10 protein-coding genes and 2 pseudogenes (1 of these 12 running past the window's edge) are annotated in these 57,671 nt (G+C 42.6%); 1 reads left to right on the top strand and 11 read right to left on the bottom strand.

Features of this window, described 5'->3' with window-relative positions; all coding sequences use genetic code 11:
* From QUA13_RS14800 to QUA13_RS14750, 11 genes and pseudogenes are all read right to left on the bottom strand, one after another.
* Window positions 1-3,402, bottom strand: partial view of an AAA family ATPase gene (locus QUA13_RS14800; RefSeq protein WP_333199611.1) — the 5' portion only. 2,049 nt of this gene lie to the left of the window's left edge; only the first 3,402 of its 5,451 coding nucleotides appear in the window; it begins with the start codon at window positions 3,400-3,402; its stop codon lies beyond the left edge, outside the window.
* Between the two features lie 90 nt (window positions 3,403-3,492).
* Complete coding sequence (locus tag QUA13_RS14795) at window positions 3,493-8,874, bottom strand: AAA family ATPase (RefSeq protein ID WP_333199609.1); 5,382 nt, start codon at window positions 8,872-8,874, stop codon at window positions 3,493-3,495.
* A 149-nt stretch (window positions 8,875-9,023) separates the two neighbouring features.
* The gene (locus QUA13_RS14790) at window positions 9,024-14,888 is read right to left on the bottom strand and encodes an AAA family ATPase (RefSeq protein ID WP_333199607.1); all 5,865 of its coding nucleotides are present in this window, start codon (window positions 14,886-14,888) and stop codon (window positions 9,024-9,026) included.
* Between the two features lie 75 nt (window positions 14,889-14,963).
* Entirely contained in the window at window positions 14,964-20,483 is a 5,520-nt protein-coding gene (locus QUA13_RS14785) for a protein kinase domain-containing protein (RefSeq protein ID WP_333199605.1), read from the bottom strand.
* Between the two features lie 77 nt (window positions 20,484-20,560).
* A complete protein-coding gene (locus tag QUA13_RS14780) occupies window positions 20,561-26,416 on the bottom strand; it encodes an AAA family ATPase (RefSeq protein WP_333199603.1) in 5,856 nt (1,951 codons plus the stop codon).
* Window positions 26,417-26,481: 65 nt separating this feature from the next.
* A complete protein-coding gene (locus QUA13_RS14775) occupies window positions 26,482-32,355 on the bottom strand; it encodes an AAA family ATPase (RefSeq protein WP_333199601.1) in 5,874 nt (1,957 codons plus the stop codon).
* A gap of 77 nt (window positions 32,356-32,432) precedes the next feature.
* Window positions 32,433-38,660 carry an AAA family ATPase gene (locus tag QUA13_RS14770; RefSeq protein WP_333199600.1) on the bottom strand — a complete coding sequence of 2,076 codons (6,228 nt, stop codon included), beginning with the start codon at window positions 38,658-38,660 and terminating at the stop codon, window positions 32,433-32,435.
* A 65-nt stretch (window positions 38,661-38,725) separates the two neighbouring features.
* Complete coding sequence (locus tag QUA13_RS14765; RefSeq protein ID WP_333199598.1) at window positions 38,726-44,641, bottom strand: AAA family ATPase; 5,916 nt, start codon at window positions 44,639-44,641, stop codon at window positions 38,726-38,728.
* Between the two features lie 65 nt (window positions 44,642-44,706).
* Window positions 44,707-44,895, bottom strand: a pseudogene (locus tag QUA13_RS14760) (ATP-binding protein); the annotation flags it as partial.
* 31 nt (window positions 44,896-44,926) lie between these two features.
* Window positions 44,927-50,380 (bottom strand): AAA family ATPase, encoded by a 5,454-nt coding sequence (locus QUA13_RS14755; protein ID WP_333199596.1) that lies wholly within the window; start codon window positions 50,378-50,380, stop codon window positions 44,927-44,929.
* Between the two features lie 65 nt (window positions 50,381-50,445).
* Window positions 50,446-57,078 carry a PAS domain S-box protein gene (locus QUA13_RS14750; protein ID WP_333199594.1) on the bottom strand — a complete coding sequence of 2,211 codons (6,633 nt, stop codon included), beginning with the start codon at window positions 57,076-57,078 and terminating at the stop codon, window positions 50,446-50,448.
* A gap of 205 nt (window positions 57,079-57,283) precedes the next feature.
* On the opposite strand from QUA13_RS14750, the pseudogene QUA13_RS14745 reads away from it, so the two are divergent.
* Window positions 57,284-57,671 (top strand): annotated as a pseudogene (locus QUA13_RS14745) (transposase); the annotation flags it as partial.

Raw genomic sequence — 57,671 nt, 5'->3', positions numbered from 1 at the left:
TTTGTAGTTATAGGCAATAGCGAGTGCAGTAAGCTCACTATTCTGATTGTGCTGAGGAAACATCACGGTTTCATCATAAGCCTGACCGATTAACAAATCCGGTTGATTGACAATTTCCCTCAAGTTCCGCACCGTCTGTTGTGTCATTTTCACGTAAAACAGAGGAGAATATTGCTTCACAGTCGTTAAGACAACACAGTAATTTTCTATTTCTGCGTGCCAATCATCAAGCTCGACTCCAGAACAAAAATTATTATATGAATAACTACTGACGCAGTAGCCAGCATTGAGAAAATCACCTGTTTCCATTCCGACTAAATAGCCTTGTTTCGCCGTTGGGATTGCTGCCCTCAGTGGTTCTTGACGATGCTGAATAAAACAGCCAAACCAAAGTAAAGTGATACATTTAAATTCTGGCCAATTCAACTGATTGAGTAAGCTCAGTGCTACTCGCCCAAAGCGATAACCTTTTTCTACTTCTCCGAAAAAACCAGACAGCACAATGCCATAGCCCACATACCCGATTGTTGATGCTGGTGCATTGCCAAATTGAAGTGATAGACTGACCATTGTGGCACAAAGCAGAGGCTGCAAAGCAGGATTTGCCATAAAAATAGCCGGAAACAAGATGCCTAACAATTGCATCGCCGCGATTGTCCGAGGATCGCTCATCACAGGAAGGTTAACCAGTTCCTCAATCTGTTTGCCCTCCAGTTGGTTGGCAAGGTTTTGTAATGCAATGCGTGTCAATGCTTCGTCAGTTTCATAGGGGAGTTCAATCCCCAATTGTGCTAGGGCATTGGTGCCGATCGCGATCGCTTCTAACATCTGACTTTGAGTTGTCAGTGCGTTGATTTGAATCTCAAATATTTTGACTTTATCTAGTATTGTTTTGGCCGATCGCAAAACCTGCGCTGCCATTTCTTCCATGCCATTAAAATCGGCATTTAAGTAAGCCGTTTCAGCCGCAGCCACATAAAGATTCAGGGTTAATTCATACTGAGTTTGCCAACAGTTTTCTGTGAGTAACTCCAGCCCTGTTTTCACAAAATTTCTGGCGCCTGCATAAGCTGTTGAATTTCGGGCTTTATGTCCGGCTGCTAAGTTCAATCTGGCTAACGCTTCCCGTTCCTCTGCTTGAGCCATGAACTCAATTCCTAAATTCAAATGCCCGACAATATCAAACAGCTTTTCCTCTTTTTCTATTTCTGATAAGTTTTGTTGGAGTAGTTGCCCAATATGGTAATGAGTCTGCTGTTTTTCCTCGTCAGGAATCAATGAATAAGCCGCTTGTTGGACGCGATCGTGTAAAAATCGATAAGTCGGATTAGCGGAATCATTGAAAACTTCCTCGCTATCAGATTGGGTATAGAACTTATAGATTTTGGTAGTAGGAATTACCAAACCTTCCTGCAAGGCTTTCCATAAAGCTGTTGCGCTACTTTCTGGTGATTTCTCACTGACAATTGCTAAGGTATTCAAATCAAACTGCGCCCCAATACAAGCCGCTAGTGTGAGACTCTCCTGAGTTTCTCTGGGCAATTTCTGTAATTGCAATGCCATGAATTCAACGACATCATCAGTAATTGCTAAGGCCTTCACTTGGGCAAGATCGCATTGCCAATATTGAATCTCGCAATCAAAGCTAATTAACTTGTCATCATGTAATGCTTTGAGAAACTGGGTCGCAAAAAAAGGATTACCTTGAGTTTTTTGATAGACCAATCTTGTTAAAGGCTGGGCTAGAGATGATTCACAATTCAGTGTATCTGCCACTAACTGATTCATATCCGGTTCCCTTAACGGTGGTAAAGTAATTGTATTCACCGTTGCCCCTGTTTTGACAATTTCATCCACTGTTAAAATGAATGGATGTACGGGGGAGACTTCACGATCTCGATACGCACCTAATATTAATAGATACCCCACATCTTGCATCAATAAGTTAAGCAAGTTCAGTGATGCCGAGTCGGCCCATTGCAAGTCATCTAAAAACATGACTAACGGATGTTCTTTACTGGTAAAGACTTGCACAAATTTTTGAAACAGGAGATTAAAGCGATTTTGGGCGGCTGTTCCTGATAATTCAAGGGTGGGTGGCTGTTTACCGATAATATTTTCTAACTCAGGAATTACGTCTATTAAGACTTGTCCGTTGTCTGCTACTGCGGTTAATATCTGGCTTTTCCATGTTTCTAATTGCCCATCTGATTCTGCTAGCAATTGCCCCATTAAATCGCGGAATGCTTGCACAAATGCCGAAAAGGGAATGTTGCGCTGAAATTGGTCATATTTCCCTTTAAGAAAATAACCCCGTTGCCGCACAATTGGTTTATGAACTTCGTTGACCACTGCGGTTTTTCCAATCCCTGAAGAACCCGCAACGAGCATCATTTCTGCTGCACCTTCGCTGACTCTTTCAAAGGCTTGTATGAGCGTTTGTACTTCGGTTTCTCGTCCGTAGAGTTTGTCGGGGATGATGAAGCGATCGCATACATCCCGCGTTCCTAACTCAAAACTTTCAATGTTTCCAGTTTCTTGGCACTGCTGCAAACACCTTTCTAAGTCATGTTTCAATCCCAAGGCACTTTGATAGCGCTTTTCGGCATTTTTTGCCATCAGCTTCATCACCATATCCGAAACCACCTGCGGAATTTCTTCGCTATTTATTGAAGGAGGTTGTTTGGCAAGATGGCAGTGAATCAACTCCATCGGGTCGTCACATTCAAATGGCAGTTTTCCTGTCAGCAGTTCGTAAAAGGTGGCCCCCAGAGAATAAAAGTCTGTGCGGTAGTCTATGCCTCGGTTCATTCGTCCAGTTTGTTCGGGAGAAATATAGGCGAGGGTTCCTTCTAAAACGTTGGGATTGTGAATTTCTTGAGTTTCTCTCGGCAGTAGGGAGGCGATGCTAAAGTCAATCAGTTTGACTTGTTTAGTTTCCGGATGTATTAGCACGTTCGCTGGCTTAATATCTTTGTGGATGACTCGATGCCTATACAGTCCGTCAAGGATTTCAGTTATTTGAATGGCGATCGCCAATATTTCTGCTAAAGCCCGCGTAGGTGCTTCACCGAGCCGTCTTCGGCATCGATCTTGGGCGTATTGCCGTAGAGAAATGCCACCAAAATCCTCCATCACTAGGGTATAGCTGTTGCGGTAGGATTCCAGACTGTAAGGTTCAACGACTCCCGGCAGACGTAGATTTTTGGCGATGGTATACTGGTTGCGGAATTGCAGCAGTTCGCTGAAACTGGGATAGTCTCGATTTAATAGTTTAATGACAACTGGAAGCCGATCGATTTCTCGAATGGCTCGATAAACCACGGTTTTAGAACCACTGTACAGTTGCTCGATTAGACGGTATCCGGCAATTGATCTGGTCAAATCTATACTTGCATTCATTTTGGCTCTCCTAATCTCAAATATTGACTGCTAACAATTAATGTGCGCCTCTATTTGTAAGGGTTAAAGGCGGCGAACGCATAATTAACTTCATCCGTTTGTAGGCAATGAGATCGTAAACTCCGTCCCTTCTCCTAATACAGAATTTACCTCAATTGTACCGCCGTGTTTCTCAACTACAATCTGCCGCGCGATCGCCAAACCCAATCCCGTGCCTTTACCCACACCTTTAGTTGTAAATAAGTGGTCAAAAATATGACCTTGTATCTCATCTGATATCCCTGGCCCGTTGTCAGAAATGCGAATCGTCACCCACTCAGAAGACTGTGTTTCTGTGCGAATCGTAATGCAATGGGCTGGGGCTTTAATCTTCTCTAAACTCCGTTCTCGATTTGATTCTTCCAGTGCATCAATGGCATTGGCTAATATATTCATAAACACCTGATTTAATTGTCCGGGGAAGCAATCAACTGATGGCAAGTTCCCGTACTCTTTCACAACTTCAATAGCGGGACGCTGTTCGTTGGATTTCAATCTGTGTTTGAGAATCAAAATCGTACTGTTAATTCCGTCATGAATATTGAAAGGAACTTTGTAATCTTTGTCGGCTCGGGAAAAGGTACGAAGACTGGTGCTGATACCTTGGATGCGATCGCACCCGATTTGCATCGAATTCAACATTTTGGGTAAATCTTCTAAGAGATATTCGATATCGATATCTTCAGCTTTTTCTTCAATCTCCTCGCCCGGACTGGGAAATTTTTCTTGATAGAGCTGCAAGTATTCTGTAAGATCTTTGACGGCAGCGATCGCTTCATGGATATTCCCAGAAATAAAACCGACTGGATTATTAATTTCATGGGCTACCCCGGCTACTAAATTACCCAAAGCCGACATTTTTTCGCTCTGTACTAATTGCAGTTGAGATTGTTCAACCTGGTAGGCATAATCCTGCGCTTGCTGATACAGTCGCGCATTTTCTAGGGAAATGGCAGCCTGGGTGCAGAGGAAGTTGAGAACGAGGAGGCGATCGCTCGTAAACACTCCTTTGGTCGAGCGATGTTCCAGATAAAGTATCGCAACTAAGTTCCCCCGATCGAGTATCGGAGTACACAGCATACTCTGAGACTGATACTGGAGCGTACAGTCATTCATTAAACCCGGAATATCGGTTTTTCCGCCTTCAATAACGACTGTGTGCAGGGTATTTTTGACATAATAAATCAGCTTAAGCGGAATCCCCACAGAGTTATCCAGAGGTTGGGTTTGGAGTATGGTTGTGGGTAACTCGTTATCTGGATTGATGTGAGTTATTGCCCGGATTTGCCATTCATCCCGATCGGGGAGTAGCAAAGCACAAGTTTCTGCCCCTGAAGTTTTTAAAATAATTTGGTTGAGGCTACCGAACAATTCATCAAGCTGAATTTTACTGGATAAAGCTTGAGCAGCTTGCACAATAGAGGCGAAATCAAGGGCCTCAGAAATACTCGTGCTGCTGGTGCTGGAAGTCTGCGAAGAGTGGCTAATCGTTGCTAGCGTCTCTAGAGGATTAAAGCGAAGTTTGGGCTGATTCAGGATGGGATGAAGTAATTGGGGATAGCGTTGTTCTAAGTCTTCAACCTTGGCTTTAGCTCCCCAACGGGCATAACAGTAATACGCCTCCTGCATATAGCTGGCGGCGACTTTTTCTTTGCCCCATTCCCAGTAGAATTTTGCTGCGAGTTCGTTGGCTAATCCTTCCTCTTGGATATAACCGTTTTCCTTGGCTCCTTGAATTGCTAAATCGTAAAATTCTAGAGCTTCTTTTTTGCAATTGAGGAGTTGATGCTTTTGGGCTTCAACTAAATGATATTTGTGCAAGTAATTCATGGGCCCATAATCTGCCCAATCTTTGAGCTTGGCTTGATTTTCTTCGATTCGCTGCCATCGCGGCTCTGACTCCGACATCGATTCAGGCGGAGTGGCCAGCACGTTCAGAGAATCATAGAAGTAGAAGATCGGTTCAACGATACTTCCCATCCCTCCCGCCAAATAATGTCGCGTTTGAGCGGCATCGTGTTCTGCTTTAGCAAAGTCTTCCAACCAGTAATTCAATGTGAATCGATACAAGTAGAAGAAGGATAGTCGGTAAAAATCGACTTTGGCTTCAGCCAGGACTTTTTCTTCATAGGCATCCTGGCGTAAGGGAATTTCGTCCTCTGACTGACCCAAGAGAATTTGAGCCGCCTGCCAGTACGCCAACACACAGTTTGCTGCTGTGACTTGGTGGAGGTCGCACAACTGTTGGTAATAGGCGCGAATTTGCGGTTCGAGTTCAGCGAGCGGTTGACCGTACCAATAAGCATTGAAACAGTACAACTGGGCGTCGTAGCCCATAAATTCTAGATTTCCTGTTTCTAATCCAGCTTGATAGCCATCGAGAAGAATGGGCAGCGTTTCTTGCAGATGGATCGTCCAAGAACCCACATATGCCCCCATTAACATGGCGGTTGCGGCTCGAATGTTTTTGGCATCGGGTTCTAAGGCGAGTTGGTATCCTAATTGCCCAAACTGAGGCACCATTGTCATGTCGCCCCACAGCATCCTCAGTTGGAAGGCGTAACCCACGTAGCAAAAAGCTGAAACCGGACTATTGCCGAATTGGATCGACAACTTAACCTGGAGTGCCACGACCAGGAAATAAAGCTTGGTGCCGGACATATAACAGACGGGTGTTAGGCGAGCCGCATTTTGCATAATGGCGAGTTGCTGAGGATCGCTCATTTTCGGCAGATGAAAGAATGATTCAATAGAGCGACCTTCAATTAAGGCATCAATTTCTTGCTTCAACTGCCGAATATCGTCTAAGGTTGGTTCATTCGGTAGGTTTACGCCTAACATTTGGAAGACTGATTGACCGATCGCGATCGCCTCGACAAATTTATTGCGGGCTACTAATGCCTGGATTTTGACTTGATAAACTTGGACCTGTTCTAAAGGTGTTTTCGCATGATGAATCACCGCTTCAATCCACTGGTGCATCTGCTCAAAATCGCCGGCCAAAAAAGCCACCTCAGCAGCCAAGTCGTACAGAGATAGGGTCGTTTCATACTGTTCTTGCCAAGCGTCTGTTCCTAGCAGTTTCAGGCCCACTGTGGCATATTCGCGGGCCGCTTGATAGGCAGTTGCCAATCTCGCTTTGCGGCAAGCAGTTAGGTTGAGTTGAGCGAGTTCCTCCCTTTCCTGCCGATCCGCAACCAGTGTGGTTCCATAGTTCAACTGATTGACTAATTCAAAAATGCGTTCTTCTCTGGCTTCTGCTGAAATTTGTTGCAGGAGTAATTGCCCGATGTGATAATGGGCGATCGCGCGATCTTCTTCCGGAATCAAAGAATAAGCTGCTTGCTGCACGCGATCGTGCAAGAATCTATAAGAAACTGTTTGAGAAGTAGCGCGATCGATATTTTCTTCTTCCCCTACATAAAATTTATAAACCTCACTCTGAGGTAAAACCAAACCTTCCTGTAAAGTTTTCCACAATGCCGTTGCCGTTTCCGTCTCCGAAATTTGCGAAACAATTGCTAATGTTGTCAGATCGAACTGATTGCCAATGCAAGCGGCTAATTTTAAAACAGACTGAGTTTCAACAGGCAATTTCTGTAACTGCTGCGCCATGAATTCAACTACATCATCCGTCAGTGCTGCTTCTGTAATTTTGCTAATATCGCACTGCCAATATCCTTCTTTAATATCAAAATTAATCAATTCATCTTGATGCAATGCCTTGAGAAACTGCGTCGCAAAAAATGGATTTCCTTTTGTCTTCTGATACACTAATTCCGTCAGCGGTTCTGCTAACTTAGGATCACAATTCAGCGTATCTGCTACTAATTGATTCAAACTGGTTCGAGCCAGAGGTGCAAGTGTGATGGTATTGACAGTTGCCCCTGTTTTAGTGACTTCATCTAAAGTCAACATCAAGGGATGGGCAGCCGAAACTTCATTGTCTCGATAGGCTCCAATTAGTAGCAGGTGACTGGATTGGGATTCACCTACGAGCAACTGCATCAACTTTAAAGATGCCGAATCCGCCCATTGTAAGTCATCCAAAAACATCACTAAGGGATGCTCTTTTGTGGTAAAGACAGAGATAAATTTTTGGAACAGCAAATTGAACAGATTTTGAGCAGCTATCCCTGATAATTCTGGGGCTGGGGGTTGTTGTCCGATAATCCGTTCTAGTTCGGGAATGACTTCAATAATGACTTGTCCGCTGTCACCAATGGCTGCTAAAATTTTGGTTTTCCATGCTTGGAGTTGCAGATCGCTTTCACTGAGCAATTGTGTCATTAAATCGCGGAATGCTTGCACAAATGCCGAAAAGGGAATATTGCGATTGAACTGGTCAAATTTACCTTTACTGAAATAGCCATGCTTTCGGACAATGGGTTTGTGAACTTCATTGACTACAACGGTTTTTCCGATGCCGGAAAAGCCTGCAACGAGCATCATTTCGCTGTTCCCTTGTGCTACTCGTTCAAAGGCTTCTAAAAGTTGCTGTATTTCTCGTTCTCGACCGTAAAGTTTTTCGGGAATCAGGAAGCGATCGCTGATGTCGTGCTGTCCTAACTCAAAAGTTTCAATGTTTCCAGTTTCTTGGCACTGCTGCAAACATTTTTCTAAGTCATGCTTCAATCCCAAGGCACTTTGATAGCGCTTTTCAGCATTCTTTGCCATCAGCTTCATCACCATATCTGAAAGCACCTGCGGAATTTCTTTGCTGTTTATTGAAGGAGGTTGTTTGGCAATATGGCAGTGAATCAACTCCATCGGGTCGTCACATTCAAATGGCAGTTTTCCTGTCAGCAGTTCGTAAAAGGTGGCCCCCAGAGAATAAAAGTCGGTGCGGTAGTCGATGCCTCGGTTCATTCTTCCGGTTTGTTCGGGAGAAATATAGGCTAGGGTTCCTTCTAAAACGTTGGGATTGTGAATTTCTTGAGTTTCTCTCGGAAGTAGGGAGGCGATGCTAAAGTCAATCAGTTTGACTTGTTTAGTTTCCGGATGTATTAGCACGTTCGCTGGCTTAATATCTTTGTGGATGACTCGATGCCTATACAGTTCATTGAGAATGTCAGTTATTTGAATGGCAATTTCTAAGATTTCTGCCAGAGTCAGCGAGCGCTCTTGGGCGTAGTCGCGCAGAGAAATGCCGCCAAAATCCTCCATTACTATAGCATAGCTGTGGCGATAGGACTCCAAATTGTAGGGTTCAACGACTCCAGGCAGACGTAGGTTTTTGGCGATCGTATATTGGTTGCGGAATTGCAGCAGTTCGCTGAAGCTGGGATAGTCTCGATTTAATAGTTTAATCACAACCGGAAGCTCGTCTGTTTCTCGGATGGCTCGATAAACTAGGGTTCTCGAACCGCAGTATAATTGCTCAACCAGATGATATCCGGAAACTCGGTTTGTCAAATCCACTGCTGCACTCATCTGGATTACTCCTTCTCAGACATTGACTATTGTAGCTAATTATACATTTTATTTGTTTGGTCTGAGGAAAATAGAACTACGAGATCCCCAAGAGACAGACTCTACCGCTCTTATTTTTTATTTTAAAAAATTTATCTATCAAGATAGTCTTATCCTTTCACTGGCAACAAAATTGTAAACTCCGTTCCTTCTCCCAATACAGAATTTACCTCGATTGTACCGCCGTGTTTCTCAACCACAATTTGACGAGCGATCGCCAATCCCAAACCAGTGCCTTTCCCCACTGCTTTCGTAGTAAATAAGTGATCGAATATTTTTTGTTTGACTGATTCATTCATCCCCCAACCATTATCAGCAATAATAATTTTCACGCGGTTATCAACTAAGGAGGTTTGAATGGTAATGCGGTTGGGATTAGCCTTGATTTGGGCAAAACTTCGACCAGTATTTGATTCATCCAACGCATCGATCGCATTGGCGAGAATGTTAATAAATACCTGGTTAAGCTGTCCGGGGAAACATTCAATCGCCGGAATATTGCCGTAGTCTGTCACTACTTCAATGGCAGGCCGCTCATCCGAAGCTTTCAATCGATATTTAAGAATTAAAATCGTGCTATCGATGCCCTCGTGGATGTTAAAAGCAACTTTGTAGTCTTTGTCAGCTCTAGAAAACGTGCGCAGTGAAGTGCTGATACCTTTGATGCGATCGCAGCCCAATTGCATGGAATCCATCATTTTGGGCAAGTCTTCGATGATATAGTCTAAATCAATCTCGACCGCATGATCGCCAATGTTGGCAGCAGATGCTTGGCTGCGATACAAATCTAGATGTTCAGTTAAGTCTTGAACGGTGGATTTGGCTTCATATAAATTGCCGGAAATAAAGCCTATGGGGTTATTAATTTCATGGGCAACGCCAGCAACTAAGTTTCCCAATGCTGACATCTTTTCGCTTTGAATCATTTGCAATTGGGTTTGCTGCAAGTCATGTAGGGCTTGTTCTAATTCTTGAGATTTTTGGATAATGCCGGCTTCGGCACGTTTGCGATCGCTAATATCCAACAATAATCCATCCCAAACCACACTTCCATCCGCGTGTTGTTCAACTCGAGCTTCAGCGTGAATCCACTTGACAATCCCTGATGGTGTAATAATTCGTCCTGACCACTCCAAAGGAGTCAATGTTTGTATTGAGTCCAGAAGCGACTGCTCGTAACTGGCAGCATCATTTGGATGTACCATCTCCGTGAAAAAGAGCACATTGGCGATCGCCTGTTCTGGCGTGGTTTCCAACAAGTCGTAACACTCAGCACTGATGTAGGTCAGATATCTGCTTCGATAGGGAGTCCAGCAGGCTTGATAAACAACACCAGGAACATTATCTACAAGTTTCTCAAAGCGAGAGTTACTCTCACTCAATTTAGCGAATGACTGCTCTAGCTGTTGGGCATAGGTTTGTGACTGCTCGTAAAGTCGGGCATTTTCCAGGGAAATTGCCGCTTGAGCGCATAACAGATTGAGCAGTTCGACGCGATCGCTAGTAAAAGCTCCAGTGACTAAGTTATTTTCTAGATATAAAATGCCGATTAACTTGCCTTGATGCAAAATCGGGCTGCACAAGATACTCTTAGGTTTGTGTTGCTGAATGTAAGAGTCATTAATTAATTGCGGATACACGGTGGCATTAAAAATCACCGCAGGTTTTAAGCTGCGTTTGACAGTATTAATTAAGCCAATTGGTACATTCTGTGACTCTTCAACCGGCTGTGGATTAGTCAGCATTGAAGAAAAATCAACTTTAGCATTCTGATTGTTATCTAAGCTTAGCCTTGCTAATGCTCGAATCAGTAAATTATTTGACTCCTTCAGCATTAATACACACTTATCGGCTCCCGCATTTTCAATAACGATATGCAGCAACGATGAAAGCAGTTTTTCCAATTCGATTTCGCCAGAAAGAGTTTGAGAAGCTTTCATAATGGCAGCTAAATCTAAAGCCACAGAGATATTGCTACTGCTGGAAGTAGCGGAACTGGTGGATGAGACACTCCATAATCTAAAAATAGTTTCATTCGTGGAGAAGGTAGAACGGGTTTGCTGTAATATGGGAGCGAGCAGTTGGGGATAGCGTTTTTCTAAGTCAACAATTTTGGCGGTCGCTCCCCAACGAGCGTAGCAATAGTAGGCTTCCTGCATATAAGCTGCGGCAACTTTTTCTTTGTTCCAGTCGAGGTAGAATTTTGCTGCTAGCTCATTGCCGAGTGCTTCTACTTGGATATAGCCGTTGGTTTTGGCTCCAGCAATAGCGCGATCGTAAGACTCAGCCACTTGCCAAGTTTGACTGAACTTGCTGGCTTTTTTTGCTTCTACTAGCTCATATTTATGTAGAAAATTTTCAGGGGCATGATTAACCCAAATCTTCATTTTTTGCTGGTTAGCATCCACTATTTTCAAGCATTCAATCTGTTGATTTTCCTCCAATTCCCGATATTGAGCTAGCAAAGAAAGTGAATAGTAGAAGTTATGTTCGCTGACAGCAAGTAATCCCGGTGCATTGCCAAGATAAGATCCTGCTAGTTTCAGGTAATTAATTGCTGCTTGATATTTACCGATCGAGTACGAAAACAAACCTCTAAGGACATACAAAATAAAAAGAGGAGTAAAACTTTTATTGCCAATCAGGTCAGACTCTAATTGTTCAGACTCTTGAAAATATTCAGGCAATTCAAACTTACTAAAGTCATTTTCCTGCAAGTTCAAAATAGTCAGGCGACCGATCTGAAGAATCGTTGTCGCATATTGATGCTTGAGTTGGGTGAGGATTTGTAAATAATCGTCAACTTTCTTCTCTAGTTCTGGCAAATGCACGCCCAGAAACAACAGACTCACGCAATGATGAATAATTGAATATCCCCCATTCTCTATATCTCCAGTTTCTAAGCCACTAGAAAATCCCTGCACGCCAATTGCTAAATCTATATTTTCTCGCGCAGGTTTTTTCCAGTGTCGGATGCAGTTTCCAAAGATGTTGCAAACCTTAGCAGTGTATGCTTTAGCACCCAGTTTTTCTAATATATCTAACGACATTTGACCCAATTGATAGCCCCGATCGATATCCTCCATGCTCGCACAAAGGATCATCCCATAAAGACAATAACCATAGGGTGAATACTTTGAATTACCATATTGAATGGAGAGATAAACCAAGGTGTTAATAATTTCCATCAGTAATTCAGGTCGTTGCGCGTAAGCTGGAGCAGTTAAGGCAATTAAGACCTCCATTGCTGCTTCCTTCTGTGGATCGGCCATCAGAGGAAGATTGCTTAGTTTTTCAACTTCAAGTTGCTGCTTTTGAGGTGGATTTACTTCTAAACTTACGTTAAGTTCTTGCAGACAAGACAGCCCAACTTCGATCGCTTGATTAAACTGAGATTGCACGTTATACAACTGTAATTGAACGCGATACACGGGTACGCGGTCTAAGATTGAAGCTGATTTTTTGAGGGTAATATCAATCAATTCTTCAGCTTGCTTGTAGTTGCAATTGAGATATTCAGCTTCCGAAATACTTGTATAGAGATGATGTGTCAGTGCGTAGTTAGTCTCCCAACTCTCACTCGATAACAGCGTCTTACCTGTATTTAAATACTTGAGTGCTGCTTCGTAAGCAGTAGCAGCCTTGGCTTTTTCACCTGCCTTTAAGTTGAGTCGGGCAATCAATTCCCGTTCTGATTCTTCTTGGAGTAAATTCACCCCATAATTAATCTGATTGAGGATGGTAAAAATCTTCTCTTCGAGATTTTCAGAGGCGGTATTTTCTAATAAGAGACGACCAACTTTTAAGTGAGTCATCTGCTTTTGCTGTTCGGGAATCAAACAGTATGCTGCTTGCTGAATCCGATCGTGTAAAAACTTATAGAAACATTGTTGGGTGTTGGGGGTTGAATGTTGAGTGTCGAGTTCCAAGTTTTGATAAAACTTGTAGATTTCGCTCTGGGGTAAAATTAGTCCTTCTTGCAAGGCTTTCCACAACACTGTCGCGGTTTCTATTTCCGATTGTTCGGAAACAATTGCTAGTGTTGCTAAATCAAACTGGTTGCCAATGCAAGCGGCTAGCTTTAAAATGTTTTGCGTTGCGGTCGGTAACTTTTGTAGCTGTACTGCCATGAATTCCACTACATCATCGGTGAGTGCAAGCGATCGCACTTGCGCTACATCACACTGCCAGGAACTTATCTCCCAGTCAAATGTAATCAGCCCATCCTCATATAACGCCTTCAAAAATTGCGTCGTAAAAAACGGATTGCCCTTGGCTTTTTGATAGACTAGCTCTGTTAAAGGCAGTGCCAGTTCGATCGCACAACTAAAAGTGTCTGCAATCATAAGATTCACGTCAGATTGACTTAACGGAGTCAGCGCGAGCGTGTTGACAATTGCCTTTGTTTTTTCGATTTCCTCCAACGCCAGCATCAGCGGATGGGCTGGAAAAACTTCGTTATCGCGGTAAGCACCAATAATGAATAGATAGCCCCCCTCTGCTTGACTCATCAACAACTTCATCAAACTGAGGGATGCTGAATCTGCCCACTGTAAATCGTCCAAAAACATCACCAGTGGATGCTCTGGCGTGGCAAACACTTCAATGAATTTCACAAACAGTAGATTGAAGCGATTCTGTGCCGCACTAGCAGCAAGTTCGATCGCCGCTGGTTGTTGACCAATAATTTCTTCTAGTTCGGGAATTACATCGATCAAAACTTGCCCGTTTTCCCCCAAAGCAGACAGAATTTTGGCTTTCCACTGTTCTAACTCAGCATCGCTTTCACTCAGCAGTTGCCCCATCAGATCGCGGAATGCTTGTACTAATCCCGAAAACGGGATATTGCGTTGAAACTGATCGTATTTGCCTTTGATGAAGTAGCCTTTCGATCGCACGATGGGCTTATACACTTCATTGACAATTGCTGTTTTGCCAATCCCCGAAAAGCCAGTTACTAGCATTAGCTCAGATGAGCCATTGGCGACTCGTCCAAATGCTTGGAGTAGGGTTTCTATTTCCGCTTCTCGTCCATAAAGTTTGTCGGGGATAAGAAAGCGATCGCACAGATCCCGTCGCCCAATTTCAAAGTATTTAATCTGACCACTTTCTTGAAGTTGAGTTAAACAATTTTCTAAATCAAATTTTATTCCTAACGCACTTTGATATCTATTTTCAGCATTTTTGGCAATCAATTTATTAACAATTTCTGAGAGGACAGGAGGAATTTTTGAATTAATTTCATGAACTAATGGCGATGCTTTGGCAATATGACAATGGACGATTTCCATTGGGTCATTGGAGTCAAAAGGTAATTCTCCGGTGAGTAATTCGTAGAAAGTGATTCCTAAAGAATAAAAGTCAGTCCGATAGTCAATTCCCCGATTCATTCGACCTGTTTGTTCTGGAGAAATATAAGCCAGTGTCCCTTCTAACCCATTGGGATTGAGTAGTGTTTGTGTTTCTCTAGGTAGCAATGATGAGATACTAAAGTCAATTAATTTGATTTCTTTCGTTTCCGGATTGATGAGAATATTACTGGGTTTGATGTCTTTATGAATGATGCGTTCGCGATACAGTATATCTAAGGTATTGCAGAGGGCGATCGCGATCTGTAAAAACTCCCTCAAAGAGAGTCGTTTTTTTGCTTTCAATGCCCATTCTTGAAGAGAAATCCCACCAAAATCTTCCATGACTAACACATAGCCCTTTTGGTATACTTCTAGGCTATAAGTTTGAATAATCAGAGGTGAATTAAGATTTTTAGCAATCGTGTATTGATTGCGAAACTGTACCAGTTCGCTAAAGGTGGGATAGTTGTTTTTTAGGAGTTTAACGATCGCAGGTAATTGGTCTGATGTACGGATAGCTCGATATACTAAAGTCCGACTTCCTGAATAAACGGTTTCAAGAATTTGATAGTTAGGAATTTGAACGGTTGTGGGATAGTTGGTGTTTTGGTTACAGTTATTCATGACCGTTTTTATTTAATAATTGATGTGAGTCATGGGTTAAATGAGTCTGGATGCTAGGGAAAATTAACGAATTTATTATGCCTTGAGAGGTAAAGTGATGATAAATTCAGTTTCTTCTTCTAGTATCGAGTTAACGTGGATGGAACCGCCATGTTTTTCTGTAACGATTTGTTGAGCGATCGCCAATCCTAACCCCGTGCCTTTCCCTACAGCTTTCGTTGTAAATAAATGGTCAAAAATCTTTTGTTTGACTGATTCACTCATCCCTTGACCATTATCAGCAATGGTGATTTTTACCTCTTGATTGTCCGCGGAGGTTATAATTTTAATCCGATTAGGGTTAGTCTTGATTTGGGCAAAAGTCCGCCCAATATTTGATTCTTCCAGTGCATCGATCGCATTGGCCATAATGTTCATAAACACCTGGTTAAGCTGTCCGGGAAAGCATTCGATCTCGGGAATATTGCCGTAGTCTTTCACTACTTCAATGGCGGGTCGCCGATCGTTGGCTTTCAATCGATATTTGAGAATTAAGATCGTGCTGTCGAGGCCAGAGTGGATATTAAAAGGAACTTTGTAGTCTTTGTCAGCGCGAGAAAAGGTGCGGAGTGAAGTGCTGATATCTTTGATGCGATCGCATCCCAATTGCATCGAGTCAATGATGTTCGGTAAATCTTCGATGATATAGTCTAAATCGATATCTTCGGCATGGTCGGCAATCTCTGTTTCTAGGGCGCGAGATCGATAGAGATTGAGATGCTCCACTAAGTCTTTAACTGTGGATTTAGCTTCATTCAAATTGCCAGTTAGGAAGCCGACAGGGTTATTAATTTCATGAGCAACGCCAGCAACTAAGTTACCCAAAGCCGACATTTTTTCGCTTTGAACCATTTGCAATTGAGTTTGCTGCAAATCATGCAAGGCTTGCTCTAGCTGTTGAGCAGAGGTTTGTGACTGCTGATAAAGTCGGGCATTTTCTAGGGAGATAGCAGCTTGAGCGCAAAGTAGGTTCAGGAGTTCGACGCGATCGCTTGTAAATGCCCCCGGCGCTAAATTATTTTCTAGATATAAAATGCCCAGCAATTTCCCTTGATGCAAAATCGGGCTGCACAAGATACTCTGAGGCTGCTGACGAATAATATAAGGGTCATGGGCCAAAGTCGGATCGATCGTGGCATCAAACAGCACAACAGTCTGCTTGTTGTGCTTGACTTTGTAAATCAGCCTCAGAGGAATGTCGTGGCTATCATCAACCAGAAGGTGCTGGAATACGACTGGCTTTGACCCCTCAGTAATTGACCCTTCGATTAGTAGACGATCGTCTTGCAAGAGCATGAACCAACATTTATCAGCCCCCGCATTTTCGATGACAATAGAAAGCAACGATGAAAGCAGTTTTTCAAATTCAATTTCGCCGGAGATAGTTTGAGAAGCTTTAAGAATGGCAGCTAAATCTAGAGTTTCAGAGGCACTGCTACTGTGGGAAGTCGGGTAATTGGTAGAAGTAACACTCCCCAATGTGAAGATAGTTTCGTTCGCTGACAGGGGAGAACGGGTTTGCTGGAGGATGGGAGCAAGCAGTTGGGGATAGCGTTTTTCAAGGTCAGCAACTTTGGCTTTCGCACCCCAACGCGCGTAGCAGTAATATGCTTCTTGCATATATGCTTGGGCGAGTTTTTCTTTCCCCCCATTGAGGTAAAATTTGGCGGCAAGTTCATTCGCTAGTGCTTCTTCTTGGATAAATGCGTTTTCTTTTGCAGAGGCTATAGCGCGATCGTAGTAATCCATTGCTTCATACATCTGCCCCAACACCCGATACTGTTCTGCTTCCACCAAATAAAATTTGTGTAAATGGTTTGTGGGTGCATGGTGTGCCCATTTTTTGAGTTTTTTCTGGTTGCTAATAACTTCCTGGGGAAGGGATTGGCGAAAGCCGCCGAAGGCATCGTATTGTCTACTTTGAGCGTTGGGTAATATAGCAAGATGGGTCAATGAATCGTAAAAGTGAAACACCGGAACCTTAAAACAGCCGGATATTCCGCTCAAATATTGTTTGGCATCAACTGCCACTTTAATTGCTTGCTCCCACTCATTAAACAAGTAACAAAGAATTAATTTATTGATATATAGTGTTCCCATTGCGTAAAGATCGTTAGCCTTCTGATGCAAGGGCAACATGATGTGTTCGTCATAGATTACACCTTGAATTTCCCAAGGACACTTGCTCTGACCGAGCAAATTTAAGACGGATTGATAAAAGACTCTAAGATAGTTATGAGCGACTTCCTGTTTGAGTTGAGCTAATGCCTGATTGTAAACCTTCATCTCTGGTTCTAGGATTGACAAATTTTTTCCTAGAAAAAAGGACAGCGAGCAGTAATTGTAGGCACAGTAAGCAGCATATTCTAAAGTACCCATCTCCAGACCGCTGTGGTATCCGTCCAGTAAAGGAGCAAGTGAATCTTGAATATGATATTTCCAAGGCTTTACAAACGGATAAACCATGTTAATAGTGCTGGCTTTAAATTCTCTACTCTCAAAGCGTGATAGTAGTTCCATTGCCAGTTGACCAACGCGATTACCTAAATCTATTTCCCCAAGATCGCACAAAATTACTCCATACCAAGCATAAGCCTGCGCTGATACAGCAGCATTACCATATTCAACTGATAAGCTAACTTGCTTGCAGACGATTAACGGCAGTAGTTTTGGAATCGCTTGATAGACTGCTGCTGTCACGGTTCCTAAAATTCGCATCACTGCCAGAGATTGAAGGTCAATCATCTCAGGTAGTGCCAACAAATCTTGTAAATCTTTTCCTTTTAATACATCTTGAGCCTGTTGCAAACTTTGATTGATCTCTGCGTCAGTGGGCTGCTCTGGAAACGATATTCCAAATAATTTTAAAGCAGAAAGAGCGGTTTTAATAGCTTTGGGCTGTTGGCTCTGGGCTACCTCAGCTAAAATTGTCACTTCATAGACCTTAACTTTGTCTAGTAATTGACGAGCATTTTGTACTACCCGCTCGACTATCTGTTCCATTTGTCTAAACTCACCGCTTAGACAAGCTACTTCTGCGGCTAAATCATGTAGAGCCAAGGTTATATCATAGTATTGTTGCCAACAACTTCCTGTGAGAAGTTGTATGCCTTTAGTGGTGTATTCAATTGCTGCGATGTAAGCGGTTGCAGATTTCGCTTTTTGTGCAGCAGCTAAATTTAGCTTTGCTAATTCCTCGCGTTCTGTTTCTGAGACAATTAAATCTGCTCCTTTGTTTAATTGATTGACAATCTCAAAGATTTTTTCCTCTTTTTCTGTCTTGCTCATTACACTTAAAAGCAATTGCCCAATTTTTAAGTGCGTCAGTTGTTTTTGCTCGTCGGGAATCAGCGAATAAGCAGCTTGCTGTACTCGGTCATGTAAAAAATTGTATATAACTTTCTGAGAATTTTGTTGAGGAACTGCTTGATTTTCTGGCCCTACATAAAACTTATAAACATCACCAACTGGTAAAATCAACCCTTCTTGTAATGCTTTCCACAAAGCAGCAGCCGTCTCAATTTGGGATTGTTGCGAAACAATTGCCAATGTTGCTAAATCAAATTGATTGCCAATACAAGCAGCTAACTGCAACATCTGTTGAGTTGAAGGCGGTAGCTTTCCTAATTGCAATGCCATAAAGACAACAACATCATCTGTAACCGCAAGCTGATTTACTTGTACAATGTCACATTCCCAGCCCCCTTGTACCCCCCTCTGTTCTCCCTTGGTAAGGGAGGTGGGGGATAGAGAGGGATAGTTAAATTGAATTAGTCGCTCTTGATGTAAGGCTTTGAGAAATTGCGTAGCAAAAAATGGATTTCCTTTGGTTTTCTGAAATATCAGTTGAGAAAGAGGCCATGTCAAACTTTCGGTCGATTTCAGGGTATCAGCTACTAACTGATTTACTTTTCTTGGGCTTAGTGGTGCTAAATTAATCGTATTAATCGTTGCTTGGCTTTTTTGAATCTCACTCAATGTCAACATTAATGGATGTGCTGGATTGACTTCGTTATCGCGGTATGCACCTATTAATAAAAGATGACCTGTATCAGCCATTAAAAGCTGCATTAATTTCAGCGATGCCGAATCTGCCCACTGTAAATCATCTAAAAATATCACTAATGGATGTTCTAAGGTGGTAAAAATTTGGGTGAATTTTTGAAACAATAAATTAAATCTATTTTGTGCTGCAGTTCCTGATAATTCTATCACAGGTAGTTGTTGACCTATAATTATTTCTAGTTCGGGGATGACTTCAATAAATATCTGCCCATTTTCTCCAACTGCTGATAATATTTGGTTTTTCCAGTGCAGAATCTGTGCATCACTTTCGGTTAACAATTGCCCAATTAAATCTCGGAAGGCTTGCACAAATGCACTCAAGGGAATTTTGCGTTGAAATTGATCGAATTTACCTTTAATAAAATAACCGCGTTGCCGCACAATCGGTTTATGAACTTCCTTGATGACTGCGGTTTTTCCAATTCCAGAAAACCCAGCTACTAGCATCATTTCTACCCCTCTATTTCCCCCCTTAGCAAGGGGGGATTCAGAGGGGTTAGCGATTCGCTCGAATGCTTGTAGTAGAGTTGATACCTCGGTTTCTCTTCCATAAAGTTTATCGGGGATGATGAAGCGATCGCTTACATCTTTTTGAGCAATTTCCAAGGATTCAATTTGACCAATTTCTTGAATTTCAGTAAAACATTTCTCTAAATCAAACTTCACTCCTAATGCACTCTGATAGCGGTCTTCGAGATCTTTTGCCATCAATTTACTAACTATTTTTGATAGTAGAGGCGGGATTTGTGGGTTAATTTCATGTACTAAGGGCGCTGCTTTGGCAATATGACAATGCACCAACTCCATCGGATCGTTTGATTGAAAAGGTAACTCTCCTGTCAGTAATTCGTAGAAGGTAACACCTAGAGAATAAAAATCAGTCCGATAGTCAATCCCCCGATTCATTCGGCCAGTTTGTTCTGGGGAAATGTAAGCTAGTGTTCCTTCTAACACCTTGGGATTGATTAGTGTTTGCGTTTCTCGCGGTAGTAAAGAGGCAATACTAAAGTCGATTAATTTGACTTGTTTGGTGGCGGGATTAATTAAGATATTGCTGGGTTTAATGTCTTTGTGAATGATGCGATGCCGATACAATATATCTAAGGTATTGCAGAGGGATCTCGCGACTTCTAAAAATTCTCTCAAAGATAGTGCGTTTTTCCTTTTGACTGCCCATTCCTGAAGAGAAATTCCCCCAAAGTCTTCCATCACTAACGCACAGCCATTTTCATAGGGTTCCAGGCTATAGGTTTGGACTATCGAAGGTGAATTAAGGTTTTTGGCAATGGTGTATTGATTGCGAAACTGCACGAGTTCGCTAAAGGTGGGATAGTCGTTTTTCAGCAGTTTGATGACCACAGGTAATTGGTCTGATGTACGGACGGCACGATAAACTAAGGTGCGACTTCCTGAATAAACTGTAGAGATAATTTGATAGTTGGGAATTTTAACATTTGTATGAGTGTCGCTATTTTTGTCAAAGTTATTCATGGCTGTTGCTGTTTGATAATTGATGAGCTAGTGGTTGCTTAAATAAGTCTGAAGAAGAGAAAGTCTTAACTTTTTTGTTAGGTGTGAGTGGGTAAGGTGACGATCAATTCAGTTTCTGTTCCCATTATAGATTTAACCTGAAGGGAACCGCTATGTTTTTCGACGACGATTTGACGAGCGATCGCCAATCCCAAACCCGTCCCTTTCCCGACTGCTTTTGTCGTAAATAAATGATCAAATATTTTTTGTTTGACAGATTCTGTCATCCCCCGACCATTATCAGTAATACTAATTTCCACGCCGTTATCTACTAAGGAGGTTTGAATGGTAATGCGGTTGGGATTAGCCTTGATTTCTGCAAAGCTGCGATTTGTATTTGATTCTTCCAGTGCATCGATCGCATTGGCGAGAATGTTCATAAACACCTGGTTAAGCTGTCCGGGGAAGCATTCGATATCGGGAATATTGCCGTAGTCTTTCACTACTTCAATGGCGGGTCGCCGCTCGTTGGCTTTCAATCGATATTTGAGAATTAAGATCGTGCTGTCGAGTCCAGAGTGGATATTAAAAGGAACTTTGTAGTCTTTGTCAGCGCGAGAAAAGGTGCGGAGTGAAGTGCTGATATCTTTGATGCGATCGCAGCCCAATTGCATCGAGTCAATGATGTTGGGTAAATCTTCGATGATATAGTCTAAATCGATATCTTCGGCATGGTCGGCAATCTCTGTTTCTAGGGCGCGAGATCGATAGAGATTGAGATGCTCCACTAAGTCTTTAACTGTAGATTTAGCTTCATTCAAATTGCCGTAAATAAAGCCGACAGGGTTATTAATTTCATGGGCAACGCCTGCTACTAAATTACCCAATGCCGACATCTTTTCGCTTTGAATCATTTGCAATTGGGTTTGTTGCAAGTTTTGTAAAGCTTGTTCTAATTCCTGAGATTTTTGGACGATGGCGGCTTCTGCACGTTTGCGCTCGCTAATATCCAAAAATAATCCATCCCAAACCATAGACCCATCGGCAAGTCTTTGGATTCGATATTCCCCATGAATCCACTTGATAATTCCAGAGGGTGTAATAATTCGTCCTGACCATTGCCATGGAGATATGGCTTGAAAGGCTTGAGTTTGAGACTGTTGATAACTCACGGCATCATCTGGATGCACCATATTGTCGAAAAACTGCCAATTGGACATGGCTTGCTCTGGGGTAATTTCTAGTAAGCTGTAACAGTCGGCACTAATGTAGCTCAACGATATAAACCCATCGGCACTCATGCGATATTGATAAACTACCCCAGGCACATTGTCTACCAGGTTATGGAAGCGAGAGTTACTAACACTCAAGTTTTCGAGCGAGTGCTCTAGCTGTTGGGAATAGGTTTGTGACTGCTGATAAAGTCGGGCATTTTCGATAGAAATTGCTGCTTGAGCGCATAGTAAATTCAGGAGTTCGACGCGATCGCTTGTAAATGCCCCCCTCGCTAAATTATTCTCCAGATATAAAATGCCCAGCAAATTACCTTGATGCAAAATCGGGCTACACAAGATACTATGAGGCTGCTGACGCATGATATACGGGTCATTAGCTAAAGTAGGATCTGCCGTCGCATCAAGCAGCACAACAGTCTGCCTGTTATGCTTGACTTTGTAAATTAGCTTTAAGGGAATATCCTGACTGTCCTCAATGGGAAGGCGTTGCAATACGACTGGCTCCGTTCCCACAGTAATTGACCCTTTAATCAGCAGGCGATCGTCTCGCAAGAGCATTAACACACATTTATCGGCTCCAGCATTTTCGATAACGATAGAAAGCAACGATGAAAGCAGTTTTTCGAGTTCGATTTCGCCTGAGATAGTTTGAGAAGCTTTGAGAATTGCAGCTAAATCTAGGGTATCTGAGACACTACTGCTAGAAGTGGCAGAACTGTTGGATGTGACGGTTCCTACAGCAAAGACAGTTTCGTTGACCGAGAAGGCAGAGCGAGTTTGTTGTAATATGGCAGCCAGCAGTTGGGGATAGCGTTTTTCTAAGTCAGCAACTTTGGCCTTTGCTCCCCAGCGAGCATAGCCGTAATAGGCGTTTGTCATGTATTCCTGGGCAATGCGTTCTTTGCCCCAATCGAGGTAGAACTTGGCAGCCAGTTCATTGGCTAAAGCTGCTTCGTGGATGAACTGGTGTTCAATAGCCAGGGCGATCGCCCGATCGTAATGCTCGGTAGCAGCAACTTTTTCACCCAACACTCGACATCTCTCTGCTTCTACCAGATACCATTTGTGCAAGTAGTTCATTGGGGCATTGTGCGCCCATTGATGCAGAGCCGTTTGATGGCTGGCAACCACAGCAAGCAGCTCGGCTTGCTCAACTTCTGGCTGGGTGGGGAAGACTGCCAGGTGTGTTAGCGCGGCATAAAAATGGAAATTGGGAATAAAAACCATTCCCGATACTCCCATCAAATGGGACTTGACTGGGGTGATGTAGTCCAGGGCAGCCTGATAATTGCCAAAGTAGTAGGCAAGCAGCAGTTTGTAGATGTAGACAATGGCGATCGAGGTAAGATCGTTATCTTGCTGGTGCTTCGGCAGCATCAGCGTCTCATCATAGATAGTGCCAGTTAAGCAATCTGGTTGGCTCACAGTTTCTCTCAAATGCTCCACCGTTTGTCGCACCATGTCCGAATAAATATGCGCCGAATCTTGTTTGATCTGAGCTAGGACAGCATTGTAAGCAGCCAATTCGGATGACAATGCGTCCACCTCTACACCTGCAAACAGCGCATTATAGGCGTAACCTGTTACGTTGTAGCCAGCGTAGAGAAAATCGCCTGTTTCTATGCCAGTGGTGTAGCCATCTTTCAGCGTCGGTAGCGTTGCCAATACCGCTTGCTGGTGATGTTGGATAAAAGCCCCAAATAAGTTGAGAGTGAGGGACTTCATGGACTGAGCATTCAACCTCTCCACCAACGAGAGTGCTAATCTACCAAACTCGTAGCCTGTTTCGACTTCGCCCAAAAAGGCACACAGCACCATGCCATGAAGCCCATATCCTGCCGTCGAGGCGGGGGCATTGCCAAACTGGAGCGACAACTTCACCATCATCGCGCCCAAGAGAGGCAGTAAACCTGGCATTCCCACCAATACGGGTGCAAACAATGCTCCTAATAGTTGCATGGCGGCGATCGCACTGCGATCGCTCATCAGTGGTAAATCAAGCAGTTCTTCAATCCGTCTGCCCTGAAGCTGGCTGGCAACGGCTTGTATAGCTGAGCCAATCAGGGCTTCATCAGGTTCGGTGGGGAGTTCAACTCCCAATTGTCCCAGCACGTCTCTAGCGATAGCGATCGCAGCTAACGCCTGACTCTGAGCCATTTGTGCCGCAATTTGGATTTCGTAAATTTTAACTTTGTCGAAAATGCTCTGTGCTTGCTGCAATACCACTGCGGCTTGCTGTTCCATGCCATCAAAGTCACCATTCAAATAGGCAACTTCCGCAGCCGTAACATACAGATTCAGAGTCAATTCATACTGATGTTGCCAGCAGTTTGCCAGCAGTAACTTAATCCCCGTTTGTAAATAAACCCTTGCTGCGGCGTAAGCTGTAGAATTTCTCGCCTTCACTCCAGCTTGCAAATTCAGTTGTGCTAGCGCTTCTTGCTCGCTCGGTTGTGTGAGTAATGCCCGTCCCCGGTTCAGGTGTCCGACAATATCAAACAGCTTTTCTGCTTGCTCTGAAACCGAGAGCTTTTGCTGAAGTAGCTGTCCAATTTGCAGGTGGGTTGCTTGTTTGTTGTCGTCAGGAATCAGAGAATAGGCGGCTTGTTGGACGCGATCGTGCAGGAAACGGTAGGCTGGATTAACGGTATCCTCTGAGTCAAACTGTTGTGTACCCTGAAAAAACTTGTAAATCTGACTCGTGGGCAAAATCAAGCCTTCCTGCAAGGCTCTCCACAATGCTGTTGCTGCATCAATTGAAGAAAATTCTGAAACTATAGCCAATGTCTCTAAATCAAATTGAGCGCCAATACAGGCAGCAAGTTTGAGGACATTTTGGGTGGCATCGGGCAACTTTTGCAATTGCATTGCCATGAACTCGACTACATCATCAGTAAGCGAGAGCAATTTCACTGCTGCAATATCGCACTGCCAGTGTCCTACAGTGAAGTTATATGCAATGTAGCCATCCTGATGCAAAGCTTTGAGAAATTGAGTAGCAAAGAACGGGTTGCCTTGGGTTTTTTGATACACTAACTCACTCAAAGGTTGTGCTGTGATTGTGGAACAACTGAGGGTGTCGGCAACCAAATGATTGACGTGAGATTGACTTAAAGGAGCCAGGGTTAGAGTGCTGACGGTTGCTGAGTCTTTCTTCATCTCCTCTAATGTCAGCATCAGCGAATGTGCCGGAAAGACTTCGTTATCTCGGTATGCCCCAATCGTTAGCAGATAGCCCATCTCGCTTTGACTCATCAACACCTGCATCAAGCTCAGTGAAGCTGAATCTGCCCACTGCAAGTCATCGAGGAACATTACCAAAGGATGCTCGGCTGTAGCGAACAGGGCTATGAACTTGCCAAATAACAAGTTGAAGCGGTTTAAAGCTGCACTACCAGAGAGTTCTGGGGCTGCTGGCTGTTTGCCGAGAATCTGTTCGAGTTCGGGAATGACATCTATTAAAACTTGCCCATTTTCACCTAAAGCAGATAAGATTTTCTCTTTCCATTGTGCTAGCTGAGTATCGCTTTCACTCAATAGTTGTGACATCAAGTCGCGAAAAGCCTGGACAAAGGCACTGAAGGGGATGTTGCGGTTGAACTGGTCGTATTTACCTTTGATGAAGTAGCCGCGTTGCCGCACAATGGGTTTATGAACTTCGTTGACGACGGCGGTTTTTCCAATCCCTGAAAAGCCTGCAACGAGCATCTGTTCTGTTGCGCCACTACTGACTCTTTCAAAGGCTTGCAGTAAAGTGGCTGCTTCGGTTTCTCGTCCGTAGAGTTTATCGGGGATGATGAAGCGATCGCACAGATCCCTCTGTGCAATTTCAAAGTTTTCAATGTTACCAGTTTCTTGGAGTTGAGTTAAACATTTTTCTAAATCAAACTTCAGTCCTAATGCACTTTGATAGCGAATTTCGGCATTTTTTGCCATCAATTTTGTGACAAATTCTGATAGTAAAGAGGGAATTTCTGAATTAATTTCATGCACTAAGGGCGAGGCTTTGGCAATATGACAATGTACTAATTCCATTGGATCGTTGGATTCAAAAGGTAATTTTCCGGTGAGTAATTCGTAGAAAGTCACACCTAAAGAATAAAAATCAGTTCTGTAGTCAATTCCCCGATTCATTCGGCCTGTTTGTTCTGGGGAAATATAAGCGAGTGTCCCTTCTAAGATATTGGGATTTATCAAAGTTTGCGTTTCTCGCGGTAGCAAGGAGGCGATACTAAAGTCAATTAATTTGACTTGTTTAGTTTCGGGATTAATTAAGATATTACTGGGTTTGATGTCTTTGTGAATGATGCGCTCGCGATACAGTATATCTAAGATATTGCACAGTGCGATCGCCATTTCTAAAAACTCTCTCAAAGAGGGTAGATTTTTCCTTTTCACTCCCCATTCCTGAAGAGAAATTCCCCCAAAGTCTTCCATTACTAACGCATAACCATTGTGATAGGGTGACAGGCTATAAGTTTGGATAATTAAGGGTGAGTTAAGATTTTTAGCAATGGTGTACTGATTGCGAAACTGCACCAGTTCGCTGAAGGTGGGATAGTCATTTTTCAGCAGTTTGATGACGACAGGTAATTGGTCTGATGTACGGACTGCCCGATAAACTAAGGTGCGACTTCCTGAATAAACTCTTTCGATAATTTGATAGTCGAGAATTTGAACTGTTGTCTGAATGTCGCTATTTTTCTCGGAGTTATTCATGGTGATTGTTATTTGATGATTGATGAGTGAGTGGTTGCTTAAATGAGCCTGACTCCTAGGTTGAATTAACTTTTTTGTTCGGCTTTAGTTGGTAAGGTAATGATAAACTCTGCTCCTTTTCCCAGTAGAGAAGCACAGTTCAATTTTCCACCGTGAGTTTCTTCCACAATTTGACGCGCGATCGCTAATCCCAAACCCGTTCCTTGACCCACACTCTTAGTCGTAAATAAATTATCAAAAACTTGCTCCCGCACCGCTTCACTCATGCCAATACCATTGTCTTTAATCCGAATTACCACCTGTTTTCTATCGCCAGATAATTCTATTTTGACGATAATTTGATTGGGATTGGCTTTAATCTCTGCATAACTCCGTCCAATATTGAAGTCATCCAAAGCATCGATCGCATTCCCCAAAATATTCATAAATACCTGATTTAATTGTCCGGCATAGCATTCGATTTTGGGTAGCTCGCCATAGTCCTTAATAACTTTGATTTCGGGGCGAGTGTCCGAAGCTTTGAGGCGATGTTTGAGGATCATAATCGTGCTATCAATGCCCTCGTGGATATTGCAGGCAACAGGGCGATCGCTATCCGCACGCGAGAAGGTCCGCAGACTAACGCTAATGTCTTGAATCCGCTTCACACCTTCTCGCATCGATTCAACTAACCGAGGTAAGTCTTCCCGGATGTAGTCCAGCTCAATGGTTTCGATTTCCTCTTGAATCTCTGGCTCTAGTTGAGGATATTTTTGTTGCACTAGATCGAGCAATCCAAACAAATCCTTAATGTAATCTAAGGCAGGGGTAATATTGCCAGTTAGGAAGCCAACAGGGTTGTTGATTTCATGAGCAACCCCTGCAACTAAGTTTCCCAATGCCGACATTTTCTCGCTTTGAATCATTTGTAGTTGATTATTTTGTAGCGCAAGTTCTGCACGTTTGCGATCGCTAATATCCAAAAATAATCCATCCCAAACCATAGACCCATCGGCAAGTCTTTGGATTCGAGATTCCCCATGAATCCACTTGATAATTCCAGAGGGTGTAATAATTCGTCCTGACCATTGCCACGAAGACATGGTTTGAATGGCTTGAGTTTGGGACTGTTGATAACTCACGGCATCATCTGGATGCACCATATTGTCGAAAAATTGCCAATTGGACATGGCTTGCTCTGGGGTAATTTCGAGCAAGCTATAACAATCGGCACTGATGTAGCTCAACGATATAAACCCATCGGCACTCATGCGATATTGATAAACTACCCCAGGCACATTGTCTACCAGGTTATGGAAGCGAGAGTTACTAGCACTCAAGTTTTCAAGCGAGTGCTCTAGCTGTTGGGAATAGGTTTGTGACTGCTCATAAAGTCGGGCATTTTCCAGAGAAATAGCCGCTTGAGCGCAGAGTAAATTGAGCAGTTCGATGCGATCGCTCGTGAAAGCGCCTTTTGCTAAAGTATTTTCTAGATATAAAATGCCCAGTAATTTACCTTGATGCAAAATGGGACTGCACAAGATACTCTGAGGCTGCTGACGAATAATATACGGATCGTTGGCTAAGGTCGGATCGGCGATCGCATCAAGTAGCACAACAGTCTGCTGGTTATGCTTGACTTTGTAAATTAGCTTTAAGGGAATATCCTGACTCTCTTCAACCGGAATCTGCTGCAACACAACTGGCTCTGTATTTTCAGTTATTGACCCCTTAACCAGCAAGCGCTCGTCTCGCAAGAGCATTAACACACACTTATCTGCTCCCGCATTTTCAACAACAATCGAAAGCAACGATGAAAGCAGTTTGGACAGTTCGATTTCACTGGAGAGAGTTTGGGAAGCTTTGAGAATTGCAGCTAAATCTAAAGCTACAGAGACACTACTACTACTGGAAGTGGCGGAACTGGTGGATGTAACAGTTCCCAAGGTGAAGATAGTTTCGCTAGTAGAGAGGGGAGAACGAGTTTGTTGGAGGATGGGAGCAAGCAGTTGGGGATAGCGTGTTTCCAAGTCGGCGACTTTGGCTTTAGCGCCCCAACGAGCATAGCCATAGTAGGCGTTCGTTATGTATTCCTGGGCAATGCGTACTTTACCCCAGTCGAGGTAAAATTTGGCGGCGAGTTCATTGGCCAGTGCTTCTTCTTGGATGTATTCGTTGGCTTTGGCTCCTGAAATGGTGCGATCGTAATGTTCAATTGCTTCGGCTTTATTGCCTAAAACTCGATGACGTTCAGCCTCAACTAAATACCATTTATGCTGATGATTCATGGGAGCATTCTGCGCCCACTGTTGCAAAGTGGTTTGATGGGTTTGGGCCAAAGACAAAAATTCGCCTTGCTCTGACTCTGGCTGTGTGGGTAAGAGTGCCAAATGCGTCAGGGCTGTATAGAAATGGAAAATGGGAATAGAAATCATCCCTGATAGTGCCATTAAATACGGTTTCGCTTGGGTACTATATTCTAGGGCAGAGGTGTAGTTACCAGAAAAGTATGCCAGCATCAGTTTGTAAGTGTAAGCAAGAGCGATCGCACTAAGATCCTTCTCCTGATGGTGCTTAGGAATCATCACCGTTTCATCATAGGCACTGCCCACTAAGCAATCTGACAGAATCCGGGCTTCCTTCAAGTTATGTACAGTTTGCTGCGTCATATCCCAATAAGTCAGGGCAGAATGTTGTTTTATCTGCACTAAGACAGCCCTGTAATCTGCTATTTCCTGTTCCCAAATATCCAGTTCTAACCCCGCAAAAAATTTGGCAATAAAGTAATTAAGCGAGTTATAGCCAGCGTTGAGAAAATCACCAGTTTCTATACCAGTTGCATAGCCATCTTTCATCGTCAGTGTTGTTACCATGAGCGATTCTTGATGATGTTGAACCCAGACAGAAAACAGCAGTAGAACTTTAGACTTGAATTCCCCGACATTAAATTGATCCAGCAAGTTCATTGCTAATCGCCCAAAGCTATAGCCTGTTTTCACTTCTCCCACAAAAGCACACAACACCATACTGTGAATCGCATACCCTACAGTCGAGCCTGGTGCATTTCCAAACTGGAGAGATAAACTCACCATCGTCGCGCTCAGTATGGGCAGTAATCCCGGCATTGCCGGTAGAATCGATGAAAATAATAATCCTAAGAGTTGCATAGCTGCCTGAGTGTGGCGATCGCTCATTACAGGTAGATCGACTAATTCCTCAATTCCTCTATCACCTTGAAGACTAGCTACGGTTTGTAGGGCTTTAGCAATTTTGGCTTCGTCAGGTGCAATGGGGAGTTCAACCCCCAATTGCAAGAGTGCATCTCTTCCGACTGAAATTGCTTCTAACATCTTGCCCTGGGCTGTCTGGGCGACGATTTGAATTTGGTAAATTTTGATTTTGTCTAAAATCGTCTCCGCTTTTTGTAACACCAATGCTGCTATTTTTTCCATGCCATCAAAATCAGCATTCAAATAAGCAGCTTCGGTAGCAGCAACATGGAGATTCAGAGTCAATTCATATCGATCTTGCCAGCAGTTGGCTGTCAGTATTTCAATCCCTGTTTGCAAATAAACTCTTGCCGCACTATATGCTGTAGAATTTCTGGCTTTCTGTCCCGCTTTTAAGTTAAGTTGAGCTAAGGCTTCTCGTTGTTGCGGTTGGGTTATTAGCTCAATTCCTTGGTTTAAATGCCCAACAATATCAAACAGTTTTTCCTCAAGCTCTAGCTCGGAGAAATTTTGTTCAAGTAATTGTCCGATTTTCAGATGAGTTGCTGTTTTTTGATGACTGGGAATCAATGAGTAAGCAGCTTGCTGTACTCGGTCATGTAAAAATCTATATTTGGCTATTTGTTGACTGGTATTTTGATTTGACACTACCAATCTCTCATTTTCTTCTCTCTGATAAAACTTATAAACATCGCTCAGCGGTAAAATTAGCCCTTCTTGTAACGCTTTCCATAAATCCGCAGCCGTTTCGATTTCCGATTGTTCTGAAACAATTGCCAAAGTTGCTAAATCAAACTGATTACCAATACAAGCCGCTAACTGCAATACATTTTGAGTTAATTGTGGCAGTTTTCGTAATTGAACTGCCATAAAAGCAACCACGTCATCTGTAACTGCTTGAGTCGTCACTTGTGCAATGTCACATTGCCACCCCCCCGTAGCCCCCCCTTGGTAAGGGGGGGTTGGGGGGGTAAATTGAATGAGATTTTCTTGATGCAATGCTTTGAGAAACTGGGTAGCGAAAAACGGATTTCCTTGAGTTTTTTGAGAGATTAATTGAGAAAGAGGTAATGCCAAACTTTCTGGACATTTCAGTGTGTCAGCCACTAATTGATTGACTTTGACTTGACTCAATGGCGCTAAAGTAATCGTATTAATCGTTGCTTGGTTTTTTTGAATCTCACTCAAGGTCAAGATTAATGGATGTGCTGGATTAACTTCGTTATCGCGGTACGCACCAATTAATAAAAGATGACCTGTTTCAGCTATTAATAGCTCCATTAACTTCAGCGATGCTGAATCTGCCCATTGCAAATCATCTAAAAACATCACCAATGGATGTTCAGCACTGGTAAAGACTTGGGTGAATTTTTGAAACAATAAATTAAACCGATTTTGTGCCGCACTTCCTGATAATTCTGTAGCCGGTGGTTGTTGACCAATAATTATTTCTAATTCCGGGATGACTTCAATAATTACCTGTCCATTTTCTCCCACCGCTTCTAATATTTGGCTTTTCCATTGCTCTAGTTGGAGATCGCTTTCGGTTAACAATTGTCCGATCAAATCTCGAAATGCTTGCACAAAAGCAGAGAAGGGAATATTTCGTTGAAATTGGTCGTATTTGCCTTTAATGAAATAACCGCGTTGTCGCACAATCGGTTTATGAACTTCATTGACAACGGCTGTTTTTCCAATCCCCGAAAAACCAGCGACTAGCATCATTTCTGTGGCTACAAGAGTGACTCGCTCAAAGGCTTGGAGTAGCGTTTTTACTTCGGTTTCTCGTCCATAGAGTCGATCGGGGATGAGGAAGCGATCGCATACATCCCTCTGTGCAATCTCAAAGCTCTCAATCGAACCCGTAACTTGTAACTGAGTTAAACAATTTTCTAAATCATATTTCAGTCCCAAAGCACTTTGATATCTGGATTCGGCATTCTTTGCCATCAATTTGTTGACAATATCTGAGAGTACATCCGGAATTTGTGGGTTAATTTCCTGTACTAAGGGTGCTGCTTTGGCAATATGACCATGTACTAACTCCATCAGGTCATTTGATTGAAATGGTAATTTCCCTGTCAGTAATTCGTAGAAGGTGACACCTAAAGAATAAAAGTCAGTCCGATAGTCAATCCCCCGATTCATCCGTCCAGTTTGTTCAGGAGAAATATAACTTAATGTCCCTTCCAGCCCATTGGGATTGATGAGGGTTTGGGTTTCTCGCGGTAGCAAAGAGGCAATACTGAAGTCAATTAATTTGACTTGTTTCGTTTCAGGATTAATTAAAATATTGGCGGGTTTGATGTCTTTATGAATAATTCGCTCGTGATAGAGTAGATATAAGGTGTTGCACAGTGCGATCGCGATTGTTAAAAACTCCTGTACTGATTGTAGATTTCCCTTCATTGCCCATTCTTTCAGAGAAATCCCCCCAAAGTCTTCCATGACTAAGGCATAGCCATTGTGATAGGGTTCCAGGCTATAGGTTTGGACGATTAGGGGTGAGTCAAGATTTTTGGCAATGGTGTATTGATTGCGAAACTGCACGAGTTCGCTAAAGGTGGGATAGTCATTTTTCAGCAGTTTGATGACCACAGGTAATTGGTCTGAAGTACGGATAGCCCGATATACCAAGGTGCGACTTCCTGAATAAACTGTTTGGAGAATTTGATAGTGGGGAATTTTAACATTTGTAGGAGTGTCACTATTTGTGTCAAAGTTTTTCATGGCTATTGTTGTTTGATAATTGATGAGCTAGTGGTTGCTTAAATGAATCTGAAGAAGAGAAAGTCTTAACTTTTTTGTTAGGTGTGAGTGGGTAAGGTGACGATAAATTCAGTTTCTGTTCCCATTATAGAGTTGACCTGAAGGGAACCGCTATGTTTTTCGACGACGATTTGACGCGCGATCGCCAGTCCCAAACCCGTGCCTTTCCCGACAGCTTTTGTCGTAAATAAATGGTCAAATATTTTTTGTTTGACAGATTCATTCATCCCCCGACCATTATCAGTAATACTAATTTTCACGCCGTTATCTACTAAGGAGGTTTGAATGGTAATGCGGTTGGGATTAGCCTTGATTTCTGCAAAACTTCGACCAGTATTTGATTCTTCCAGTGCATCGATCGCATTGGCAAAAATGTTCATAAACACCTGGTTAAGCTGTCCGGGGAAGCATTCGATCTCGGGAATATTGCCGTAGTCTTTCACTACTTCAATGGCGGGTCGCTCATCGTTGGCTTTCAATCGATATTTGAGAATTAAGATCGTGCTGTCGAGTCCAGAGTGAATGTTAAAAGGAACTTTGTAATCTTTGTCAGCTCGGGAAAACGTGCAGAGCGTCGTGCTGATATCTTTGATGCGATCGCATCCCAGTTGCATCGAGTCAATCATTTTGGGCAAATCTTCGATAATATAGTCTAAATCGATATCTTCGGCATGGTCTGCAATCTCTATTTCCGGGGCGCGATCGCCATAGAGATTGAGATGCTCCACTAAGTCTTGAACTGTGCGTTTGGCTTCATTCAAATTGCCCCAAATAAAGCCGACGGGGTTATTAATTTCATGGGCAACGCCAGCAACTAAGTTACCCAATGCCGACATTTTCTCACTTTGGACGATTTGTAATTGGGCTTGTTGTAAAGATTGTAGAGCTTGTTGGAGTTCTTGAGATTTTTGCAAAATGGCTGACTCAGCTTGTTTGCGATCGCTGATGTCTCTCATAATCGTAGAAAAATACTGTAACTCCCCATCACTCGATTTGTGGGCAAGCACAACTTGAGAAACGGGAATTTCCCCTCCATGTCCATCAAAAACTGCCGTCTCACCCATCCAAATTCCAGAGCGGATAGCTTCGGGTAATCCCTGATTTCCAATTATCTCTAGCGCCCACTCCGGGTGATATTTAGAGATTTCAGTACCCTTTGCTAATGCCTCATGTTCTAAACCTAAAAGATTCCGCCAGGCCCGGTTGAGATAAAGATTTCTACCAGTTGGATCGGCAGTGCCAATCAAGTCAGATGTACTTTCCAGAATTGCCAACAGGCGGGTTTGTTCAGCTTCAATGTGTTTGCGATCGCTAATATCGATCACCACCCCATCCCATAGGATCGATCCATCAGCTAGCCGCTCTGGTCTAGCAGCAGATTGAATCCATTTCACGGTTCCAGAAGGTAGAATAATACGCCATTCTTGCTCAAATGGTGTCAGATTTTGGGCAGAGTAAGCGATTGCTTTTCCAATCGCTGAGTTATCGTCAGGATGATGCAGATCGTAAAGACTAAACTTTCCTGTCATCACCAATTCTGGCTCTACCTCATACAAGTCCAAACAACCAGAACTAACGTAGGGTGTTGAAATTGAACTATCTGGCTCCAGACGAAATTGGTACACCATCCCCGGGATATTATTCGCCAAATTTTGGAAGCGGGTTTCAGTAGCCTGCAATTTTGCTAAAGATTGTGTTAACTCTTGTGCATAGTTCTGGGAATTTCGATAAAGTCGGGCATTTTCCAAAGAAATAGCCGCTTGAGTGCACAATAAATTTAGTAGTTCGACGCGATCGCTTGTAAATGCCCCCCTTACTAAAGTATTTTCTAGATATAAAATGCCCATCAACTTACCTTGATGTAAAATCGGGCTGCACAAGATACTATGAGGCTGCTGACGAATGATATACGGGTCATTGGCTAAAGTCGGATCGGCCGTCGCATCCAGCAGCACAACTGTTTGCCTTTCATGCTTCACTTTATAAATTAGCTTCAGGGGAATATCCTGAGAGTCCTCAATGGGAAGGCCCTGCAACACGACTGGCTCCGTCCCCACGATAATTGACCCTTCGATCAGCAGGCGTTCGTCTCGCAAGAGCATTAACACGCATCGATCGGCCCCCGCATTTTCGATGACAATAGAAAGCAACGATGAAAGCAGTTTGGACAGTTCGATTTCGCCTGAGATAGTTTGGGAAGCTTTGAGAATGGCGGCTAAATCTAGAGCAGTAGAGACACTGCTACTGCTGGAAATGGGAGAACAGGTGGAGGTGACACTTCCCAATGTGAAGAGAGTTTCGTGAGGGGAGAGGGGAGAACGGGTTTGCTGGAGGATGGGAGCTAGTAGTTGGGGATAGCATTTTTCTAAGTCGGCGACTTTAGCTTTTGCTCCCCAACGAATGTAGCAGTAGTAGGCTTCTTGCATATAGATTTGGGCAATTTTTTCTTTATCCCAGTTGATATAAAATTTCGCGGCTAGTTCATTGGCAAGGGCTTCCTCCTGGAGATATTCGTTGGCTTTGGCTCCAGCAATTGCCTTGTCGTATAACTCAATTGCTTCTGCTCTTTGTCCTAAAACTCGGCATTTTTCTGCCTCGATCAAGTCAACTTTATGTTGGTGATTCATGGGGGCATGATGCGCCCATTGAGTAATATTCGTTTGATGAATTTCCATCAGGACCAGAGTGTTTGCTTGCTCAATTTCTGACTCCATAGAGCATAGTGCCAGGTAGGTTAACCCAGCATAGAAATGAAAAACAGGAATTTGAATCATTCCTGTTGCTGCCATCAAATAGCGGTTAGCTTGGGTAAGGTAGTCTAGGGCATTGGTGTAGTTGCCAAAAATATAGGCAAGCATCAGTTTATAGATATAAACAACAGCAAGGACAGTGAGTTCGTTATTTTGATACTGCTTAGGAAACATCACCGTTTCATCGTAGGCAGTACCGATTAATAAATCCGGTTGCTTGACAACTTCTGTCAAGTTCTGCACCGTCTGTTGTGTTGCCTTTAGGTAAGCCAGAGGAGAATCTTGCTTCAGAGTTGCTAATACAACACAGTAATTTTCTATTTCTAGTGCCCAATCGTCCAGGGCCACTCCACCGAATAGATGATCGTAAAAACAAATAGCGATACTGTAGCCAGCATTGAGGAAATCACCTGTTTCCATCCCCGCTAGATAGCTATCTTTGAGCGTTAGTATTGCTGACCTTAGTGTTTCTTGACGATGCTGGAGAAAAGCGCCAAAAAAAAGTAAAGCTGAGGACTTAAATTCCCGTACATTCAACTCATTGACTAAGCTCAGTGCTAGTCGCCCAAAGTCATAACCTGTTTTTACTTCTCCTAAAAAAGAAGACAACACCATGCCGTAACCTACATATCCGATTGTTGATGCAGGCGCATTTCCAAATTGGAGAGATAGACTCACCATTGTGGAGCAATACAGAGGTAGCAAGGCAGGAGACCCTGCAAAAATCGCTGAAAACAACATGGCTAATAGTTGCATCGCTGCAATTGTCTCTGAGTCGCTCATCGCAGGGAGGTTAATCAGTTCTGAAATCTGTTTGCCCTGAAGGCGATCGCCAAGGGTTTGTAGTGCTTTGCCTGTCAAGGCTTCATCAGGTTCAGATGAGAACTCAACCCCCAATTCTACCAGCGCATTTTTGCCGACAGATATTGCTTCTAACATCTGACTCTGGGCTGTCAGTGCGCTGATTTGGATCTGATAAATTTTCACTCGATCTAATATGGTTTGAGCCGATCGCAACACCAGTGCTGCCATCTGTTCCATTTCTTCAAAATCACCATTCAAATAAGCAACTTCAGCCGATGCAACATAAAGATTCAAAGTTAATTCATACTGGTGTTGCCAGCAGTTAGCTGTCAGTAACTCAATTCCTGTTTGTAAATAAACTCTTGCTGCGGCGTAAGCTGTGGAATTTCTCGCCTTCACTCCCGCTTGTAAATTTAGTTGAGCTAATGCTTGGCGATCGCTAGGTTGAGTCATTAACTCAATTCCTAAATTCAAATGGCCGACAATATCAAATAGCTTTTCCTCTTTCTCCATTTCGGATAAGCTTTGTTGGAGTAATTGTCCGATTTTGAGATGAGTTGCTTGTTTTTGGTCTGAGGGAATCAGAGAATAGCTTGCTTGTTGTACTCGGTCATGTAAAAATTTGTAGGCAACAGTTTCTTGATTTTCTTGAGAAACTGCTTGAGTTTTTTCCCCAACATAGAATTTATAAATATCACTAATCGGTAAAACTAGCCATTCTTGTAAGGCTTTCCATAAACTTGCCGCCGTTTCTACCTCTGAGTGTTCCCAAACAATTCCTAAAGTTGTCAGATCGAATTGATTGCCAATACAAGCTGCTAATTTTAACACTTCTTGAGTTTCGGCTGGCAATTTTTGCAATTGTAATGCCATAAACTCCACCACATCCGAGGTCAGTGCTTGCCGACGTACCTGAGCAATATCGCATTGCCAAGCACCCAACTCAAAATCAAATTGAATGAATCCATCTTGATACAATGCTTTGAGAAACTGTGTCGTAAAAAAAGGATTTCCTTGAGTTTTCTGGAAAACTAATTGAGTCAGGGGCAATGCTAACTTTGCGGAACATTTTAACGTATCAGCTACTAATTGATTGACTTGTAATTGACTCAAGGGTGTTAAGGTAATCGTATTAATTGTGAAGAGTGTTTTTTGCATCTCGCCCAAGGTCAACATTAAGGGATGTCCCGGATTAACTTCGTTATCGCGATAGGCTCCAATAATAAAAAGATGACTTGTATCAGCCATTAATATCTGCATTAAGTTCAGAGATGCCGAATCTGCCCATTGCAAGTCATCTAAAAATATGACTAAGGGATGTTCAGCACTGGCAAAAACTTTGGTAAATTTTTGAAATAATAAATTAAATCGATTTTGGGCTGCTGTTCCTGATAATTCTGGAGTCGGTGGTTGTTGACCGATGATTCTTGATAATTCGGGGATGACTTCAATAATTACCTGTCCATTTTCTCCAACTGCTGATAATATCTTATTTTTCCATTCTTGGATTTGAGCCTCGCTTTCGGTTAACAATTGCCCCATTAAATCCCGGAATGCTTGCACAAATGCACTCAAAGGAATGTTGCGCTGAAATTGATCGTATTTGCCTTTAATGAAATAACCGCGTTGGCGCACAATTGGTTTATGCACTTCGTTGACAACTGCTGTTTTTCCAATCCCCGAAAAACCAGCGACTAGCATCATTTCTGTGGCTCCTTGACTGACTCGCTCAAAGGCTTGGAGTAGGGCTTTTACTTCGGTTTCTCGTCCATAGAGTTTGTCGGGGATGAGAAAGCGATCGCATACATCCCTCTGTGCAATCTCAAAGCTCTCAATCCTACCGGTTTCTTGTAGTCGATCTAAACACTTTTCTAAATCGTATTTCAGTCCCAAAGCACTTTGATATCTGGATTCGGCATTCTTTGCCATCAATTTGTTGACAATATCTGAGAGTACAGACGGAATTTGTGGGTTAATTTCCTGTACTAAGGGTGCTGCTTTGGCAATATGACCATGTACTAACTCCATCAGGTCATGTGATTGAAAAGGTAATTTCCCTGTCAGTAATTCGTATAAAGTTACGCCTAGAGAATAAAAATCAGTCCGATAGTCAATCCCCCGATTCATTCTGCCTGTTTGTTCTGGAGAAATGTAAGCTAGTGTCCCTTCTAACACATTAGGATTGATGAGTGTTTGTGTTTCTCTTGGTAATAGCGATGCGATACTAAAGTCAATTAATTTGACTTGTTTAGTTTCGGGATTAATTAAGATATTGCTGGGTTTGATGTCTTTGTGAATGATGCGCTCGCGATACAATATATCTAAGGTATTGCAGAGTGCGATCGCCATTTCTAAAAACTCTCTCAAAGAGGGTAGATTTTTCCTTTTCACTCCCCATTCCTGAAGAGAAATCCCCCCAAAGTCTTCCATTACTAACGCATAACCATTGTGATAGGGTGACAGGCTATAAGTTTGGATAATTAAGGGTGAGTTGAGATTTTTAGCAATGGTGTACTGATTGCGAAACTGCACCAGTTCGCTAAAGGTGGGATAGTCATTTTTCAGCAGTTTGATGACGACAGGTAATTGGTCTGATGTACGGACTGCCCGATAAACTAAGGTGCGACTTCCTGAATAAACTCTTTCGATAATTTGATAGTCGAGAATTTGAATATTTGTCTGAATGTCGGTAGTTTTCTCGGAGTTATTCATGGTGATTGTTATTTGATGATTGATGAGTGAGTGGTTGCTTAAATGAGCCTGACTCCTAGGTTGAATTAACTTGTTTGTTCGGCTTTAGTTGGTAAGGTAATGATAAACTCTGCTCCTTTTCCCAGTAGAGAAGCACAGTTCAATTTTCCACCGTGAGTTTCTTCCACAATTTGACGCGCGATCGCTAATCCCAAACCCGTTCCTTGACCCACACTCTTAGTCGTAAATAAATTATCAAAAACTTGCTCCCGCACCGCTTCACTCATGCCAATACCATTGTCTTTAATCCGAATTACCACCTGTTTTCTATCGCCAGATAATTCTATTTTGACGATAATTTGATTGGGATTGGCTTTAATCTCTGCATAGCTCCGTCCAATATTGAAGTCATCCAAAGCATCGATCGCATTTCCCAAAATATTCATGAATACCTGATTTAATTGTCCAGCATAGCATTCGATTTTGGGTAGAGCGCTATATTCCTTAATTACTTTGATTTCGGGGCGAGTGTCGTTGGCTTTCAGACGATGTTTGAGGATCATAATCGTGCTATCAATGCCCTCGTGAATATTACAGGCAACCGGGCGATCGCTATCCGCACGCGAGAAGGTCCGCAGACTAACACTAATGTCTTGAATCCGCTTCACACCTTCTCGCATCGACTCAACTAACCGAGGTAAGTCTTCCCGGATATAGTCAAGCTCAATGGTTTCGATTTCTTCTTGAATCTCTGGCTCTAGTTGAGGATATTTTTGTTGCACTAGATCGATTAATCCAAACAAATCCTTAATGTAATCTAAGGCAGGGGTAATATTGCCAGTTAGGAAGCCAACAGGGTTGTTGATTTCGTGAGCAACCCCAGCAACTAAGTTTCCCAATGCTGACATTTTTTCGCTTTGAATCATTTGCAATTGGGTTTGCTGCAAGTTTTGTAAGGCTTGCTCTAATTCTTGAGATTTTTGAATGATGGCGGCTTCGGCACGTTTGCGATCGCTAATATCTAACACCAATCCATCCCAAATCAAAGTTCCATCCACCTGTTGTTCGATGCGAGTTTCGATGTGAATCCACTTGAGAATTCCCGATGGTGTCACAATTCGCCCTGACCAATCCAAAGCAGTTAGGGTTTGTATCGAGTCAGTAACGGACTGTTGGTAACTAGCAGCATCCTCTGGATGGACCGATTCTATAAGAAACTGCATATTAGCGATCGCTTGCTCTGGCGTAAATTCAAACAAGTCGTAACACTCGGCACTGACGTAGGTGATATATCTGACCCCATCGGCAGTCGAGCGGGCTTGATAAACAACGCCAGGAACGCGATCTACAAGTTTCTCAAAGCGAGAGTTGCTCGCACTCAAGTTTTCGAGCGAGTGCTCTAGCTGTTGGGAATAGGTTTGTGACTGTTTATAAAGTCGAGCATTTTCTAGGGAAATAGCCGCCTGAGCGCAGAGTAAATTGAGCAGTTCGACGCGATCGCTTGTAAATGCCCCCCTCGCTAAATTATTTTCTAGATATAAAATGCCCATCAACTTGCCCTGATGCAAAATCGGGCTGCACAAGATACTATACGGCTGCTGACGAATGATATACGGGTCATTGGCTAAGGTCGGATCGGCACTCGCATCCAGCAGCACAGCGGTCTGCCTGTTGTGCTTGACTTTGTAAATCAGCTTCAGGGGAATATCCTGAGAGTCCTCAATGGCAAGGCGCTGCAACACGACTGGCTCCGCACCCTCGATAATTGACCCCTCGATCAACAGGCGATTGTCTCGCAAGAGCATGAAGACGCATTTATCAGCCCCCGCATTTTCGATGACAATATGCAGCAATGCCGAGAGTAGTTTTTCAAATTCGATTTCACCTGAGATAGTTTGGGAAGCTTTGAGAATGGCGGCTAAATCTAAAGCTACAGAGACGCTGCTACTGCTGGAACTGGGAGAACTGGTGGAGCTACTCCCCAATGAGAAGATAGTTTCGTGAGGGGAGAAGGGAGAACGGGTTTGCTGGAGGATGGGGGCGAGAAGTTGCCGATAGCATCGCTCCAAGTCGGCGACTTTGGCTTTAGCGCCCCAACGAGCATAGCCATAGTAGGCGTTCGTCATGTATTCCTGGGCAATGCGCACTTTACCCCAGTCGAGGTAAAATTTGGCGGCTAGTTCATTGGCTAGTGCTTCTTCTTGGATGTATTCGTTGGCTTTGGCTCCTGAAATGGCGCGATCGTAATGTTCAATTGCTTCGGCTTTATTGCCTAAAACCCGATACTTTTGGGCCTCAACTAAATACCATTTATGCTGATGATTCATGGGAGCATTCTGCGCCCATTGATGCAAAATAGTTTGATGGGTTTCCACCAAAGCGAGAAGTTCGGCTTGCTCAATTTCTGGCTGCCTGGGGAAGAGTGCCAAATGCATCAGAGCTGTATAGAAATGGAAAATGGGAATAAAAATCAAGCCTGATATTGCCATTAAATGCTGTTTGACTTGAGCGCTATGGTCTAGGGCAGCCGTGTAATTGCCAAAACAGTAGGCCAGGAAAAATTTGTAGAAGTAAGCAATAGCGATCGCTGTGAGATCGTTGTCCTGATGGTGCTTAGGAATCATCACCGTTTCATCATAGGCATCACCAATTAAGCAATCCGACAGAATACGAGTTTCCCTCAAGTTTTGTATCGCCTGCTGTTTTATATCCAAATAAGTCTTTGCAGAATATTGCTTTACCTCTGCCAGAACGCCCCTGTAAACTGCAATCTCAGGTTCCCAAGTGTCTAGTTCTACCCCACCAAAAAGTTTGGCATTTAAGTAAATGCCGATGCTATAGCCAGCGTTGAAAAAATCGCCAGTTTCTATACCAGTCGCATAGCCATCTTTACCCGTCAGCATCGTTGCCCTCACAGCTTCCTGACGATGTTGGATAAAAGACCCAAATAGAAGTAGAACCTTGCTCTTGAATTCCCGCACATTAAATCGGTCAATCAAATTCAGTGCCAATCGCCCAAAGCGATAGCCTGTTTCCACTTCTCCCAAAAAACCACACAGTACCAGACCATAAATCACATACCCCACTGTTGATGCAGGCGAATTCCCAAACTGGAGGGATAAACTCACCATCGTCGCGCTCAGTATAGGCAGTAATCCCGGCATTCCCTGGATAATAGGTGCAAATAACATTCCTAACATTTGCATGGCGGCCTGAGTCTGAGGATCGCTCACGATCGGGAGATCGATTAGTTCTTCAATCCGTCTATTGCTTAGTTGGCCTGCAAGAGTCTGTAGCACTTGGCTAATTTTGGCTTCATCAGGTGCAATCGGGAATTCAACTCCCAATTGCCCCAAGGCATCTCTGGCCACTGCAATAGCTTCTAACATCTGACTCTGGGCAGTCAGTGCCATGATTTGAATTTCGTAAATTTTAACTTTGTCTAAAATCGTCTCAGCTTTTTGTAACACCAGTGCAGCCATCTGTTCCATGCTGTCTATATCGGCATTCAAATAAGCGGCTTCGGTAGCAGCAATATAGAGGCTCAGAGTCAATTTATACTGACTTTGCCAGCAGTTAGCTGTCAGTAACTCAATCCCTGTTTGCAGATAGACTCTTGCCGCAGTGTATGCTGTAGAATTTCTAGCTTTCTGTCCCGCTTTTAAGTTAAGTTGAGCTAAGGCTTCTCGTTGTTGCGGTTGAATAATTAACTCAATTCCTAAATTCAAATGCCCGACCAGATCGAACAGTTTTTCTTCTTGCTCTAGCTGGGATAATTTTTGTTGAAGTAACCTGCCAATTTTGAGATGAGTTGCTGTTTTCTGTTTGTCGGGAATCAGGGAATAAGCTGCTTGTTGTACTCGGTCATGTAAAAATCTATACTTGGCTATTTGTTTAGTAGTATTTTCATTTGACACTACCAATCTCTCATTTTCTTCTCCCTGATAAAACTTATAAACATCGCTCAGCGGCAAAATCAACCCTTCTTGTAATGCTTTCCATAAATCCGCCGACGTTTCAATTTCTGATTTTTCTGCAACAATTGCCAAAGTTGCTAAATCAAACTGATTGCCAATACAAGCTGCTAACTGCAATATCTGTTGAGTTGATGGCGGTAGTTTTCGCAATTGAAAACCCATAAAGACCACAACGTCATCTGTAACTGCTTGCTGATTCACTTGTGCAATGTCACATTGCCACCCCCCTGTAGCGCCCCCTTGGTAAGAGTGGGTTGGGGGGGTGAATTGAATCAGTCGATCTTGATGTAATGCTTTGAGAAACTGGGTAGCGAAAAATGGATTTCCTTGAGTTTTTTGAGAGATTAATTGAGAAAGAGGTAATGCCAAAGTTTCTGGACATTTCAGTGTGTCAGCCACTAATTGATTGACTTTGACTTGACTCAATGGCGCTAAAGTAATCGTATTAATCGTTGCTTGGTTTTTTTGAATTTCACTCAAGGTCAAGATTAATGGATGTGCTGGATTAACTTCGTTATCGCGGTATGCACCAATTAATAAAAGATAACTTGTATCAGCCATTAATAGCTCCATTAACTTCAGCGATGCTGAATCTGCCCATTGCAAATCATCTAAAAACATCACCAATGGATGTTCAGCACTGGTAAAGACTTGGGTGAATTTTTGAAACAATAAATTAAAGCGATTTTGGGCTGCTGTTCCTGATAATTCTGGTGCGGGTGATTGCTGACCAATAATTTTTTCTAGTTCGGGAATGACTTCAATAATGACTTGTCCATTTTCTCCAACTGCTGATAATATTTGGCTTTTCCAGTGCTGAATTTGAGTCTCGCTTTCTGTTAATAACTGCCCGATTAAATCTCGGAATGCTTGCACAAAAGCACTGAAGGGAATGTTGCGCTGAAATTGATCGTATTTGCCTTTAATGAAATAACCGCGTTGGCGCACAATTGGTTTATGCACTTCGTTGACAACGGCTGTTTTTCCAATTCCAGAAAACCCAGCTACTAGCATCATTTCTGCTGCACCCAGACTGACTCGCTCAAAGGCTTGGAGTAGGGTTTTTACTTCGGTTTCTCGTCCATAGAGTTTGTCGGGGATGAGGAAGCGATCGCATACATCCCTCTGTGCAATCTCAAAGCTCTCAATTGAACCCGTAACTTGTAACTGAGTTAAACAATTTTCTAAATCAAACTTTATCCCCAACGCACTCTGATATCTTTCTTCGGCATTTTTTGCCATCATTTTGGTGACTATTTCTGATAGTACAGAGGGAATTTTATCAGTGATTTCATGTACTAAAGGCGAGGCTTTCGCAATATGGCAGTGCACCAATTCCATTGGATTGTTTGATTGAAAAGGTAACTCTTTTGTGAGTAATTTGTATAAAGTTACGCCGAGAGAATAGAAGTCTGTTCGATAGTCAATCCCCCGATTCATTCGACCCGTTTGTTCTGGGGAAATATAAGCTAGTGTTCCTTCTAAGACATTGGGATTGATTAGTGTTTGGGTTTCTCGCGGTAGCAAAGATGCAATGCTGAAGTCGATTAATTTGACTTGTTTGGTTTCAGGATTAATTAAGATATTGCTGGGTTTAATGTCTTTGTGAATCATGCGCTCGCGATACAATATATCTAAGGTATTGCACAGTGCGATCGCGATTGACAAAAACTCTCTCAAAGATAGTGCGTTCTTCCCTTTAATCGCCCATTCGTGAAGCGAAATACCCCCAAAGTCTTCCATTACTAACGCATAGCCATTTCGATAGGGTTCGAGACTATAAGTTTTGATGATTCCAGGTTGACAAAGGTTTTTAGCAATGGTATATTGATTGCGAAACTGTACCAGTTCGCTAAAGGTAGGATAGTCGTTTTTCAGCAGTTTGATGACGACAGGTAGTCGATCGTTGGTACGGATAGCCCGATATACCAAGGTGCGACTTCCTGAATAAACTGGTTCGATAATTTGATAGTTGGGAATTTGAACAGTTGGATGATTGTTGTTCTTTGTGTTAGAGCTATTCATGACTGTGGCTGTTTGATAATTGATGAGTCAGTTGTTGTTAAATGAGTCTGAATGCTGGCATAAAATTAACTTTTTTGTTCGGATTTAGTTGGCAAGGTGATGATAAATTCAGTTCCTGTTCCCATTATAGAGTTGACGTTCAGGGAACCGCCATGTTTTTCAACGATAATTTGACGTGCGATCGCCAATCCCAATCCCGTTCCTTTCCCCACTGCTTTCGTCCTCAATAAATGATCGAATATCTTTTGTTTGATCTCCCAACGGGCGTAGCAGTAAGATGCTTCTTTATGCTCTAATATAGCTGATGGGAATCTCGATCGCTAACTCTGTACCATCTCCAACTCTAGAATTACAGGTTAATTTACCGCCATGTTTTTTGACAATTCCATAGCTAACAGATAAACCCAAACCTGTACCGCTACCCACTGGTTTAGTTGTAAAAAATGGATCGAATATTCGGGATTGAATATTCGCCGGGATACCGGCACCATTATCAGTGATTTTAATTCTAACCCTGTCTTTTTTAATGAATTCAGTCTGAATCCTGATTGCAGGGTTTTTATCTGTTTTCTTAATTGATTGAAGAGCATCAATAGCGTTACTGATAATACTCAGAAATACTTGATTGATCTCACTAGCATAACAAATTACATTGGGCAGATTTCCATACTCTTTAATAACTTGTATTTCTGATTTGCCATCGCTCAGTCTTAAGCGAGTTTGTAAAATTAGCAAAGTGCTTTCAATTCCGGTATGTAAATCTACTGCTTTCATGTCGGCTTCATCTAAGCGGGAAAAGTTACGCAAACTCAGGATAATTTGGCTAATGCGATCGCTCCCTGCTTTCATAGATTCCAGAATTTTAATTGAATCTTCCCAGATAAATTCTAAATCCATTTCTTTTATTTTCGCTTGAATTACTTTACTGGGTTCAGGATACTCTTGTTGATAAATATTAAGTAAAACAAGCAAATCTTTGACATAATCCTCTATATGTGCAACATTACCACGAATAAATGTTACTGGATTGTTGATTTCGTGAGCAATCCCAGCTACCAGTTGACCGAGAGATGACATTTTTTCGCTCTGAATTAATTGTGCTTGGGTTTGTTGTAAGTTTTTAAATGCTTGCTCTAAATCAAAAGCTTTTTGGCTTAAATCTTCCGTTTTTTGCGCTACTTCGGCTTCTAATCTTTGGGAATAGTTCTCTATTTGTTTATATAAACGAGCATTATCAATAGAGATCGCTGCTTGAGCTGCGAGCATCTGGATAATTTCTACTCGCTCATTAGTAAATGCTCCCACTGTTAAGTTATTTTCTAAGTACACAATACCGACGAGTTTTCCTTGGCGAATAATTGGAGTACATAAAACTGATTTAGGTTGATGAGCGATAATATAGCGATCGCCTGCAAATTTGTCGGCTGTACTTAAGTTGTCAAAAACAGCCGTCGCTTGAGTTCGTGCCACCGCATAAATCAAACTCTGAGGAATTTCTTGATATTCTTCCAGAGGAATTTCTAATATTTTTGTCTGCTTTTGTGCGGCTTGAGCGACGACTAACCATTGTCGGTCTTGGCGCAGCACTAAACAACCGATTTGTGCTCCCCCATTCGCAAGCGTAATCTGCATCAAAGTGGCTAACAGTTTCTCTAATTCAATTTCTTGTGAAATGGCTTGTGCCGCCATCATTACTGCTGGAAAATCTAACCATAAATTCTCGCTACTACTGACGCTAGTTAGGCTTTCCATCCGGGTAGGGTTGATGGTTGTCCCAGATGTGATGACAAAGTTAGCAGGTTGGAGAATAGCTTTCAGTAGTTGTTGATAGTGGTGTTCTAAATAAGCTAGTTTAGCCTTGGCATCCCAACGGGAATAACAGTAATAGGCTTCAATCATGTAAGATTGTGCAACTTTTTCTTTCCCCCAATCTAAGTAGAATTTAGCAGCTAGTTCGTTGGCAAGTGCTTCTTCTTGGGTATATTGGTTGGCTTTGGCTCCAGAAATCGCCTGGTCGTAAAACTCAATTGCTTTAGCTTTTTGTCCTAATACTCGACATCTTTCCGCCTCTATGATATCGACCTTATGTTGATAATTCATGGGAGCATGATCCGCCCATTGTTGTAACTTGGTTTGGTTTTCTATTACACCCTGCAATGCTTCTGCTGTTTCCTCTACCTCTGGATTCAATTGTGCCAGAGTTAACAGAGAATCATAAAGATAAAATACTGGTTCGCTGACTAATCCCGCACCAGCCATAAAATAGCGCCTGACCTCAATAGCATGATTTTTCGCTGGCTCAATTTCTCCAAACAAGAAACAAAGCATCAGTTTATACAAATGGAAAATATACAATCCATACTTATCATTGGCAGATTGTAGCTGCTGGAGAAATTCCGTTTCTTCAAGGGCTTTCCCAGACAAAAGGGTGGTATGTTCTGCAAGACCTAGCAAATTTAAAACAGGTTGCCAATAAATCCGGCAATAATTTGCAGTTGTCAATTGATTTAATTGCATCAAACTATGGCAGTAGGCGCAAATATCCTGCTCTAAGGTAGCCAGGGATTGACTGCACCAAAAAGAATTGAGACAAAAACTGTGGCCATTGTACCCAGCAAATAACAAGTTCCCAAATTCTATGGCAGTGGTGTAACCTTCTTGCAACAGGGGTAGTGTTTCTTGAATGTGAGAGTTGCGGTGTACAACAAATAACCCCAAAGTAAGTAAAACATCTGTTTTACTTGCTTTGGCATCTAGTTTTGAAATAATCTGGAGTGCCAGGGAACCAAACTGCGATCCTGTATCTATGGCTTGGAAGAAATTGCAGAGAATATTGCCATAGTTCGTATAGCCGAAAGCAGAAATCGATGTGTTACCGTACTGAATGGAAAGTTTAACCGACAAAGTATTCAGCAATGGGAACAGCGCAGAGCCAGTGAAGTAAGCTGCTGGGCTGATGATATTGGCAATCTTAATAGTACCGAGTTTTTCCACATCCCTCATCTCAGGCAAGTTAACCAAATCGGCAATTTCCCTATTTCCAATAAGTTCCTCAATCTCTTGGATTTCCTGTTGAAGATCTGATGGTGTCGGTGTTTCAGGAAAGGTGACACCAAGCTGTTGTAAGACTGGTTGGGCGATCGCGATCGCTGATGTCAGTTTATTTTGGGAAATATGAGATTGAATTCTAATACAGTAAACATTTACTTTTTCAGGTAAGGAGCGTGCCTGTTGAATGACAATATCAATGAACTGTTCCATTGCCTCAAAGTTACCGTTTAGCATCGCTACTTCCGCAGCTAATTCATATAAGGCGAGAGTCATTTCATACTGCTGCTGCCAAGTATTTTTCTCCAACAAAGACAATCCCACTGTGACATATTCACGCGCTGCTTGATAGGCGGTTGAACTTTTGGCTTTGCGACAGGCAATTAAATTGAGTTGGGCTAATTCTTCTCGTTCTGTTGGTTGGGTAATTAAAACAGTTCCGTGATTTAATTGATTGACGATTTCAAAAATACGGTCAACTCTAGCTTGTGTGGAAATCTGTTGCAGCAGTAGTTTTCCGATTTGGTAATGAGTCGCCTGTTTTTGGTCGTTGGGAATTAGGGAATAGGCGGATTGTTGAACGCGATCGTGTAAAAATTTGTAGGTAACATTTTGAGACTTTTCTGGCGTAACGGCTTGACTTTCTGCCCCTACATAAAATTTATAAACATCACCAATTGGTAAAATCAAACCTTCTTGCAATGCTTTCCATAAATTAGCTGCGGTTTCTACTTCTGAGTGTTCTGAAACAATTGCTAATGTTGTTAAATCGAACTGATTGCCAATACAAGCGGCTAACTTCAGAATATTCTGGGTTGCTAAGGGTAACTTCTCTAACTGCAACGCCATAAATTCTACAACATCATCGGTCAAGGCTTGTTGATTAATTTTGGACAAATCGCATTGCCAACAGCCTAACTCCAAGTTAAATTGAATGATATTTTCTTCGTGTAGGGCTTTGAGAAATTGGGTGGCAAAAAATGGGTTGCCTTTAGTTTTTTGATAGACTAATTGTGAAAGGGGTAATGCCAAATTTTCTGTACTTTTTAGGGTATCAGAGACTAATTGATTGATTAGGGATTGACTTAGGGGTGTTAAAGTAATAGTGTTAATGGTTGCTTGTTTTTTTTGAATTTCGCTCAAAGTCAGCATTAATGGATGGGCTGGATTGACTTCGTTATCTCGATAAGCACCAATGATGAAAAGATGACCGATATCAGCCATTAATAGCTGCATCAACTTTAATGATGCTGAATCAGCCCATTGTAAATCATCTAAAAACATCACTAATGGATGTTCCGCGCTAGTAAAGACTTGGGTAAATTTTTGAAACAATAAATTAAAGCGATTTTGGGCTGCCGTTCCTGATAATTCCACTGCTGGTGGTTGTTCGCCAATGATTTTTTCTAATTCGGGAATGACTTCAATAATTACCTGACCATTGTCTCCCACAGCCTCTAATATTTGATTTTTCCATTGCTCTAGTTGGACATCACTTTCGGTTAACAATTGCCCCATTAAATCGCGAAATGCTTGTACAAAAGCAGAGAAGGGAATATTGCGTTGAAATTGGTCGTATTTTCCTTTGATAAAATAACCGCGTTGGCGAACAATTGGTTTATGAACTTCGTTGACGACGGCGGTTTTTCCAATTCCGGAAAACCCAGCAACTAACATCATTTCTGTTGTACCAAGACTGACTCGATCGAATGCTTGCAGTAAAGTTTCTACTTCGGTTTCTCTTCCGTAGAGTTTGTCAGGGATGATGAAGCGATCGCTCACATCTCTTTGAGCAATGGGAAAATCATTAATCTCACCAGTTTCTTGTAGCTGATGCAAACATTTTTCTAAATCAAATTTCAGCCCCAAGGTACTTTGATATCGGTCTTCCGCATTTTTCGCCATCAATTTCATCACTATATCTGCCACCACTTGCGGTATTTTTTCTTCCCGACTTCCTTCTAAAAGTGCTGGTTGTTTGGCAATATGAGAATGGACTAATTCCATTGGGTCATTGGATTCAAAAGGTAACTTTCCTGCGAGTAATTCAAAGAAAGTCACACCCAAAGAATAAAAATCTGTCCGATAGTCAATCCCCCGATTCATTCGACCAGTTTGTTCGGGAGAACTGTAAGCTAGTGTCCCTTCTAACACATTGGGATTAATTAGTGTTTGGGTTTCTTGCGGTAACAAGGAAGCAATGCTGAAGTCAATTAATTTGACTTGTTTGGTTTCGGGATTAATTAAGATATTACTGGGTTTGATGTCTTTATGAATGATGCGCTCGCGGTACAGTATATCTAAGGTGTTGCAGATGGCGATCGCGATTGACAAAAACTCTCTCAAAGATAGTAAGTTCTTCCCTTTAATCGCCTCTTCGTGAAGAGAAATTCCCCCGAAATCTTCCATCACTAACGCATAGCCATTTTGATATGGTTCCAAGCTATAAGTTTGTACGATATGAGGTGAGTTAAGATTTTTGGCAATGGTGTATTGATTGCGAAACTGTACCAGTTCGCTAAAGGTAGGATCGTCATTTTTTAGCAGCTTGATGACGACAGGTAGTCGATCGTTGGTACGGATAGCCCGATATACCAAGGTTCGACTTCCTGAATAAACTGGTTCGATAATTTGATAGTTGGGAATTTGAACAGTTGGATGATGGTTGTTGTTTGTCTTAGAGTTATTCATGGCTGTTGCTGTTTGATAATTGATGAGTCAGTGGTTGTTAAATGAGTCTGAATGCTGGCATAAAATTAACTTTTTTGTTCGGATTTAGTTGGCAAGGTGATGATAAATTCAGTTCCAGTTCCCATTATAGAGTTGACGTTCAGGGAACCGCCATGTTTTTCGACGATAATTTGACGTGCGATCGCCAATCCCAATCCCGTACCTTTACCGACAACTTTCGTAGTAAACAAATGATCAAATATTTTTTGTTTGACTGATTCATCCATCCCCTGACCATTATCAGCAATGACAATTTTGACCTGATGATTTTCTCTTGAAGTAGTAATTGTAATGCGGTTGGGATTCGCCTGAATTTCCGCAAAACTTCGACCAGTATTTGATTCATCCAACGCATCGATTGCATTGGCGAAAATGTTCATAAACACCTGGTTAAGCTGTCCGGGGAAGCATTCTATCGCCGGAATATTGCCGTAATCTTTCACTACTTCAATGGCAGGCCGCTCATCGTTGGCTTTCAATCGATATTTGAGAATTAAGGTCGTGCTATCGATGCCCTCGTGGATGTTAAAAGCAACTTTGTAGTCTTTGTCAGCTCTAGAAAACGTGCGAAGGCTAGTGCTGATACCTTTGATGCGATCGCAGCCCAATTGCATCGAATCAATCATTTTGGGCAAGTCTTCGATGATATAATCTAAATCGATATCTTCGGCATGGTCTGCAATCTCTGTTTCTGGTGCGCGCTCGCGATAGAGATTGAGATGCTCCACTAAGTCTTGAACTGTGGATTTGGCTTCACTCAAATTGCCAGTTAGGAAGCCAACGGGGTTATTGATTTCGTGAGCGACACCAGCAACTAAGTTACCCAACGCTGACATTTTTTCACTTTGAATCATTTGCAATTGGGTTTGCTGCAAGTCATGTAAGGCTTCCTCTAATTCTTGAGATTTTTGAAGGATGACCGCTTCGGCTAGTTGGCGCTCGGTAATATCATCTGCCAAGGAAACAACTCCAATTAACTCGCCCTTGGCATTCACAAGCGGATTGTTATACCAAGCACAAATAATAGTTTTGCCATCCTTGGTAACATTTTCATTGATACTGTAATTACCGCCCTGCTGCGATATGATATCGATGCTAACTAGCTCCATTTCTGCTTGAATGCTTTGAGGAATAATGAATGTGAATTTACGCCCCAAAGCTTCCTTCTTGGTGTAGCCAAAGATTCTTTCTGCTGCTAGGTTCCAGTCAGTAACCTGAAAATTGGTATCCCACTCTATCACTGCTAGTGGAGTTTGTTGAACCAATAGCTGGAGTCGTTGTTGGGATGCTCGAAGTTGTGCTTCTGCAAGTTTGCGATCGCTAATATTTTTCACAAACGTACAGTTGTACTCTTCGCCGTCGAGTTCAAGGTAGTTAACTGTTACTTCTACCGGATAGCAATGCCCTGATTTGTTGAAATTGTAAGTTTCCAAGACACAGGAACCCTGCTCTTTAACCTCCTGCCAATGCTTTTTCCAAGCTTCTGACGAAAGATCGGGGTTGAAGTCCCAAACGTGTTTTTGCAAAATCTCGATTCGGGAATAGCCGAGATCGCGGCAGGCGGCATCATTAACATAAGAAATCTGTCCACTCGGTTTAACCCACCAGACCGGCACGCTGGAACGATCGATGGCAAACTGAGTGAGTCTGAGAGATTTCTCTGCAAGCGTGCGATCGCTAATATCGATCGTCACGCCATCCCAGATAATCGAACCGTCGGCTTGCCGTTCTGGTCGTGATACCGCCTGCACCCATTTCACAGTGCCAGAGGTCGTAATAATACGCCATTGCTGCTCAAATGGCATGAGAGTCTGGGCAGAATGGACGAACGCCTGGGTCATGGCTGGGCGATCGTCGGGATACTCCAGCATCCGAAAGTCTCTGATTCCTGTCAAGAACTCTTCAGGTGGTACTTCATATAGATCGGCGCAGCCTGGACTAACGTAGGGAATTGAAACAGAACCATCGAGATCCAGACGGATCTGGTAAATCATCCCAGGCACATTATCCACCAGCTTCTGAAAGCGGGCTTTGCTGGCACTGAGTTCTGCCAGCATTTGTTGGGCTTCCTGATAGAGTCGGGCATTTTCTAGTGAGATAGCAGCTTGAGCGCAAAGTATGTTGAGGAGTTCGACGCGATCGCTCGTAAACGCCCCCGTTACTAAAGTATTTTCTAGATATAAAATGCCCAACAACTTGCCCTGATGCAAAATCGGGCTGCACAAGATACTAGAAGGCTGCTGACGAATAATATACGGGTCATTAGCTAAAGTCGGATCGGCACTAGCATCAATCAGCACAGCAGTTCGCCGCTCGTGCTTGACTTTGTAAATTAGTTTGTGGGGAATGTCTTGGCACTCTTCAATGGGAAGGCGTTGCAATACGACTGGTTCCGTTCCCACAGTAATTGACCCTTTAATCAGCAAGCGTTGGTCTCGCAACAGCATTAACACGCATTTATTGGCTCCCGCATTTTCGATGAGGATCGAAAGTAACGATGAAAGCAGTTTTTCAAATTCGATTTCACCTGCAATAGTTTGAGAAGCTTTGAGAATTGCAGCTAAATCTAAAGCGAGAGAGACACTACTACTGCTAGAAGTTGCTCCAATTGTGGAAGTGAGACTCCCCAAGGCGAAGATGGTTTCATTAGTGGAGAGGGGAGAACGGGTTTGCTGTAATATGGGAGCCAGCAGTTGGGGATAGCGCCTTTCCAAGTCGGCAACTTTAGCTTTAGCACCCCAACGAGCATAGGCATAGTAGGCTTGGGTGATGTATGACTGAGCTATGAGCTCTTTGCCCCAGTCGAGGTAGAATTTGGCGGCTAGTTCGTTGGCAAGTGCTTCTTCTTGGATATAACCGTGTTCTTTAGCAAGAGCAATAGCGCGATCGTACAAGTCGATCGCTGAGGCTTTTTCACCTAACACTCGATGCTTTTGGGCCTCCACCAAATGCCACTTGTGCAAGTAGTTCATCGGTGCATGGTGTGCCCGCTTCTGCAACTTTGTCTGATTTTCTGCTACCCGTTGCAAGCGATCGGTCAAATCAGAATCCCCACTACAATCTCCAGTTAAAGCAGCAAGAGAATCATAGAAGTAAAAGATTGGCACCGTAACAATACCTGCCCCTGCTGCTAAATACTGTCTGCCCTCAGTCGCAATCTCTGACAGGGATTGCGCCGTGTCATCAAACAGATAGCCAAGAATCAATTTATGGAGATAGAAGAAATGAAGCCCCTGCAGATCGTTGGCTGCCAACAACTGGGGTAGGAACTGCGCCTCGTCGCACATATCGCCCACCAAAAGCTGGGAATTGTGAGCATTGCCCAACAGTTTTAAAACCGCCTGTCTGAGTATTTGAAAGCAGTTAAACGTCTGAATCTGCTTGAGATGCTTCGGCATCTGGCTGTAGGCGTGGATGTCTCGCTCCAGCGTTAAGAGTTCCTGACCGCTGAAGTAGGCAATTTTGCAGCTATGAAATGCGCCATAACCCGCAAATTCCAAATCTCCGGTATCTAATCCAATTTGGTAGCTTTCCCGTAGAACTGGCACTGACATTTGCAAATGAGTAGTTCCATGCAGAACAAATGCCCCCAATATGACGCGGATTCTACATTCAACCTCCTTGGCATTGAGTTTTTCGATTACCGCTAACGCTAGCTTGCCAGCCCGCTCTGCCGCTTCCATGTCTTCTAAAATGCCATTCAAGAGCAGGCCATAGCTGACATAAAAGAAGGCAGAGAACGGTGCGTTGCCATGTTGAATCGAGGCATTTACCTGCGAAAAAATCAGTAATGGATATAACAAAGGATTTGTATTATAAATGCCTGGTGCAGCGCTGGCGGCAATTCTCATCGCTGCCAGGGGTTCAGATGCCGTCATGGGGGGCAGGTTTAATAACTCCTCGATCGGTCTACCTGCCAACAGGTTCACCGTATACTGAAATCCCTGCTGGATATCTTCCTGAGTAGGACAATCGGGTAATTGAATACCCAATTGACTTAGCACTTGTTTCGCCAAGGCGAGCGCATCCAAGAATTGATGCTGGAATATATGGTTTTGAATCTCTATCTCGTAGATTTTCACCCGATCGAGTAGTGTTTTTGCTTGCTGCAACACTATCTGCGCCCAATGTTCCATTTGCTCATATTCTCCAGCAAGAAAGGCATTTTCAGCCGCCAATTCATGCAACATTAGTACCAATTCATACTGACTTTGCCAACAATCGGGCTTTAGCAGGGTGATTCCCGTAGTTGCGTAGGTCATAGCAGATTCATAGGCGGTTGCAGACCTGGCTTTTTTGGCGGCGAGTCCGTTTAACTGGGCAATTTTCTCTCGTTCTGCGGGCCGGGCGACCAATGTCAATCCCCTGTTCAGGTGATTGACGATATCAAATAGTTTGTTGGTCTGTTCTATATCTGATGTGCGAGCGAGCAGCAGTTGACCTATATTCAGATGGATTGAAGCTTTCTGGCGATCGGGAATTAGGGAATAGGCGGCTTGTTGGACGCGATCGTGTAAAAAGCTATATTTAGCTATTTGTTTAGAGCTATTCTCACTTTCCACTGCCGATTCTTGCTGCTCTTCCCCATGATAAAATTTATAAGAACTACTAATTGGTAAAATCAATCCTTCTTGCAGTGCTCTCCACAAATTAGAAGCCGTTTCTACCTCTGAGTGTTCCGAAACAATTGCCAAAGTTACTAAATCAAACTGATTCCCAATACAAGCTGCTAACTGCAATACCTGTTGAGTTGAGGGAGGCATTTTTCCTAATTGCAATGCCATAAAAGCCACAATATCATCCGTAACTGCTTGCTGCTTAACTTGTGCAATGTCACATTGCCATCCCCCCGTAGCCCCCCCTTGATAAGGGGGGGTTGGGGGGATGAACTGAATCAGTTGCTCTTGATGTAATACCTTGAGAAACTGTGTAGCAAAAAAGGGATTTCCTTTGGTTTTCTGAAATACCAATTGAGAAAGAGGCAAGGCTAAATTTTTTCTGCATTTCAGGGTATCAGCAACTAATTGAGTCACTGTGACTTGACTGAGTGGTGCTAAAGTAATGGTATTAATTGTGAAGAGTGTTTTTTGAATCTCACTCAAAGTCAACATTAATGGATGTGCTGGATTGACTTCGTTATCGCGGTAGGCACCAATTAATAAAAGATGACTTGTATCAGCCATTAATAATTGCATTAACTTCAGCGATGCTGAATCTGCCCATTGCAAATCATCTAAGAACATTACTAAGGGATGTTCAGCACTGGTAAATACTTGGGTAAATTTTTGAAACAATAAATTAAAGCGATTTTGGGCGGCTGTTCCTGATAATTCTGGTGCGGATGGTTGTGGACCAATAATTGTTTCTAGTTCGGGGATGACTTCAATAATTACTTGACCATTTTCTCCAACTGCTGATAATATTTGGTTTTTCCATTGGTGGATTTGTGAATCGCTTTCGGTTAACAATTGTCCCATTAAATCTCGGAACGCTTGCACAAAAGCACTGAAGGGAATATTCCGTTGAAATTGGTCAAATTTGCCTTTGATAAAATAACCGCGTTGGCGAACAATAGGTTTATGCACTTCGTTGACAACTGCTGTTTTTCCAATCCCCGAAAAACCAGCGACTAGCATCATTTCTGTGGCTCCTTGACTGACTCGCTCAAAGGCTTGGAGTAGAGTTGATACCTCGGCTTCTCGTCCATAGAGTTTGTCGGGAATAATGAAGCGATCGCATACATCCCTCTGTGCAATCTCAAAGCTTTCAATCGAACCCGTAACTTGTAACTGAGTTAAACAATTTTCTAAATCAAACTTGATACCCAACGCACTCTGATATCTTGATTCGGCATTTTTTGCCATCAGTTTTGTGACTATTTCTGATAGTACAAAGGGAATTTTAGAATTTATTTCATGTACTAAAGGCGAGGCTTTGGCAATATGAGAATGTACTAACTCCATTGGGTCATTGGATTCAAAAGGCAATTTAACTGTCAGTAATTCGTAGAAAGTCACGCCTAAAGAATAAAAATCAGTCCGATAGTCAATCCCCCGATTCATTCGTCCTGTTTGTTCTGGGGAAATATAAGCTAGTGTTCCTTCTAAGACATTGGGATTGATTAGTGTTTGGGTTTCTCGCGGTAACAAGGAAGCAATGCTGAAGTCGATTAATTTGACTTGTTTGGTTTCAGGATTAATTAAGATATTGCTGGGTTTAATGTCTTTGTGAATGATGCGCTCGCGATATAATATATCTAAGGTATTGCAGAGGGATCTCGCGACTTCTAAAAATTCTCTCAATGAGAATGCGTTTTTCCCTTTAATCGCCCATTCCTGAAGAGAAATCCCGCCAAAGTCTTCCATTACCAGCGCATAGCCATTTTCATAGGGTTCCAGGCTGTAGGTTTGGACGATACTAGGTGAATTAAGGTTTTTGGTAATGGTGTATTGATTGCGAAACTGCACGAGTTCGCTAAAGGTGGGATAGTCGTTTTTCAGGAGTTTGATGACCACAGGTAATTGGTCTGATGTACGGATAGCCCGATATACCAAGGTGCGACTTCCTGAATAAACTGTGGAGATAATTTGATAGTTGGGAATTTTAACATTTGTAGGAGTGTCGCTATTTTTGTCAAAAATTTTGTCAAAGTTATTCATGGCTATTGTTGTTTGATAATTGATGAGCGAGTGCTTGCTTAAATGAGTCTGAAGCAATACTCCGGACAGTTTTTAAAGAGGGATACGATCGCTTTTGCAGCAGAGAAGTGAAAAAAGTGAGTGCAATCTGACCCCAAAATCAACAGAAAAAAAGGCACTCTTTTCGGTTAAGCTATAGAAACACACAAGCTCAACAGATTGCCTTATGAAAATCATTGAATCCATTTTACAACAAATGCCAGGGATTAGTCAACCCCAAAAGAAGTTTTTAATCACTTTATTCTCAACTATCTTGCTGGCTTATGGCAAGGTCAACTTTACAAATCTCAGTCGTTATAGTTGTTTGAGTGAAAAAACCTACCGTCGTCACTTTCTCAAAAGCTTTAACTTTCCACAATTTAATCAATATTTTGTGAAAGAAGCTTTAAATGCTGAACACACAGTTATTGCTATCATTGATTGTTCTTTTTTAAGAAAAAGTGGCAAAAAAACAGACGGTAAAGCTTATTTTTATAATGGTGTAGCTGGTAAATCGGAACAGGGATTGGAAATTTCTGTGATTTCTATTGTCGAAATTGAGTCTCGTTTATCTT

This window comes from Microcoleus sp. S28C3 (genome assembly GCF_036700785.1).
Classification (GTDB): Bacteria; Cyanobacteriota; Cyanobacteriia; order Cyanobacteriales; family Microcoleaceae; genus Microcoleus; species Microcoleus asticus.
Note: the sequence above shows the minus strand (reverse complement) of the source record. Positions and strands in the feature narration are given on the sequence as shown.

What these genes read in the sequence shown, in the direction of transcription:
- QUA13_RS14795 (WP_333199609.1), bottom strand. Translation starts at nt 8,874, where the DNA reads ATGAGTGCAGCAGTGGATTTGACAAACCGAGTTTCCGGATATCATCTG.
- QUA13_RS14790 (WP_333199607.1), bottom strand. Translation starts at nt 14,888, where the DNA reads ATGAATAACTGTAACCAAAACACCAACTATCCCACAACCGTTCAAATT.
- QUA13_RS14785 (WP_333199605.1), bottom strand. Translation starts at nt 20,483, where the DNA reads ATGAATAACTTTGACAAAAATAGCGACACTCATACAAATGTTAAAATT.
- QUA13_RS14780 (WP_333199603.1), bottom strand. Translation starts at nt 26,416, where the DNA reads ATGAATAACTCCGAGAAAAATAGCGACATTCAGACAACAGTTCAAATT.
- QUA13_RS14775 (WP_333199601.1), bottom strand. Translation starts at nt 32,355, where the DNA reads ATGAAAAACTTTGACACAAATAGTGACACTCCTACAAATGTTAAAATT.
- QUA13_RS14770 (WP_333199600.1), bottom strand. Translation starts at nt 38,660, where the DNA reads ATGAATAACTCCGAGAAAACTACCGACATTCAGACAAATATTCAAATT.
- QUA13_RS14765 (WP_333199598.1), bottom strand. Translation starts at nt 44,641, where the DNA reads ATGAATAGCTCTAACACAAAGAACAACAATCATCCAACTGTTCAAATT.
- QUA13_RS14755 (WP_333199596.1), bottom strand. Translation starts at nt 50,380, where the DNA reads ATGAATAACTCTAAGACAAACAACAACCATCATCCAACTGTTCAAATT.
- QUA13_RS14750 (WP_333199594.1), bottom strand. Translation starts at nt 57,078, where the DNA reads ATGAATAACTTTGACAAAATTTTTGACAAAAATAGCGACACTCCTACA.